We start from the raw sequence: 54233 nt of genomic DNA, 5'->3' as shown, positions 1-54233 counted from the left end.
GCGCCGGATGGTCGCGGCCGAGGTCGCGCAGCAGTCGATCTACCGCGGCTCGTGGGTGATCTTCATGCTGGCCAACATCTGTACGCCGCTCATCTCGCTGCTGATCTGGCGGACGGCGCTCGCGAACGGTGCCCAACTGCCCGTGGATCAACGGTACGTAACAACGTATTTCGTCCTGCTCGGGATCGCGACGATGGCGACCTCGTCCTGGATGGCCGGGTTCCTCGCGAACGACATCCGGCTCGGCAAGCTGTCCAGCTGGATGGTCCGGCCGGCGTCGCTGCTGCTCGGGTTCGTCGCGAACAACCTGTCGGAGAAGTTCCTCAAGTTGTTCGCGCTGGTCCCGATGCTCGGCCTGGTCTGGTGGATCTTCCGCGACTCGATGAACGTCCCGTCGGGCGTCGGCCGCTGGGCGTTGTTCGTGCTCGCCCTGGTCTTCGGCGCGATCCTGGTCTTCACGATCGACATCCTGATCGCGGCCTTCGCCCTCTGGATGGACGATGTGAGTGCACTCGTCCAGGCGCGGGTCATCATCGGCTCGGTGCTCTCCGGCTCCGTCGTACCGCTGGCGCTGATGCCGGAGTGGTCGCGCGGTTTCGTCGACTACCAGCCCTACCGCTATACGGTGTCGTTCCCGGTCGAGATCGTCGCCGGCAACCTGTCCGGCGTCGAACTGCTGACAGGCCTCACGATCCAGCTCGGGTACGTCGTCGGCGCAGCCCTCCTCGCCCGCGCCGTCTGGGCCGCCGGGATCCGCGCGTACTCGGCGGTGGGCGCATGAGGCACCTGCGATTGTGGCGACGGTTCTTCGCACAGGCCGTCGTACGGGAGACGCACTATCGCGCGCACTTCCTGACCACCTTGCTGGTCGGACTCGTCCAGCTGGGGCTCGGGATCGTGCCGACCCTCCTGCTGTTCGGATTTACCCAGGAGGTGCACGGGTGGACTCGGGCGGAGGTGATCGCGCTCGTCGGGGTCTACCAGGTCGTCACCGGATTGATCGCGACGTTCATCGCGCCCAACCTCAACCGGATGACGTCGTACCTGACCGAAGGTGAGCTGGACGCCGTCCTGCTGCGGCCGGTGTCGAGCCAGTTCTCTCTGACCTTCCGCTGGATCAACGTCGCCGAGCTCAGCAATGTTGCCAGCGGCATCATTGTGCTGGTCTTCGGACTCGTCCAGTCGGGACTGACGCCGAACCTCGGCGAGGTGCTGCAGGCCGTCGTACTGGCCGCCTGTGGACTGGTACTGCTCACGGCGGTGTGGTCGGCGATGTCGTACCTGGCGTTCTGGCTGCAGTCGGTCGGGGCGATCGGCGTGGTCTACCTCAGCACGGTCGAGGCCGGGCGGTACCCGCTGACGTTCTTCCCGGTGGCGGTGCGGACCTTCCTGACGTTCGCGTTCCCGGTGGCGTTCGCGACGACGTACCCGGTGCAAGCCCTGTCGGGCGACCTCGGCTGGGGTTCTGTGGCGCTCGGCATCGGTCTGTCGGCGGTTGCAGTGTTGCTGATCCGGTTGCTGTGGCAGCGTGGGCTCCGGACGTACGCGAGTGCGTCGAGCTGAGACTGCTTGCGGAGAGGAGGTCGCGATGAGCTGGTGGATCCTGCATGTGGACATGGACCAGTTCATCGCGGCCGTCGAGATCCGGCGCCGGCCCGAGCTGCGCGGGCTGCCGGTCGTGGTGGGTGGTTCGGGCGATCCCACGAAACCACGCCAGGTGGTGGCGACCGCGTCGTACGAGGCTCGTGAGTTCGGCGTCCACTCGGGGATGCCGATTCGGGCGGCGTACAAGAAGTGCCCGGACGCGGTCTTCCTGCCGTCGGATCCGGCCGCGTACGACGCTGCCTCGGCCGAGGTGATGGACACGCTGCGCGCGTTTCCGGTCGTGGTCGAGGTGTGGGGCTGGGACGAGTGCTTCGTCGGCGCCGAGACCCCCGACCCTCCCGAAGAGCTGGCCAACGCCCTGCGAGCCGCGGTGCTGGAGCGCACGGGGCTGACGTGTTCGGTCGGGATCGGGGACAACAAGACGCGAGCGAAGCTGGCGACGAACTTCGCCAAGCAGCCGCGGTCCCACGCCACGTCGTTCGAGGGCGCCGGCGCCGACGTCCCCGGTGTCTACCGGCTGACGGCCGCGAACTGGGGCGAGGTGATGGACCACCGGCCGGTCCGTGAGCTCTGGGGAATCGGCAGCCGGATGGAGCGCAATCTGCAGGAGCTCGGGCTGACGACGGTGGCGGAGCTCGCGGCCGCGGATGTCGATGAGCTGAAGAAGCGGTTCGGTCCGAAGATGGGTGCCTGGTACGCCGCCCTCGGGCGCGGACTCGGCGACACCGAGGTGACCGACGTACCGCGGGAACCGGTGTCGCGGAGCCGCGAGGAGACGTTCGAACACGACCTGGCCACGCCGGACGAGGTCGCGGCGGAGCTGCGCCGGATCGCGGTGGAGGTGACGCGGGATGTGGTCGCGGAGGGTCGCAGCATCCAGCGCGTCTGGGTGAAGGTCCGGTTCACCTCAATCTTCACGCCGATCAAGAGCCGCAAGCTGAAGGCGATCACCCAGGATCCCGAGGTGATCGCGTCGACCGCGCTTGAACTGCTGGAGAAGTTCGAGCTCCGCCGCCCGGTCCGGCTGCTCGGCGTACGCGTCGAGTTCGCCGTCGACCCATCCTCGGACGCCTAGGCCCCGAAGAACTGTGGTGATGAACCGACGGGTACTCCTCGCCGCCGCTGCCTCCCTGCCGCTGGCTGGCTGCTCCGCCAAGCCCGCCGCCGCCTCCGGTGCCTTGCAGCTCTCGTACGGCGATGACGAGTCCCAAGTCGCCGAACTCCACCTGCCACCCGGTACGGCGAAAGTCCCGGCGGCCGTGGTCATCCACGGCGGCTTCTGGCAGAGCGCGTACGGGATGAGCCTCGCCACGCCCTTGGCCGCAGACCTCGCCGAGCACGGCATCGCCGGCTACGCGATCGAGTACCGGCGAGTCGGCAACGGCGGCGGCTGGCCCACCACCTTCGAAGACATCGCCGCCGCGATCGACGCCCTCGCCGACCAGCCCCGCATCGACCTCACCAAGGTCATCGCCATCGGCCACTCCGCCGGCGGCCAACTCGCCCTCTGGGCCGCCGCCCGATCCGGCCGGGTCCACCTTTGCGGCGCCGTCTCGCAGGCCGGCGTACTGGACCTGGCCGCCGCTTACCGCCAGCAGGTCGGGGGCAGCGCCGTACAGGATTTTCTCGGTGGCACGCCCGAGGCGCACCCAGACCGGTACGCCGATGCGTCCCCTATCCAGCGTCTTCCGCTCAAAGTCCCGGTCGCTCTCATCCACGGCAACCGAGACGCGGTCGTCCCGCTGCCCCAGAGCACCGGTTACCTCGACGCGGCCAAGCGCGCCGGCGACGACGTCACCCTCACCACGGTCCCCGGCGCGGGTCACTTCGAGGTCATCGACCCCGCGCACGCGGCCTGGACGGCGACTCGCAGTGAGGCGGACCGCCTACTCCGCTGAGACCTCGCGCAGGCGCTGCGCGATCTCTTTCAGGCGGACCCCGTCCTCGATCGCGATCTTCGACATCACGTCGTACGCCGCGCCGCGGTCGAGGCTGTAGCGCTCCATCAGCATGCCGATCCCCGACCCGACGGTGGCGTGGGTATCCATCGAGCGCCGCAGGCGTTCCTGGTACCACAGCCCCTCGAGCGCGATCCCGGCGTACGTGCAGAAGTGCGAGATCCGTCGGAGGTCGACCGGTTCGGTCAGCCAGAGCGACAGCAGGCCGCTCGGACGACCGGATCCCGGGGTGATGGGAGCGTGCACGACCGCCTCGTCCTCGTGCTGGATCGATCGCGTCGTCAGCGCCGTCCACCACGCGCCGGTGCCGGTCGCGACGGCTGCCTCGACCAGGTCGGCGGCCGGTCCGTCAACGCTGCGCACCTGCTGACGAGGACCGAGGACGGCCACTGCCGCGAGATCACAGCCGAAGGTCTCCTGGGCCGCGGTCACGATCGTGGCCACCAGCTCGTCCAGGTCGCGGACGACGTGCAGGCGCAGGGCCAGCTCAGCGAAAGCGGCGGCTTCGTGGTGGCGATCGCGAGAAACTGCAAGGGACACGGGCTGGACTCCGTCGACGCGGTCCGTAGGCAGGCTGACGCCCGATCCCACCCTGCAGGAGATCGACGCCAGCCTACCCGGCCTTGGAGCTTGCGTCGGCAACGATTCCGGCGGCGACGTCGCGCAGCTTGATGTTCCCGTGCTGCGAGGTGCGGACCAGAAAGGCGAACGCACGGTCGTGATCGAGCTGGTACCGCTCCATCACGATGCCGATCGCCTGGCCGATCTCGGCCCGGGACCGCAGCGCGGTGGTCAGTGTCTCGTTCTGCCGGCTCCAGCCCAGCGCGGCGGCGGCCAGGTTCGCGAACAGGAACCCGAGCTGTACGTCGTCCTCGGTGATCACGCCGACACCGTCCGCGAACAGGTTCACGGCCCCCCGGATGTGCGGCTCGGCCCGGAACTGGAACGCCAGCTGAGAGCCGATCCCGAGCTCGGCCGCGCGCGGGCCGAAGCGCGGCCAGCGGTCGTCCACGCGCAGGTCGTCGGCGCGGACGATCGGATCCTCGATCACCGCGTCCAGGCAGGGTCCCTCGCCCAGGGAATACTGCAGCGCGTCGACCTCGAGGGCCTTGTCGTCGCTCGGCGCGAGGGTCCGGATCGTCCGGTCCGCCGCCGTGATCGAGATACTCGCGTGGTCGACGGCCGGCATCGTCCGGACCGCGGCCGTGGTGATCTCGTCGAGGGTCTCCTCGATCGTCATCGGCATCTGCAGCGCGACCGCGACCCGTTCCATCACCGCGACAAGTTCACGACTGTCCATCATTTCCCCCCTGGGAACCGGATCCAACACGCGGATCATAGAGCCCCGGCTGCCCGGGTGGTTGATCCAGCGGCCCCCGATCATTAGGTTTGTTCCGCTGACCGGTTCTGCAAGCAGCCGGGAATCGACCTGTGTCCTCCGGGCGCACCGATCGAGTCCACCTGACTCCTGCCGTCCGACGGTCCGGTGGCGAGGAGACCTGCCGTCATGACCTTCGATGACGACGACCTGACCATCCGGACCACCGCCGCGGACGACCATCTGCTGGTCTCGGTGATCGGCGACCTCGACCTGGAGAGCGCGCCGGCGATGACGGCCGCGCTCAAGCAGGTCCTCGGCGACCGTCCCGTCGTGGTCGACCTGAGCGGCGTCGAGTTCATGGACTCCAGCGGTCTCGGCGTACTGGTCGGTGCGCACAAGGACGCGACCGCGCTGCTGCTGGCCGAGCCGGGGCCACGGCTGCAGAAGATCTTCAAGATCACCAAGCTGCACAAGGTGTTCGCCCTGTATCCGACGGTCGACGAGGCCATCGCGAGTCTGCGCGCGCCGGCCACGGAGACGGAGGCGCCGGTCGAATCCGTCGTACCGGGCTTCGAGGAGCTGAGCCCGTGAACGGCCCGGAGCTCGCGATCGAGCCGGGTCTGCTGGACGAAGCGAGCCTGGTAGATGGGATCGGTCTGACGATGGCGGGATCGCTCAACGTCCGCCGGTCGGTGCTTCAGCTGCTCGACAGCCTGCGCCCCGGATTCGCCGACTGGGCAGCCGTCGCGCTGATCAATCCGCGCACCGGCGGCATCCAGCTGTACGGCGGTGACGACCTCACGTCGATCGTGAAGGTCTCCCGACGGGCGCTGGCCGGACAGGCGCTCGAGCGGGTACTGGCGACCGGCCGTTCCGAGCTGCTCCATGTGGCGCTCGAAGGCCTTGGTGACGGACTCCTCGGTCTGATCCCCCACCGCGCGCTCCGCGACCAGGCAGCCGCCCTGCGTCCGGCCGACGTCCTCGGGACCGGTCTGACGGCGCGTGGATCGACCATGGGTGCATTGATCACCGTGCGTGGCCAAGGGCGGGGGTTCACGCCCGAGGATGTCGCGGCTGCCGAGCAGATCGCGGTCCGCGCGTCGATGGCACTGGACTCGGCACGCCTGTACGAGCAGCGCAGCCAGATCGCCAGCGCGTTGCAGCAGAGCCTGCTGCCGCCGGAGCTGCCGACCATCCCCGGTCTGGACCTGGGCGCGCGCTACCGGCCCGCGTTCGATCAGCTCGACATCGGCGGCGACTTCTACGACATCTTCCCGCGCGGCGACGACTGGCTGGTGGCACTCGGTGACGTCGCGGGCAAAGGCGTCGAGGCGGCGGTGCTGACCGGCCGCGCCCGGCAAAGCCTGCGGACCGCGGCCCACTTCGAGTCCGATCCCGCGGCCCTGCTGTCCGCGCTGAACACGGTCTTCCACAACGACATCTCGAACCGCTTCGTCACCATGATCTGTCTGCGGGTCCGGCCGCTCGACGACGGCTCGCTCGAGGTCACGGCGGCCGCGGCCGGGCATGCGCCGCCGCTGCTGATCCGCGCCTCGGGCGGAATCGCCGAGGTGCGCGCGGAGGGCGCCGTACTGGGTGTCGTTCCGGTCGCCGAGTACTCCGCGACGACGGTTCGGCTGGACCCCGGCGACCAACTCGTGCTCTTCACCGACGGAGTCGACGAGGCTCGCGGTGAGAGCGGGTTCTACGGCCATGAGCGGCTCGCAAGCCTCCTCGGCCCGTACGCCGGTGCTCCGGCCGACGTGATCTGTGCTGCGATCGAACAGGACGTTCTCGAACATCTGGGCGGCCGGGCCCACGACGACATCGCCGTACTGGCGCTGGGATGTGCACGATGACGCTGACTGACCTGACCCCGGCGTTGACCCGGTTCGAGAACGCGGTGGCGGAGGTCGACATCACGACGGCGCTCGCTGTCGTCGAGGAGGCGCTGGCCGCCGGAGCGGACCCGGTCACTCTGCTGACCGAGGTGGTCGTGGCGGCTCAGCGAGCCGTCGGCGACCGCTGGCAGCGCGGTGAATGGTCGGTCGCTCGCGAGCACGCGGCGACCGCGGTCGCCACCGCGGCCACCGAAGCCGTCACTCGTCAGGTACGGCGGTTGCCGGTCACTCGTGGTCGGGTCGTCGTCGCCTGCGCCGAACGTGAATGGCACGCCCTGCCCGCGATGATCATCGACTGTGCGCTGCGCTCCGACGGCTGGGACACCACCCTGCTCGGCGCCTCCACCCCGGCGCTACGGCTCAGTCAGTACCTGCAGGACCTGGGCCCGGACGCCCTGGCCGTCAGCTGCTCGATGCTCGGCTCACTCCCCACCGCCCGCCGCTTCATCGAAGCCGCCACCGCCGCCGGCATCCCCGTCCTCGTCGGCGGCCCCGCCTTCGGCGCCGACGACCTCCGCGCCCAGAGCCTCGGCGCCACCGCCTGGGCCCCGGACGCAGCCGGCGCCATCCAAGCCCTGCGCACCATCCCACCAGTCGTCGCACCCGCCGTACCGCTCCCAGACGGCCCGGTCACGGAACAGGCGGCGCTCGACCTCGCCCACACCGAGCTCCTGACCACCATCACGTCCGACTGGCCCGGCGACGCGTTCGCGGATGTCGACCTGGCTCGCGACTGCGTCGATCTGCTCCTGCACGCCATCTGGGCCGCCCTCCTGACCGCCGACCCAAGGGCGATCTCCGAGACCGTCTGGTGGATCTCAGAGCTCCTCAACAGCCGAGGCGCACCACCCCACCTCCCCAACGCCCTGCACACAACCATGACCCGCGCCCTCCGCGACTACCCCCTGGCCGGCGCACTCCTCACCACCGCCTGGCCCAGCTAGAGGTTGTAGGTGGTGGTGGCTGTGGTGGTGAAGACGGCCTCGCGTTCGGTGGGGGTCAAGTGGTCGGTGAGGGTTTCGGCTGCGGCTACGACATCGGCGTACGACGCGGCGAGGAGGCAGACGGGCCAGTCGGAGCCGAACATGACGCGGTCGGGGGTGAAGGCGTCGAGGACCACGTCGGCGTAGGGCTTGAGGTCGGCGGGGGTCCAGGTGGACCAGTCGGCCTCGGTGACCATGCCGGAGAGTTTGCAGGTCACGTTGGGGAGGGCCGCCAGGGCGCGGAGGTCGGCGGCCCAGGGGTCGAGAGGACCGCCGACGACCGGCTTGGAGATGTGGTCGACGACGAAGGAGAGCTGCGGCAGGGCTTGGGCGACCTTGATCGCCGCCGGTAGGTGCGGGGCTTTGGTGAGGAGGTCGTAGACGAGGCCGGCGTCGGCGACAGCGGCCAGACCGCGTTGGACGTCGGGGCGCAGTAACCACTCGAGATCCGGCTCGTCGTGCACCTGGTGCCGGATTCCCTTCAGCCACTGGCCGTCCGGGCGGGCTTGGAGCTCAGCCAGTACGTCGGCGACGTCGGGCGCGGTCAGGTCGACCCACCCCACGACGCCAGCCACCAAGTCGTTGCTGGCGGCAACTTCTAGGAACTCGCCGGTCTCGGCCAGAACGCTGGCGGTCTGCACCAGGACGGTGGCGGTGATGTCGGCAGCGGCGGCGAGAGGGGCGAGATCCTCGACACTGAAGTTGCGGCGAATCGGGGCGAAGTCGGGCCCGACCATCCAGGACTGGTCCCGGACAGTCAGGTCCCACACGTGGTGGTGGGCGTCGACTCTGCTCATACCGCTCCGATCTCTGGCTCGCTCATGCCGCGGTGGTGCCTTCCGCGTGGATGAGACGGATGACTTGCTGGCTCATGTGGTCGTAGTCGTGGTCGTTGGGAAGTTCGCCGCGGATGCGGTGGTCGCGCATGACGACGACGCGGTCGGCGAGGGTGATCATCTCGGGGAGGTCCGAGGTGATCAGCAGGATGGCGAGGCCGTTGGCGGCGAGGTCCCAGATGAGCGTGTGGAAGGCGTCCTTGGTGCGGACGTCGATGCCGACCGTGGGCTCGTCGATGATCAGGATCTCGGTCTGCGCGGCCAGCCATTTGGCCAGCGACACCTTTTGCTGGTTGCCACCCGACAGGGTGCCGGCGAGCTGGGACGGGGACGCGATCCGGATCCCGAGTTGTTCGACGTACGACGTGACGATCTCGGTCTCGGCCTTGGCGGGGACGTAGCCGAGGAGTTTCCGGAGACGGTCCCAGATCGTGACGGCGATGTTCCGCGCGACCGACTGCTCGAGGAAGACGCCTTCTTCCTTGCGGTTCTCGGTGACGTAACCGATCTTGTGGTTGCGCAGGGCATCGCGGACCGTGCGGATCTTCACCGCCTTGCCGCGCACCAGCACCTCGCCGGCGGTGATCCGATCCAGTCCGAGCAGCGCCTTGGCCAGCTCACTCCGCCCGGCGCCGACCAGACCGTACAACCCGACGATCTCACCCGGTCGCACGGTCAGATCCACCTCGGCGTGACCGGTCGCCGTACCGACGCCGCGCAGCTCCAGGATCGGAGCGGCCGCGGTGTCGACGGTCCGGTCGGGCAGGTTGAGTGCCTCGTGCACCCGGCCGACCATCAGGTCGACGACCTGGTCACGGGTGAGCTCGGACAGTGCACCGCCGGACAGCACCGAGGCGCCATCGCGAAGCACGGTGACGGTGTCGCAGATCTGGAAAACCTCCTCCAGCTTGTGGCTGACGAACAGCACCGCACGCCCGTCGTCCTTCAGCTTCTCCACCACCCGGAAGAGCAGGGCCGCTTCGTTGGGAGTGATCGACGCGGTCGGCTCGTCGAGCAGCAGCACGCGACTCTCCACCGACAGCGCCTTGGCGATCTCGACCAGCTGCGCCTGCGCGACCGACAGCTCGGTGACCGGTTGATCCGGGTCGATGTCGAGCTCGAGCTCGGCCAACCACCGCGATGCCTCGGACCGGATCGCGGCCCGGTCGACCAGGCCGCGCGACGTCGGCAACTTCTGGAGCAGGATGTTCTCCCCGACCGTGAAGCCGGGGATCAGGTTGCGCTCCTGGTGGACGACGCCGATCCCGGCCGAGGCCGACTCGTGCGGCGACCCGAACGACACCTCGCGACCGTCAAGCAGCAGCCGACCCCCATCGGGACGGTAGAGCCCGGTGATCACCTTGATCAGCGTCGACTTGCCGGCCCCGTTCTCACCGAGCAAGGCATGAACGGAACCCGCCTCCAGTGAAAGCGTCACGCCGTCGAGCGCACGAACGCCGGGGAAGACCTTCACGATCTCCGCGGCCTGGAACAGCGTCATGACACACCTCCGGCAACCACCGCGTCGGGTGATTTCACCACTGACCTCCGGTCCTGCCGACGAGTCCTGACCTGTCCGAGCACGACCGAGCCGAGGACGACGGCACCGACCACGAAGTTCACCCAGGAGGGTTCGAGCGAGAACTCGGCCCGCGCGGTGTCCACGAACCGCACGATGAACGCCGCCAGCACAGTCCCCAGTACGACGGCCGATCCGCCGGTGAGCAATGCGCCACCGATGATCGGCGCAGCGAACGAGGGCAGCAGCCAGTCGCCGCCGATGCTCTTGTTCACCCCCGGCGACGAAGCAACGGTGAGAATCGCGGCGATGCCGAGGATCGCCCCGGACAACGCGTGCGCGACGATCACCGAGCGGTCGTTGGAGATCCCGGACAGCCGGGCGGCGATCGGGTTCCCACCGGAGGCGAGCAACTGCCGGCCCGGCACCGTCCGCTTCAGCATCACTGCGAGCAGCCCGGCCACGATCAACGCCACGATGAAGATCCACGGCACGATCCCGAACAGCGCCGCCGCCCCGAAGGTCTTCAGTCCTTGCGGATAGGCGTCGACCGTCCGCGTCCCGACCAGCCGGTACTGCACGCCGAGCAGGATCGTCATCGTCGCCAGCGTGACGATGAACCCGTTGATCCGGGTCAGCACCACGAGCACGCCGTTCAGCAGACCGACGATCCCGGCGAGCAGGAACCCGATCAGCAGCGCCAGCGGGACCGGCACCCCGTGATCGGCCATCAGCACGCCCATCGCCGCCGCCGCGAATCCACCGATCGCGCCGACGGCCAGGTTGAGTTGACCCACTGCGAGCACCACCATTTGAGCCAATCCGATCAGGATCGGCACGGCAAGGAACTGAAGGAGCACTCTTAAGGAATTCGCTGCGAGCAGGTCACCGCCGGAGGCGATCACCAGGCCCACGAAGAACACGATGCCGATGACGAGCAACGTCATCTCGGTCGAGCGAGCGAAGCGTTTCATTGTCGGCGCACCTCCTGCCGCTCGGACAGGACTGTTCGGACGCGGTCGGTCGACAGCGCCAGCAACAGGATCAGACCGAGGTAGATGTTCAAGCTCTCCAGCCCGACACCGAGCAGGTCGAGACCCTTGCGGATGACGGAGGTGAGCGCCGTACCGATCAGCGTGCCCCAGATCGAGACGAAACCACCGGCCAGCAAGGTGCCGCCGAGGATCGGCCCGAGGAACGACGGGAGCATGAACTCCTCGCCGATCGTGGCCTTGATCGAGCCGGTCGAGACGGCCAGCATGAATCCGGCCAGCGCGGCCAGGCAACCGGACATGGCGTGCGCGGTGATCACCCGGCGCGCAGTGGGGATGCCGGACAGCTCCGCAGCCTTCACGGAAGAACCGGTCATCAGCAGCTCACGGCCGAGCCGAGTGCGTGAGTAGATCCAGCCCACGACCACCATGGCGATCACGGCGAAGAGGGCCAGCTGCGGTACGGCGGGCGACCCGCACACGTTGCCGACACACACATCGGCCAGCGAGTAGTTCCGCAGCTCCCGCATGCCCGGCGGCTTGACCACGAACGCCGCGTTGTCCGTCAGCGAGGTGTAGACGAGCGGAATCATGCCCAGCAGGAGGAAGTCCAGCGCCAGCGTCACCACGAACGAGTTGACCCCGGTCCGCGCGATCACCCAGCCGGCCAACGCACCGATCGCCGTACCTGCCACCAGCCCCACCAGGAGACCGGAGTACAGGGTGAAGTGCCACAGGTCGTAGGAGATCCCGGTGATCATCATCGAGAACGCCGCCATCCGGCCGACGGCGAGGTTCATGTGGCCGATCGACAGCACACACAGCTGCGCCAGCCCGACCACGGTGAACATCGCGATGTCACGCAGCAGCGGGAAGACCACCAGCTGCTGATTGAAGAACGCCGGCCGCAGCACACCGAACAGAGCACCCAGCAGTACGACGAGGATCAGCAACCCGATGCGCTGGTTGGCCCACCATGGTGTGCCGCGCGGCGGCTTCTCGACCGGTGCGTCCTCCTGCAACGCCTGGGTCGCGGTCTCCGACACCGGGGCACTCATGAGACGCGCCGATCGTCGATCGCGTCAGAGTCCCAGTCGATCCCCAGCCCCGGCACATCCGGTGCGACGGCGTGACCGTCCACCACGGACATCTCAGAACGGGTGATGGCTCGCAGCTGCGGGATGTGCTCGACGTACCGGCCGTTCGGTACGGCGGCGGTCAGGCTGACGTGGATCTCCATCAGGAAGTGCGGACACACCTCCAGGTTGAACGCCTCGGCCAGGTGCGCGACCTTCAGCCACGGCGTGATGCCACCGACCCGCGCCACGTCCACCTGGACGATTCCGGCTCCACCAGCGGCGACGTACTCCCGGAACTGCGAGATCGAGTACAGCGACTCCCCCACGGCAATGGGAATCGACGTCGCCGAAGCCAGCCGCACGTGGCCGGTCACATCGTCCGCCGGCAACGGCTCCTCGAACCACGACAGGTCCACCGACTCGAACGCAGCCGCTCGACGCTTGGCCTCGGCGTACGTCATCGACTGGTTCGCATCGACCATGATGTCCAAAGCGGGCCCGACAGCATCCCGTACGGCGCGCAGTCGCTCCAGGTCCTCGTGGACGCGCGGCTTGCCCACCTTGAGCTTCACACCCGGCCAGCCAGCCTTCTGCGACGCCAGAGCGCCCGCAACGAGCTCATCCGTGGTCAGGTGCAGCCAGCCACCCTCGGTGTCGTACAAGGGCACCTGCTGACGGTAGCCACCAGCCAACCGCCACAACGGCTCAGCAGCCCGCAGACACCGCAGATCCCACAGCGCGGTGTCGACAGCAGCCAACGCCAGCGAGGTGATCGCACCGACCGTGGTTGCGTGCGTCGACCAGAACAGGTCCGACCACAACGCCTCGACGTTGCGTGCGTCCTTCCCGATCAGCCGTGGCAGCAGATGGTCCCGCAACAACGCCAGTACGGCGGTTCCGCCCGTACCGATCGTGTACGAGTACCCCAGCCCACTCAGCCCGTCCGACGTCTCCAGCGAGACGAACACGGTCTCCTGCTTGAGGAACGACTGCACTGCATCGGTCCGGACCGTCTCGACCTCAAGATCGACCAGGTATGCCGACGCCTTCGTGATTGCGCTCACTGGCAGCTCAACTGCTTCTCGAACTCGGTCTGCAGCGCCTTGGTCTTCGCCTTGCGCTCGTCGTCGTACGTATCCACGTTGGTCTTCGTCACCACGAACGAGCCGGAGTCCACGATCACACCGGGCGTCTTCATCGTGCACTGCTTGGACTGCAGCAGCGCGAGCAGCCAGCCGCCGACGTACGCCTGGCCGACCGGGTTCTGCGTGACGGTCGCGGCGACCCCGCCGGACTTGATCCCGGACAGGATCTTCGCGTCGTCGTCGATCGCGACGACCTTGATCGGAAGCTTGCTGGAGGCAACCCCGTCGGCCGCGGCCACGGCCGGGTTGTACGCCGTGGTGACGATGCCCTTGATGTCCTTGCCCTTGGAGGCGAGCAGGTCGGCGACCGCCTTCTGCGCGGTGGACAGGTCCTTGTCGATGTCGGTGATCACCGGCAGCTCGGTGACCTTGCCTCCTGTCTCGGCGACCGCCTTCTTCACCCCGGCGATCCGGCGCTGGGTGTTCGAGTCGACGTTGTTGCCGGTCAGGTGCACGATCGTGCCCTGGCCGCCGATCGCCTCGATGGTTGCCTTGGCCGCCTTGTACGCCGCCGCCTCGACATCCGTGGACAGGCAGAAGTCGGCCTCGTTGGTGTCACCCGCCGGGCAGGAGGCCAGCGAACCGACCGCGAACCCCTTCGCCTTCAGGTCCTCGAAGGTCGAGTTGATGTCGGTCGGCGACACGCCGAAGATGCCGAACGCGTTGTACCCCTGCGCGGCCAGCGAGTTGATCACGTTGTTCTGCTTGCCCTGGTCCCACTCGCCGGTCTCGTTGAACGTGACGCCACCGAGTTTGAAGTCGGTCTTGTCGGTGTCGGCGGTGGTCTTCCACGGCTGGAAATAGGGGTGCGCGCCGCCCGGGATCAGCGCTAGCTTGACCTGGGAGCCGTCCTTCAGGGTCACCGGGCCGGAACTGGCTCCGCTGGACGCGTCGTCCTTCGGTGCTCCGCCGGAGGTCGGGTCGGCGGGCTTGGTCGTACAGCCGGTCGCGACCAGCGCGAAGGTCGCGAGGCAGAGAGCGGTTCGACGGAGAGCGACGGTCATGAGCGGACTCCAGATCCTATAGGATATTGCCAACCTGATGCTGCCGCCTCACACTGAAGGCGTCAAGACTCGCCCCGGTAACGATGCGAGTCGGGCAGACTATGGGTCGGGAGGAATGCACTGTGACTGATGCGCATGTTGGTCTGGCCGGGCAGTTGTCCCGGCTGCCGCAGCGACAGGTGCTGAGCGACGACGTCTACGAGACCGTCAAAGGCCTGATCATGGACAGCGTGGTCGAGCCGGGCACCCGGCTGAACATCGACGCCCTGACCCGTGAGCTGGGGATCTCGCAGACCCCGATCCGGGAGTCGCTGGCCCGGCTGGAGGCCGACGGACTGGTGATCAAGGAGCCGCTGCGCGGTTATCGGGTGTCGTCACGGCTGAGCCGGCCCGAGTTCGAGGACCTGTTCGAGTTCCGGCTGCACATCGAGCCGTGGGCGGCCGGTCGGGCGGCGGAGCGGGCCGGCACCGAGGACCTCGTCCGGCTCAAGGACGAGATGCTGAGCTACACCGACGTACCGGACCGGCCGGCGTACGAGAGCTACCGGGCGATGGCTGCGCACGACCAGCGCTTCCACGACCTGGTGCTGGAGCTGGCCGGCAACGAGACCACGCGGCTGTCCTTCGCCCGCACGCACTGCCACCTGCACCTGTTCCGGCTGTACTACGGCGGCGGGATCGCGACGAAGGCGCTGCGGGAGCACAAGACCGTCGTGGCCGCCGTCCGCAAGGGCGACCCCGAGGAGGCGGCCGCGGCGATGCGGGCACACATCGAGGCGTCCCGCGAACGGCTGCGACCGATGTTCGACCAAGAGTGAGTCCGTCCTTCTGAATCAGGAGAACCCCTGTGGAACTGCTGCGCCTCGGCGCGGTCGGCGAGGAGCGCCCGTTCGTGCGCGCCACCGACGGCACCGTCTACGACCTGAGCCCGCTCACCGCCGACATCGACGGCGCGTTCCTGGCGGGTGACGGCATCGCCCGGACCCGCGCCGCGCTCGAGGCCGGTGAGCTGACGGCCGCCGCGACGGACGGCCTGCGGGTCGGCGCCCCGATCGCTCGTCCGGGCGCCGTCGTCTGCATCGGGATGAACTACGCCGCACACGCGGCCGAGTCCGGGTCCGCGCCGCCGAAGCAGCCGATCGTGTTCTTCAAGCACCCGAACACCGTCGTCGGCCCGTACGACGACGTCCTGGTCCCGCGCGGTTCGGTCAAGACCGACTGGGAGGTCGAGCTCGCCGTGATCATCGGCAAGCAGGCCCGGTACGTCGAGACCGACGAGGAGGCCCTGGCCTGTGTCGCCGGGTACGCCGTCTCGAACGACGTCTCCGAGCGCGCCTTCCAGATCGAGGAATCCGGCGGTCAGTGGTCCAAGGGCAAGTGCTGCGAGACCTTCAACCCGCTCGGCCCGGCACTCGTCCCGGCCGACGAGGTCGACCCCACCAACCTTGACCTTAAGTCCTTCGTGAACGGCGAGCCTCGCCAGGACTCGAACACCCGCGACCTGATCTTCTCGGTCGCCGCGCTGATCCGCGACCTCTCGCAGTACATGGTGCTCAGCCCCGGCGACATCGTGAACACCGGTACGCCGGAGGGCGTGGCCCTGTCCGGCCGCTTCCCCTACCTGTCCCCCGGCGACGTGATGGAGCTGGAGATCGAAGGCCTCGGCAAGCAGAAGCAGTCCCTCGGTAAGGCCTAGGGTTTCTGTCGGCGCGGCCCTCTAGGGTCGCGCCATGACAGACGCACTACCGGGCATCCGCACCTCCTACGACACCGTCGCCACCTCGTACGCCGAGCGCGTGGTGGACGGTCCCGATTGGGAGATCGAAGGCTTCGACCTGGTCGCGCGGCTAGCGGCCGGACGGCCGGTCCTCGACGCCGGCTGCGGCCCCGGCCGCACCACCGCCCTCCTCGCCACGAGCACCGCCCACCCCGCGACCGACCTCGCCGGCCCGAACTGCGTGATCGGGCTCGACCTGTCCCCGGGGATGATCGAGGTCGCCCAGCGCGACCACCCTGAGCTCGACTTCCGCGTCGGCTCGATGACCGCGCTCGAGTTTCCCGACGACTCCTTCGGCGGCGTAGTCACCTGGTGGTCGATCATCCATCTGCCGCGCGACGTCGTACCGGTGGCGTTGTCCGAGTTCCACCGCGTGCTGGCGCCGGGCGGTGTGCTGCTGATGGGATTTCATGTCGGCGAGGAGTCCACCCACAAGACCTCGGGGTACGGCGATCTCCCGATGGACCTGTGGGTCCATCGCTGGTTGCCGGAGCAGTTGACAGAGCTTGCGGTTGCGGCCGGCTTCACGCCGTACCTGGAGGCTGAGATTCCAGAAGATCGGCTGGTGTTCACGAAATGACCTCACGCGTGCGAACGGTGACGTTCGATACCCACGACCCCTACGAGCTGGCCGGCTTCTGGGTCCAGGTCCTCCGAGCCTCCCGCCACGAAGACGACCACCCCGGCGACCCCGGCGCCGAAGTCATCACCGAAGGCATGACCCTCCTCTTCGAGCAGAACAACGACGAAAAGGTCGTCAAGAACCGGGTCCACCTCTGCCTGGAACCAGACGGCACCCGCGACGCCGAGGTCGCCTGGCTCCAAACCCTCGGCGCCACCATCGCCCACGACCTCCGCAACCCCGACGGCACCGGCTGGGTCGTCATGCACGACCCCGAAGGCAACGAGTTCTGCGTCCTCCGCAGCGCCACCGAACGAGCCGCCACCACCTGAGCACTCAGAGTGCTGAACTATCTTGCAGTCATCCAACTGAACGGACCGGGCGACGGATGCGGACCTGCGCCACTGTGCAACTCGCTCGTTAGTGGTCCGGGTGGGGCGCGCTGAGCGTGGGCGCACTACTGGGCTACCCAGTTAGACAGTGGCAGCGGTCCGCCGCTGTTGGGCTGTTCTTCACCGGAGCGGCTTGGTTAGGCGACCGGGGTTTCGCCGGTGAGGGTTAGGCGCCAGTCGGTGGTCCAGGCGTGGATGGCTACGTCGAGGTTTTCGCGGGTGGCGGTGGCTCGGTGGTGGCCGTTTTCGGTGGGGGCGATGGTGGCGGTCCAGCCGCGGGCGCGGAAGGCTTCGGCGGCGGCGGTGATGGCGGCGGCGGGGTCGGGGGCGGCGGGGTTGCCGGTCTGCACCGTGATGCGGGCGATGGTGGCGGGGCCGCGGCCGTCGAAGAGGGCGCCGGGGTTGATGGGGCCGGGGTCGTGGGTGACGACGGGCTGCTGATCCGGTACGACGGCGGCCGCGACGGCGAGTAGTTCGTCGCGGAGGGTGTCGCGGGGGGTGGTCATCGCCGGGGTCCTTCCGTGGTCCGTGGTCGGGGGGCGCCGGTCGGGCGCGCGGTCGCGCGGCCGGTGGGGTGGGGAGCGCGATTGACGGAAGGGGGCGCTAGGCCGTCGTAGACCTTGTGGGCCACGCCGGCGGCCTTGTTGAGGACCGTGCCCCAGGCGAGCTTGGTTTCTTGGGAGCGGCTGGTGCCGGTGGTGGTGATCGAGTCGAGGTCGCCGCGGACGACGCGGCCGATGTTGCGGAGGGCCTCGCTGTTCACGCGGTAGTACTCGTTGTGCCAGTGCACCGAGACAGCCTCGTCGGCGTTCGTCGCCATCCGGATCGCGTCCGGGAAGGTGGCCGGGTCGGGGCCGTGCCATTCGGAGTACGACACGTAGTCGCCGGGAGCGCGTTCGACGTACAGGCGGGTGGGCAGTTGGACGAAGTCGGCGGCCTCGTCGACGTACTTGGTGATGCCAGGCGAGCCGGTGAGGACGACCCGGTCGGCGCGACCGCCGTTCAACAGGGCCTGGCCGACGACGTCGGTGCCGTAGGAGTGGCCGACCAGGGTGGTCGTGGCGTTGGTCAGGTCGCGCAGGTCGGTCAGGAAGGTCGCGAGGCGCGGGCCGCCGTCGAGGGCGGCCTCCTTGCTCGCGGCCTCGACGAGGCCCTGCGGTGAGTCGTAGTCGAGCCACGCGATCGTCGCCGTACCCGGGCCGGCCTCAGTCCGGATCAGGTCGGCACGGTCGGACTGCCCGCGGAAGGTCTCCAGGTTGTTGCCCATGCCCGGAACCAGTACGGCGACGTTCTGCGCCTGCTCGAGATCACCGTGTACCTCGACCGCCCGGCCTTGACCGAGCGGGTCGACCGACAGGAACTGACGGGGCCGTTCGACCGCGATGACGTTGCCATCGGCATCGACGTCGGTGCCCTTGACCGGTGTGAGCAGCTCGGTGACGGTCTCGAGCCGCTTGCGGTCGTGGGCGGTCGCCGTACCGGCGTCGACTGCTTGCTGAAGGTGTTGACGGGCGGCGAGCAGGCGCGCGTAGTTCTCGCGATACCGCGAGGCGAGCTCACTCATCCGCCACACCAATCAGCCGAAGGCCAGGGACCAGCTGCCAGTGTGGTGGGACAGGTTCACTGTTGCCAAGGGGCGGACGTCCACATGCCGGAGCGACTCCGCCGGAGCATCCAGCACATAAAGCACCACCGCCCGCACGACCGCCGGATGGACCACGGCGACCAGCCGGCTGCTCCCGGCAGACGCGGACTCCGCCTCGCGATCCTCACTGACCAGATCGCCCAGCCAGTCCGCGACGCGGGTGATGACGTCGTTCTCGGTCTCACCGCCTGGGGTGGCCGTGTGCGGCCGCTCCAGCCAGGCGGAGACGGCAGCCGGGTCAGACCCGAGCAGGTCCTCCAGACCGCGACCGGCCCACTCGCCGTAGTCGCGGTCACGCAGCGCCGGCTCGACGACCGCAGTCAGCCCGAGGGCCTCCGCGGTGGCGACCGCAGCCGGCTCGGGACCGGCGTACGTGGCGTCCGCGTCGAGCTTGAGCTGACGGGCGGCCTCCACACTTGCCGGATCCGGGTCAGGCGCACCACCGAGGACGAGGCCGCGCAGCGCGGGGGTCAGTGCGTGGGCGACCAGCGTCAACGAGCTCAAACAGACACCTTCTGTTCGGATGGCCGGCGGGCCACCGTGGCGGCGTACCCGAAACCGAGCAGGAGCCACAGTGTCGCCTGCGTACCGAGCGAGGCGAACCGGAACTGCCAGAGCAGCGTAGCGGGGAACGTGTCCGGAACCTCGTTGATCCGCGGCAGGATCAGGTACGCCGCCACGACCGTCACCACGAGTCCGGCGACGCCACCGGCGAGCCGGGCCACATCGCCGTACCGGGCTGCCCAGCGGGACAGCGCCACGCCGGCCCAGACCGCGAGCAATCCGATCACGATCGTCAACAGATAGGTGACGGTACGGCGGGTGATCGTCTCGGGATCACCGACCGCCGGTGGGTTCGGTGGGTACTTGAGGAACGGCACGAGCACGATGCCGATGAACCCGGCGGCGGCCAGGCCGAGGGCGGCGTACCCGTCGTTGCCGGTCCGCAGGCGGCGCCGGAGCAGCGTGAAGCCGACGGCGAAGATGCCACCGAGGGCGACGCCGTACAGGCCGGTGGCCAGGAAGAGGCCGCCCTTCTGGCCCTCACGGCTGACCAAAGGGGCTTCTTCTTCACCAGCGGCATGCTCGTCGCCGTGGTCATGACTGTGCGCGGTGGCGTTGGCCTCTTCGATCGCGATCGCGGCATCGACCCGCGGCTCGCCCATCACGTAAGCGAAGGTTCCGGCCAGCAGGCCGGCGAAGAGTCCGACGATCAGACCGCGCACCAGGAGTTGTCCGAAGGTGCGCATCGGATCAGTGGCAGGGCACGCCGAGGAGGTGACGGCCGTCGTGCATCAGCTCGTGCAGGTACATGCCCGACTGCGACACAGCACCCTGGTCGAAGCCGACCAGATACGCGAGCAGCAGCAACAGGCCGACGCTGAGAGCGGACAGCAGGAGCAAGCGGGACGAGATCGCCGGTACGCCGACCGACTGGGCAGGAGCTGCCATCTGAACCTCCTGGGGAAGTGCGCGTCCCCTTCGAAAGGCTGCTGGTGCCCGAGCATCCTGACTCACGAGCCTGGGCTCGATCACAGTGGCGCGGCCGTGCCGGATTCCCACCGGCTTCCCTCGGGCATCGCAGGTTGTCCCCCGAACCGTAGCCGTCGGCCCGCTGACGGGTCAACGGACCACGGTCCGGGGGTGAGAATGACCTCAGAGGGTGATGACCTCCAGGAGCTCCGACCCCGGCTTGAACTTCTTCCACTGGTAGCGGTCGGTCTCGTTCGCGGCCCGCAACCCGAAAGACAGGAACGCCAGGCCCTGGCCGGCCGCCTCCTGTGCGAGGGAGGTGACGTCGAAGCGCAGCAACTGGTCCGGCTGCGAGTTCCAGGAGCTACCGGAGGCTGTGCCCAGGTTCCGCAGCCAACTGCCGCCGGAGTTGTTCCAGGTGAGCGGCGCCTCCGGGTCGAGGTCGGTGACCTGGAAGAGCTGCACCGGCGTGGCCACGCCGGTCGGCGTGTGGGTGAGCAGGATCGAGAAGACGGCGGACGCGACCGAGGCACCGGACACGGCCGCCACCGGAACGCGGAAGAACGAGCGCCAGACGAAGGCTTCGTCGTATTCCCGGCCTACCAGGACCTCCGCTCGCGGAGCATCCCAGAACGAGGCGGCCGGCTGCCTGGTCGTGGCGTAGGTCCAGGCGTCGCTCGGCAGCACAACCCGCTCCGAGGCGAAGGCGGGCAGGGCGTTGACGGCGAGCGGAGCGGCGACGGCTGCGGCAGCCATTCCGAGCACGGAACGGCGTGACAAGTGATTCATGGCGGTGATCCCCTTGGTCGGTCGGACGGCCACCGTCACACGCCGCCGTCGCGGGCGACAGCTATTCCACGAGACCATTTGAGACAGTTCGAAAAGCTCTACTACCAAGGCTTTCCAGCACATACTCTGGGCAGATGCCTGCTGCCCATCACTTGATCGTCTTCGCGGTCACCGCCCTCGTCATGATCGTGATTCCCGGACCCAGTGTGCTGTTCATCGTCGGTCGCGCGCTCGCGGTCGGCCGCCGGGAGGCGGTGCTGACGATGCTCGGGAACACGCTCGGCGCTTCGGTGATGCTGGTGCTGGTCGCCCTCGGCCTCGGCACGCTGATCGCGGCGAGCGCGGTGGCGCTGACCGTCGTCAAGCTGGCTGGCGCGGCGTACCTGATCTACCTCGGTGTGCACGCCTTCCGGACCCGGAAGTCACTGGTCGAGGCGATGACCGGTGGGGTGCAGCCGGGCAGCACCCGTCGGACGCTGCGGCAGGGCTTCCTGGTCGGGGTGACCAACGCCAAGACCGCGGTGTTCTTCGCGGCCGTACTGCCGCAGTTCGTGGACCCGCACGCCGCCGGCCCGGCGTGGGTGCAGATCCTGATGCTCGGGCTGATCTTCGTCACGATCGCGCTGATCTCCGACAGCGTCTGGGCCGTCGCGGCCGGTACGGCGCGGCAGTGGTTCGCGCGGTCGCCGCGCCGGCTCGAGCTCGTCGGTGGCACCGGCGGGCTGATGATCATCGGCCTCGGCGCCAGCATCGCGGTCAGTGGGTCGAAAGACTAGTCCGTCGGGCTGCCTGCACACCCAGCAGAGCCAGTACGGCGGGAACTCCGAAGGCGACCAGATAGGCGGTCACCGGGGAGTGCGGCTCGATCGCCGCGAAGAGCGAACCGCCGACGGCCAGAACCGTTGCCGTCGACAACGAATCGCTGAGCTGCGCGGCCGAACTGTTCACACCCTGCTCGGCGCGTGACGAGTACTCGAGCACCAGCACCGACAGTGTCGGGAAGACCGTACCCATCCCGAACCCGGTCAGGCTCCACCCAAGAATGCCGATCACGACCGGCACATTCGGGTTCAGCGTCAGGACGGCGATCGCGATCCCCGCGACGATCGCGAGCATCCCCACCTGCAGGAACACGGCCGGACCGAACCGGTGCTTCGGCCGACCGCGCCACCACGACGCGAGCGTCCAGCTGACCCCGCTCACGGTCAGCACCAGGCCCGCGAAGGCCGGCGACAGTCCCCGCTCCCGCGTCAGCATCAGCGGCAGGAACACCTCCGCTCCGAACCCGGCCGCCGCGACCAGCCCGCGCAACGCGACGACCGACGGCAGACCCCGGCCCAGCACGAAGATCCCTCGCGGCAGCAGCCTCGGCGCGGACACCGCGATCGCGGCCAGCCCGATCGAGAGCAACACAATCTGCAGTACGCCGTGCTCCTGACCGCCGAAGTTCAGTACGCCGACCCCGACGGCGGCCGCGACGGCCCACAGTGCCTGTCGATCCCACAGTCGCCCCGGACGTACGTCGTACCGGTCGCCGCGCGCCAGCCCGGGACGCATCACGAAGACTGCGGGGATCGCCAGCACCGGTACGGCGAGGAACACAATCCGCCAACTCGTGTGCTCCACGATCAGACCTGCGATCGCCGGACCGACGAGGGACGGGACCACCCAACCGGTGGCGAACGCGGCGAAGATCTTCGCGCGGAGGATCGCCGGGTAGAGCTGACCGACCACGACGTACAGGGCGACGGTCAGCAGCCCGGAGCCGACGCCCTGGATGATCCGGCCGGCGACCAGGACCTCCATGCTCGGCGCGATCCCGGCGATGATCAGTCCACCGAGGAACCAGGCGGTGCCGTGCCAGAGCGGGCGGGTCGGGCCGCGGAGGTCACTCCAGGTGCCGGAGACAACCATCCCGACCACGCCGGAGGCCAGCGGGCCACCGAAGGCGAGCGCGTAGAGGTACAGGCCGTCGAGAGCCTGGGCGACGGTCGGCATCGCCGTCGTCACGGCCAGGTTCTCGAAGGCGACGAGCGTGATCAGCGCGACCATGCCGATCGTCAGCGCACGGTATTGCGGGGAGAGCACACCTGGCGTGGTCGTGGCCGGTTCGGCGGTCGTCGTCATACCGAACAGCCTCTGACTTCAAGTGCACTTGAAGTCAATTAGAGAGCTGCGGCAAGCACCAGCGCGAGGATCGGCGGCAGCGCCTGGCTGGCCGCGGCCTGCAGCATCCGGCGGTCGGAGGCGAGCAGGACGATGCCCGCACCGGCCATGCACGCGCAGCTGAAGAGTGCGATCGCGTGGCCCTTGTCGCCGCCCGCGATCAGGCCGCCGAGCGCGCCGGCCGCCAGGAACAGGTTGTAGAACCCCTGGTTGAACGCCCATGGCTTCGCCACCGCGGCCTCGGTGTCGTCCTTGACCAGGAACCGCTTGTACGTGCTCGGCTTGCGGAACAGCAGGCTCTCCATGGCGAAGACCGCCACATGGAACAGCCCGGCCACCACGACGAAGACCTGTGCGACGACATTCATGGGCGAACCGTACTACCAGGCGAACGCGCGCGCCGGGTTCGACTCGAAGATCGTGGCGGCCGCTTCCGGCCCGAACTCCCGGGTGATCCGCGGCCGGAGCGTGGTGAGCAGGAACTGCATCCCCGGGCCTTCACCAGTCGCGCCACGAGCCTTGGCGGTGGTGGTGTCTCCGCCGAGCAGCAGGCGATCGCCGTACCCGGCATCGAGGAGCGCCGCCAGGCAGGCAAGCAGGTGCGGATCGGTGGCGTTGTTGGCCCGCGACGGCCCGTCGAACGCCAGCCACGCACCGCGCCTCGCCAGATCGAGATGAGCCCGCGAGTCCGGGAAGCGGTTGAGGTGTCCAAGGATGACGCACGTCGGCGGTACAGCGAGGGTGTCGACGAGGAGATCCAGTACGGCGTCAGCCGCGGAACCCAGCTCGTGGTGGATCGCGATCGGAGCGCCGGTCGCGTGGTGAGCCTCGGCGGCTGCTTCCATCACGAACCGGGCGTGCTCGTCGAGCCGATGGAACCCACCGGCCACCTTGATCAACCCGGCCCGGACGGAACTGTTGCCGATGCCAACGGTCAGCTCGGTGTGAAAGATCTCCGCCAGCCGCGGTCGCACCTTCGCGACGAAGCCGTCCGGGTAGTGCTCGGCCCGATGCAATCCGGTGGCCGCGATCAGCGAAACCCCAGTCTGGGTTGAGATCTCGGGCAACAGCTCAGCCTGCCGCCCCAGTCCGTGCGGAGTCCACTGCACGATCGCCTGACCGCCGACCGCAGCAAACTCACGAACCTCAGCCAGCGCGGCCGACGCGTCATCCAGCTCCTGCCCGGCCAGCAACGCCGACCGGAAGAACAGATGATCATGCGCGTCACAGACCCCCAATTGCTCGGGCGCCAACTCCCCCACCACAGTCCGAATCATCACCACCCCAACCTAGCCACCACCAGGCGCACCCCTCAAAGTCGCGTGGGGTGGGAATGGCAGCACCCCCTGAGCTCGTGGGCTCAGGGGGTGCGGAGTGCCTGGGTGCTGTCAGGCGGCTTGCTTGCGGGGGCCGCGGCGACGGCGGCCGCCGCGCGAGGCGGAGGGGCTGTCACCGGGGCGGGTCGCCGTGGAGGAGGCGACCGTCCGGGTCTTGGTGCTTCCACCGGCCGAGCGCGGTGAGGTGGTGCCGGTCGTCGCCGTCCGGGTCGCGCCTGCACCACCGCGGCCCGAACCATTGCCACGACCGCGTCCACGGCCTCGGCCGGGGTTGCTGGTGGTGGCGACGACCGGGGCCTTGGCCGGAGGCTCGACGAAGACGCGCTCGCCCGGGGCGAGCTCGGCGAGCAGGGGGTCCCCGACCGAGAGCTTGGTGGTCTTGGGGGCGATGCCGGCCTTGCGGGTCAGGTCGCGGACGTCGCGGACCTGGTCGTCGGTCATCAGCGTGATGACCGTGCCTTCGGCGCCCGCGCGGGCCGTGCGGCCGGAGCGGTGCAGGTAGGCCTTGTGCTCGACCGGCGGGTCGGCGTGGATGACGAGCGTGACGTCGTCGACGTGGATCCCGCGGGCCGCGATGTCGGTCGCGACCAGCGTCTTCGCCGTACCGGCCGAGAACGCCTCGAGGTTGCGCGTGCGCGCACCCTGCGACAGGTTCCCGTGCAGCTCGACAGCCGGCACACCGGAGGCGATCAGCTTCTTGGTGAGCGCCTTGGCGCCGTACTTGGTCCGGGTGAAGACCAGCGTGCGTCCCGGAGCCGCGGTCAGGTCGACCAGCACCGGAACCCGGCTGTCGGCCTTCACGTGCAGGACGTGGTGGGTCATCTTCGAGACCGGCGACTGCGCCGAGTCGACGCTGTGCGTGATCGGGTTGTTCATGAAGCGCTTGACCAGTACGTCGACGCCGGCGTCCAGCGTGGCCGAGAACAGCAGCCGCTGCGCCTTGGCCGGGGTCGCCTCGAGGAGCCGGCGGACGGCGGGCAGGAAGCCGAGGTCGGCCATGTGGTCGGCCTCGTCGAGCACGGTGATCTCCACCGCGTCGAGCTTCACGTTGCCGGCCTTGAGGTGGTCCTCCAGGCGGCCCGGGCAGGCGACGACGATGTCGACACCCTTGCGCAGTCCGGTCGTCTGGGGGCCGTGGCCGACACCGCCGAAGATCGTCATCGTGCGCAGCTCGAGCACATCGGCCAGCGGCTGGATCGAGGCCTGGATCTGGGTGGCCAGCTCCCGCGTCGGCGCCAGGATCAGCGCGCGCGGGGCCTTCGGCTGCCGCTTGTTGCCGCGCAGGTAAAGGCGCGCCAGCAGCGGGAGCACGAAGGCGTAGGTCTTGCCGGAGCCGGTGCGGCCACGGCCGAGAACATCCTTGCCGGCCAGGGAATCCGGCAGGGTCGCCGCCTGGATCGGGAAGGGCTTGGTGACACCGGTCGCCGCCAGGGCGTCGGCCAGTGCAGCGGGTACGCCGAGATCGGCGAAGGTCAGGTCGTCCGGGACATCCATCGGGATGACCGACTCGTACTCCGCCGCCGTGACCGAGCTGTTGCTCTGAGCAACGTTCCCGGCGGGCTTCTTCGCCGCGGGCTTGCGCCGGCGCGGGCGGCCGTTCGAGGACGGGGCGGAGGTGGACGTGTTCGTGGCTTGCGTGAAGGGGCGGCGGGCCGCCATAGGTACTCCAAGAATCGTGGGGTCGTCCTGCCCGGCGCGGCCGTCAGGGGCCGCGGCGCTTGGGGGTCGACTGCGAGCGCTGCAGTCACAGAGCGCTCCTGGCCCGAGGCAGAACTGGGCGGGCCGTCACGATCAGTGTACGGCACGCGAGGTCCGCACCCCACTAGATTGTCTCCGGTGACCCGAATCAACCCACCCACGGCGGCTTCCGAACGCGAGTTGCTGCAGGGATTTCTCGACTTCCACCGGCAGACCCTGCTGCTCAAAGTCTCCGATCTGAGCGGTGAACAGCTCGCCCGGCGCAGCGCGGAGCCGTCCAGCCTGTCCCTGCTCGGACTAGTGCGCCATCTCACGGAAGTCGAACAGTACTGGTTCAAGTCCTGTCTGGCCGGCGAGGAGGTTCCGGATCGTTACTGGACGGCCGAACATCCCGACGGCGACTTCGATCTGGTCGACCCGGCCCAGGCGCAGGCCGACCTGCAGGCGTACGCGGACGCCGTCCAGGAGTCCGACAAGATCGCGTCGCGACACGCTCTCGACGACCCGTTCCGCCGTCCGCGCCGACTGGAGATCTACAGCGTGCGGTACCTCTACATCCACATGATCGAGGAGTACGCGCGGCACAACGGCCACGCCGATCTGCTGCGCGAACGGATCGACGGCAAGACCGGCGAGTAGTAGCTAGGACTTGATCGAGCGGATCAGACCGACGATGTCGTTGACCACGCCGCGCACGCCCGGGATCCGGGTCAGCCGCAGCAGCCGGTCGATCAGCGGCACCGACCGATCGATCAAAGTCTTGGTACGGCGAAGGTCCGCGCTGTCGTCGTGGACCCAGAACAGCACGATCCCCATCTGCAGCAACCACAGCAACTCGGGGAGCTCCGCAGCCAGGTCGGCCGAAAGCTTGAGGTCCGACCCGGCCACGACCTCCCGGAAGATCTCGATACTCGCGTCCCGGGCCGGCTGCGACTCCGTGCTGAACGGCGACAGCGGGCTCTTCGGATCCGCAGCCGTCTTGAAGAACGTCGCGGCGAACTCGTGGTACGGCGCCGACACGTCCAGCCACACCCGCAGTACGCCGCTCAGTCGCGCAGCGAACGCCTTCTCGTCGGCCAGCACCGACCGCACCGCGTCCCGGTGCTGCTCCTGCAGGTGGTCGTAGTACGCCTGCATCAGATGCTCTTTGGAGCCGAAGTAGTAGTAGGCGTTACCAACCGAGACACCGGCCTCGGTCGCGATCGCCCGCATCGTCGTCTTGCCGTACCCCTGCTCGCGGAACAACCGCAGCGCAGTGGACAGGATCAGCTCACGCGTCTGCTCACCCTTGGTGGTCGCACTGTCCGTCACAGCCGTCAGCGTAGTCACCCCCTGGCCGGTCCACCGTGAACCGCCTCAACCCGGCCACCGACTGCACCATGCGTCGAGCCACCGGCCGCATGGCCGGAGTGGACAGCTGGACCGCCGTGTAGCGCCAGTCCCACGCGGCCCATAGGCAGACGATCCAGGCCCGGTCGCCGACGTACACCGAACCGTCGTCGGCGACCACTGTCACCTCGCGCAGCGTGGCAGCGTGATCCAGCGTGGGGTAGAGCGCCCGCGCCTCCGCCGACCCCGCCGCGACGAACCGCCTCTGCACCACCCCACCCTCACCGTCAGAGGCCGGCCGCTGTGCCGCCAGCCAGTCCTTGAACCGTCGGCACAGACCACACTGCGCGTCGTACAGCACTGTCAGCTCCCGCATGGGTCAGTAGCCGTACGTGAACGGCGGCTCGGGCTGCTGCGGAGCCAGTACGACGTTCGGCGGCACCGGCGGCGTGGTCATCCGGTCGGCTTGGCTGCGGCGGCGGATCCGGTTGAAGACCCAGACGTTGCCGAGGTGCACCCCGCCGAGCACCAGCATCACGACGCCGAGTTTCACGCTCAGCGCCTCGAAGAGCCCGCTGGCGTCGGCCACCGGGTCTTTCAGGCTCAGGAACAGCGTCACGAACCCCAGGTTGAGCAGGTAGAACCCGACCACGAGCAGCCGGTTCACCGCATCGGCGAAGGCGTCGTTGCCGTCGAAGACGTCGATCAGGAAGACCCGCCCGTTCCGGCTCAGCGTGCGGGCCACCCAGATCGTCAGCGGTACGGCGACCGCCAGGTAGGTCAGGTACGTCGTCACAGTCATGTTCATGTCGGTCCCTCACAAGTTGAACACGTTCAAATCATCGTAAGTTGAGCGTACGCCGTCGATTTGAACATGTTCAAGTAAGGCTTGAGGTGACCTGCACCTCACCGGGGGCAGGATGGGGCGATGACGACCTGGGTCTTCGAAGGAACCGTCCTTCCCGCCGGTGACACCACCCGCCTGACCATCGGTGCGGGCGACCCACAGTCGCTACCCGGCCGGTACGCCGTACCGGGGCTGGTCGACTCGCATTGCCATCTGACGCTGGGCCTGGGTGCGGACGGGTGGCCGGCGCTGTTCGGGGACGACTTTGCGCGTGAGCGGCTCGAGGAGCTCGCTGCTTCGGGTGTCAGCGCGCTGCGCGATGTCGGCGGCAACCGGTCGGTCACCCTGAAGCTGGCGACCACCGAGGACGACAGCCGTCCGGTCGTGGTGGCCGCCGGTCGCTTTCTGGCCCCGGCCGGCCGCTACTTCCCGGCGGCGCATGAGCCGGTCGCGCCCGAGGAACTGCTGGCCGCGGTCGAGGCCGAGATCGCCGACGGCGCGACCTGGCTGAAGCTCGTCGCCGACTTCCCGGAGGTCGGTCCCGAGGGCCCGATCCGCGGCAGCGCGATGGAGCAGACCTACGAGACCGACGTCATCCAGGCGATGGTCGAGCTTGCCCACAGCAGGGGCGCACGGGTCGCCGCGCACTGCAACACCGACATCGTCAGCGAACTGATCCGGGTCGGCGTCGACTCGATCGAACACGGCATGTCCCTCACCGAGCAGGACCTGGAGACGCTCGGTGCCCGCGGTGGCGCCTGGACCCCGACCCTCTGCGCCTCGATCGGCGAGGACCCGAACGAGACCCCGGAACGACGAGCCCGCCGACTCGCCCGCGCGGAGCAGACCGCCGCCATGCTCGCGCTCACCGACCGGTACGGCGTCCGCGTACTGGCCGGTTCCGACGTGGTCGGCTCGGTCGCGGCCGAGGTGGACCTGCTCGTGAAGCACGGCCTGACCGTCACCCAGGCATTGGTTGCCGCGTCGACCGGAGCTCAGGAGTACCTCGGGCTGACCGGCGACGGCAACCTGGTCACGTACGCTGCCGATCCCCGCGAGCACCCGGAAATCCTCGCGACCCCGGCGAGCGTCGTACTGAACGGACACCGGATCGCTTGAGACGATGCCCGGTATGCGGGAGAAGGATCTGGACCGGTGGGTGACGAAGTACCGCAAGGCCTGGGAGTCGAACGATCCGGCCGATGTCGCGGCACTGTGGACCGAGGACGCGGCCTGGTACCGGCGGCCGGACGAGGAGCCGGTGGTCGGCCGGGACGCGATCGTCGCGGCCTGGGCCGAGGTCGCGGACGCGCCGGGTGAGACCGCCTTCGAGTACGAGGTGCTCGGCTTCGGAGACGGAGTCGGCTTCGTGCGCGGATGGACGACGTACCTGACCGAACCGCCCGGCGAGTTCAGCAACCTGTGGGTGATCAGGCTGACCAAGGACCGCGCCCACGAGTTTGTCGAGTGGTGGATGGAGAAGCCTTGATGAGCTACTGTTTTCGGTAGGCGCTCAGGGCGCCACCGGTCCGCGGGAAGGGCTCAGCCCACCTGAAGCAGTGAGTTGGTGCTTTTGTTCGTACACCTCCTTTCTCGCCTGACGATGCGGACAGCAGGCTCGTAGAGAGGAGGTCGGCCGATGCCGACCCGCAGACTTCCGGACGACCCGAACCTGGACCACCTGCGCAAGCAGGCCAAACGCCTGCTGACCGAGCTCCGGGTGGACAACCCCGACGCGACCTTGGCCGAGGCCCAGCTGGCGACCGCGCGCAGCTACGGATTCCCCAGCTGGCCACGGATCGTGCACCATCTCGAACTGGTCGACCGCTACAGCCGATCCCCGCACCGCCAGTCGATCGGTGGTCCACTGGACACGCCGGAGCAGCGTGCCGACGAGTTCCTCAAGCTGGCGACACTGCACTACGGGCAGGATGATCCGGCCCGACAGCGGGCGGCCCAGCAGTTCTTACCTGAAGTTGCTCAGAGCAACATTTATACGATGGTCGTCGCGGGTGAGATCGACGCCGTACGGCGGAATCTCAGTCAGGCAAGGGTCGAGGGCGGACCGTATCGCTGGGAACCGTTGCTCTACCTCGCCTACAACCGTCTCGATGCCCCGAACCAGGTGGAGATCGCGCGCCTGCTGCTGGCGAACGGCGCGGATCCGAACGCGGGTTACCTGTGGCAAGGCATGCCCTCACCGTTCACCGCTCTGACCGGCGTCTTCGGGCGTGGCGAAGGTGATCAACCACCGCATCGGAACCGGGTTGAGCTGGCTCGTGTGCTGCTTGAGGCCGGTGCGGATCCGAACGACAGTCAGACCATGTACAACTGCGGACCGGGCTCGCCCCCGCCGTACGACGAGGTGCATCTCGAGCTCCTGCTCGAGTTCGGGCTGGGACGGGGTGACGGCGGCCCGTGGCACGAGCGGATGACCACGACGCATCCGACGCCGCAGCAGTTGCTGGAGGACGAGCTCGTGTTCGCATCGTCGACCGGGCTACTGCATCGGGTCGAGCTGGTGCTTGCCCAGGGCATCGACCCGGACAACCGCGGTACGGAACATCCGGGTTTCGGCGGACATCGCGCGTACGAGTTCGCCGCCGTACAGGGCTTCACGGAGATCGCCGAACTGCTGCGCGCTCATGGCGCGGCACCGCTGGACGATCTCCATGAGCTGTACGCCGCCGTGTGGCGCGGGGAGCTGCCAACCGTCGACGCTGCCCTCGCGGCCCGAGCCATCGCCAAGGATCCGCATCTTCCGTTGCGGGCCGCGGAGACCGGCCGGACCGAGGCGCTGGAGCCCTTGCAGCGCTTGGGATTCGACCTGAACCTGATGACGCATTCGGCCCCGATTCATCGGGCGGCGCTCAACGGTCATCTCGAGACGGTACGGCGCCTGATCGAGCTCGGCGTCGATCCCGAGCAGCGTGATCCGATGTACGGCGGGAACGCGTTGGGCTGGGCCGAGCACAACAACCAGACGGCCGTTGCCGCCTATCTCAAGGGCTTACCGCAAGGAACAGGAACGCGCTGAACACCATCAGGTGAACGGCGCCCTGCAACAGGGTCGCTTTGCCGGTGGCCAGGGTGATCGTGCTGACCGCGACCGTGAGCGCGAACAGCACGATCTCCTTGGCGCCGAGACCGAGGACAAGCGGCCCGCTGAGCCAGATCGACGCGATCCCGATCGCCGGGATCGTCAGGCCGATGCTGGCCAGCGCCGAGCCGAGCGCCAGGTTCACGCTCGTCTGGAGGCGGTTGCGGAGTGCCGCTCGCACGGCCGCCACCGTCTCCGGCAGCAGCACGAGCAGCGCGATGACGACACCGACCACGGCCAGCGGAGCGCCGGCCGACTCGACTGCGGACTCCAGCTTCGGCGAGACCGTCTTGGCCAGCCCCACGACGGCGACCAGGCAGACGAACAGCAGTCCGAGGCTGACGAGCGCGACCTTGCTAGTCGGAGCAGCCGCATGGTGCTCCTCTTCGTCCTCGAGATCAGTCGCGGTCGGCTCGACCGGGAGGAAGTAGTCGCGGTGCCGGACGGTCTGCACGAAGACGAAGACGCCGTACATGACCAGGGAGACCACACCGGCGAACGCCAACTGAGGCCCGCTGAAGCGCGGACCCGATGCACTCGTGGTGAAGGTCGGCAGGACGAGGCTGAGCGTGACGAGCGCGGTCATCACGGCAAGCGCGCCGCTCGACGCGTGCACCCGGAACTCCTGGACGTGATGCTTCAGCGATCCGACGACCAGGGCGATCCCGAGGATGCCGTTGCAGGTGATCATCACCGCGGCGAACACGGTGTCGCGCGCCAGGTAGGCCGCCTTGTCCCCACCGGACGCCATCAGCGTGACGATCAGCGCGACCTCGATGATCGTCACGGCCAGCGCGAGGATGAGCGTGCCGAACGGTTCCCCGACGCGGTGCGCGACGACCTCGGCGTGATGCACGGCCGCGATCACCGCGGCGCCCAGACCGGCGCAGACCAGGATCAGCAGGATCGCCCCGAGATTACGACCCCAGGACAGCAGCAGGACGACGAAGGCGAGCGGGGGCACGGCCAGACTCCATCGCGGCAACCCATGGACTCGTGAGTTTGTCATCCTCACCGATCCTATGGGCTCTCGGCTAAATCGGTTGGCAGCTGAGGCGGCCGAGGTGATGCTTTTCGCATCATGACAGTGCAGATCAGGGTCGCGACCGACGCGGACTGGCCGGCGATCTGGCCCTTCTTCCACGACATCGTCACCGCGCGGGAGACCTACGCCTACGATCCGTCGCTGACCTTCGAGCAGGCACAGTCCCTGTGGATGACGCCGTCCAGCGGCAGCAGGACGACGGTGGCTGTCGATGCCGACCGCACCGTCCTCGGGAGCGCGAACATGTACCCGAACCGGCCAGGTCCGGGATCGCATGTCGCCAGCGCGAGCTTCATGGTCTCGCCGGCTGCTCGCGGCCAGGGGGTCGGCCGGCGACTGGCTGAGGACATGATCGCGTGGGCCGGACAGGAGGGATTCCGGTCGATCCAGTTCAACGCGGTGGTCGAGACGAACGCATCCGCCGTACACCTATGGCAGGCACTCGGTTTCCGCATCATCGGGACCGTGCCGGAGGCATTCGAACACGCCAAACTCGGGTACGTCGGATTGCATGTGATGTACCGTCCGCTGGTGTGACGGACAATCGCGCGCGCCGGATGTGGAAGACGCTCGAACCCTTCCACGCGATCACCTACTTCTCCCCCGAGACCCGGCAGGCGACCGACGCCCTGGGGCTCAAGGGCGGCTGGATGAGCTACTTCGCCTGCCGAGCCGCGCCACTCGGTGCCGCCTCGGCCGAACTGGTGGCCGCGGTCTTCTACAACTTCCATCCGTCGATGGTGGCCAGAGCCCTGCCCGATGCCTGGAACCGCGCGACACCCGAGCAGTTGCTGGAAGCTCGGCTCGGCGCGGTCGATACCGCCGTACGGCGATTGTTCCCGGACGCACCGGACTTCGGTCGCGTGGCTGAGCTGGCGCGGCAGGCGGCCGAGGCCGCGCCGCTGGGCGGGCGTGCGCTGGGGGCAGCCAACGCGGCGCTCGACTGGTCGACCGAGCCGCATCTGATGCTCTGGCAGGCGACCACGATCCTGCGGGAGTCCCGTGGCGACGGCCACGTGGCGGCACTCGTCGCTGCTGAGCTCAGCCCGTGTCAGGCGTTGATCACGGCCTCAGCGGCCGGTGGTCCGTCGAAGGAGATCTTCCACCTCGCCCGGCACTGGAGCGACGAGGAGTGGGCCGCTGCGTCGGACGACCTGCGATCGCGTGGACTCCTCGACGCCGACGGCGCACTGACTGATGCCGGACAGGCTCTCCGCCAGCAGGTCGAGGACACCACCGACTCATTGGCCGACGCCGGTTGGCGTGCGCTCGGTGACGACCTGACGAACGAGTTGCACGACCTCGTCCACCCACTGAGCGCCGTACTGATGTCGGGGGCGTTGATTCCGCCCGACAACCCGATGGGTCTCAAGTGGTGAGGCGTTCGGCGACTGTGCGGATCGACGCGGCCAGGTCCTCCGGGCTCGGCGCCTTGGCCGGGTCGAACAGGTAGAGCACCACAACGCCGAGCAGAAGCGCCTGCAGGAACGAGCCGATCCGGTCCACCTCGGCTGGGTCGGCGTCGGCATCGACACCGCCGAAGAGGTGAGCGACGCCTTCTCGCGCCTCGCCTTGCAGTTGCGACAGCTCGGCGAGTAGCCCAGGTTGCCCCACGCTCAGCACCTCGAATTGCGTGGTCCACAGAGCCTTCACGTTCGGCTCGTCCAGGCTGGCGATCGCCTGCTGCCAGGTCGCGACGAATCGTTCGTACGCCGTCGTCGGGCCGGCTGCCGGCGCGAGCGCGCGGCCGACATCGGCACCCCACTCGTCCAGCGCCTCGCGCATCGCCTCGTTGAGCAGCGCCTCCTTGGAACCGAAGTGGTAGCCGATCGCCGCCAGGCTGACGCCGGCCGCGGTCGCGATGTCGCGCGCGGTCGTCCGGCCGTAGCCCTTCTGCAGCAGGCAGGTCTTCGCGCCGTCGACCAGCGCCTCCCGGTTTCCCATGCCGCCGAGCATAACACGGACGTCTCATACATATGTCTTGCACAAATGTCTAAGACCATCGTACAGTCGAGGGCATGACGACAACGGTGTTGATTTCAGGAGCGAGCGTTGCGGGTCCGGCCTTGGCGTACTGGCTGCAGCGGTACGGGTACACCCCGACCGTCGTGGAGCGGGCGCCGGCGCCGCGGCCCGGTGGGTATGCGGTGGACTTCCGCGGCGCATCGATGACGGTGCTGGAGCGGATGGGGCTGCTGGACGCGGTCCGGGAGCAGGCAACCCATCTCGGAGCGGTCGAGTACGTGGACGAGTCCGGGAAGCAGGTCGCGTCGACCTCGTCGGTCGCGTTGAGCGGTGAGCTCGAGATCCTGCGCGGTGATCTCGTCGACATCCTCTACGCGTCGACCACCTGTGAGTACTTGTTCGACGACTCGATCGCTTCGCTGAACGACGACGGCGCGGGAGTCGACGTGGTGTTCGAGAGTGGACTGCGTCGGCGGTTCGATCTGGTGATCGGTGCGGACGGACTGCACTCGACAGTACGGCGGCTCGCGTTCGGCCCGGAATCGTCGTACCTGCATGATCTTGGCTACTACGTGTCGGTCAGCACGGTCCCGAACCACATGGGTCTCGACTATGCCGGGCGGCTCTACAACGAGCCAGGTAAGACGATCGGCGCCTACAGCGCGCGGCAGAACACCGAGGCGAAGGCGCTGTTCTACTTCGCGGCGGACAAGCTCGACTACGACCGGCGTGACCTCGCGGCGCAGAAGGAACTGGTCGCGGAGCAGTTCGCCGGGATCGGTTGGGAGGCGCCGCGGCTGATCGACGAGATGCGGAACGCACCGGACTTCTACTTCGACTCGACCAGCCAGATCAAGCTGGACAGCTACTCGCGCGGCCGGGTCGCGCTGGTCGGCGACGCCGGGTACTGCGCCTCCTCACTGTCCGGGATGGGGACGAGCCTCGCCATCGTCGGTGCGTATGTGCTCGCCGGCGAACTGCATGTGGCCGGTGGCGACCACGCGCGGGCGTTCGCGGCGTACGACGTACGGATGCGTGGTTTCGTCGCGGCCTGTCAGAAGCAAGCTCTGGAAGGGGCGCGCTGGTTCGTCCCGGCGACCAAGTGGTTCCTGAAGGTGCGCAACCTGACCTACCGGATGATGCCGTACCTGCCGTGGCGGAACATGATCGAGGAGATGTCGCTCAAGGTCGGCAACGCGATCGAGCTCAAGACCTACGAAGACTCGCAGCCGCTGCGCGCAGTACCGCCGCGGTGAGAGCGGCCAGCACCTCGGACTCCAGCTTCCAGTGCTGCCAGTACAGCGGGACGTCGAGATATTTGCCGGGGGCAATGTTCACCAAGTGGCCGGCCGCGATCGCCGGGCCGGCGACCTGGTCCTCGATCATCCCCCAACCGAGCCCGATCTGCACCGCCTGATGAAAAGCTCCGGCAGCCGGTACGGCGTGGGTCGGCGGATCGAGTTTGCGCCGCGTCACCTTGCGGATCAGGCGATGCTGGAGAACATCCTTCTCGTTGAACACGATCAGCGGAGCATCGGCCAGGGCCTCAGCGAGTGGCCGCCCGGCCAGCCGGCGCTCGACGTACTGGGGAGTGGCGACCGCGAGGTAGCGCATCTTGCCGAGCGGTACGACGCGACAACCCTGCACCGGGCGCGGTTCACCGGTCACCGCGGCCAGCACGGTCCCGTTGCGGAGGAACTCCGCGGAGTACTCCTCGTCCTCGCGATGAAGCACGAACCGGGCGGGGAACTGCTCGGACAGGTCGAGCATGGCGGCCAGGAACCAGTGGTTCAGGGAGTCCGCGTTGACCGCGATCGGTAGCCGAAGCGCATCAACCGTTCCCTGGACGGCGGCAATCGCCTCGTACTCCAACAGCGCAACCTGCCGCGCCAACCGCAACACCGCCTCACCGGCCGTCGTCGGCCTGGCGGGCTTCCCGCGCATCACCACGATCTGACCGAGGCGGCTCTCCAATGCCTTGATCCGTTGACTGACGGCGGAAGGCGTGACCTGGAGCCGCTGCGCGGCGGCGTCGAAACTGCCCTCGTCCACCACCGCCGCGAACGTCTCCAACTGCGCGGAGTCGATCTGCATGATGAAGCAATCCTAATGGCACGTCAGAATCTTTAGCTGGTTTACTCAGCTGGACCTTCCTACCGTCGAACCTATGACCGCCCTCGCCGGCTTCGCCACGACCCTCGCCATGATCGTCGCCATCGGTGTCCAGAACGCCTTCGTCCTCCGCCAGGGCCTCCGTCGCGAACATGTCCTGCCGGTAGTCCTGGTCTGCTCCCTGTCCGACGCCCTCCTCATCACCAGCGGCATCGCCGGCCTCGGCGTCCTCATCTCCGGCAGCTCCCTGGCCCTCACCATCACCAAGTACGCCGGCGCCGGCTTCCTCCTCACCTACGCCGCCTTCGCCGCCCGCCGCGCCCTCCGCCCTACCGCCCTCACCACCACCGACCACACCCCCGCAGCCCTGCGCACAGTCGTCCTCACCTGCCTCGCCTTCACCTACCTCAACCCCCACGTCTACCTCGACACCGTCGTCCTGCTAGGCGCCCTGGCCAACCAACACGGCCCCAACGCCCGCTGGCTCTACGGCCTAGGCTCCGTCACCGCCAGTTTCACCTGGTTCTTCTCCCTAGGCTTCCTCTCCCGCCGCCTGGCCCCCCTCTTCGCCCGCCCCCGAGCCTGGCAATACCTGGACACCACCATCGCCACCCTCATGACCACCCTCGCCACCCTCCTCCTCCTCAGCTGACTCCCGACCATGGTCAAAGCCGGACCTGCGCCACTGTCTAACCTCCCGCGCAGCCACTTGAGCAGTCGATGCTGAGCGTGACGTGCTCAAGCTGCACAGTGTTAGACGGTGCTGGCGGTCCGCCTCTGCCCGCTCGACGACATACTCCGCAGTCAGCGGTAGGCGGATGCGTCGAGGGGGTCTTCGGTGGCTTCGCCGTCGAGGAGGTACTGCCAGGCGTCGGGCTGGCTGCCGTCGAGGTCGGTGAAGTTGTAGAGCTTGGCGAGTTCACCGCTCGAGATCGACTTGCCGTTCCAGCGGCGTACGTCGGGATCCGCGGCGAGCGCGGCGACCGCGCGGCCGACGTACGACGGGCTCTCGGAGATACCGAAGCCGGGGACCTTCGCGTCGCGCCAGTTGGACTCGGTGACGCCGAATCCCTCGAGCATCGCCTCGGAGCGCAGCCAGCCGGGAGTGAGCAGTACGGCGGTTGCGTCGTGCTTGTCGAGTTCGTGAGCGAGGGCGAACGCCATCCGGCTGACCGCGCCCTTCGCGACGTCGTAGAAGAACGAGACGCGGTAGCGGTCGGCGTTGTAGTCGTTGGTGCCGTCGGTCATCTCGATCACCAGGCCGCCGGGCGACTTGATCAGCAGCGGCAGCGCGAAGTGGCTGGTGATCGCATGCGTGTCGACGCCGAGGCGAAGCAGCCGCAGCCCGGCCTCCAGGTCACTCTCCCAGACGGTCTTGTCCCACTCAGGTTCGCCGAACTGACCCCAGATGTCGTTGACCAGGATGTGCAGCGCACCCTGCTCGCGCTCGATCCGGTCGATCAGGCCCTTCACCTGCGCGGGCTCGAGGTGGTCCACCGGTACGGCGATGCCGTGGCCGCCCGCCTGGTCGATCAGTTCGGCGGTGTCCTCGATCGTCTCGGGGCGGTTCATCTCCGAGCGGCTGGTGCGTGTGGTCCGCCCGGTCACGTAGACCGTCGCGCCGGCCGCGCCGAGCTGGACGGCGATCCCCCGCCCGGCCGCTCGACTGCCTCCGGTCACCAATGCGACTTTCCCCGCCAACGGCTTCATGGCCCCATCCCCTCCTTAACAACTTAGCCATACGCTGTATGGTTATGTACCCTACGACGTATGGTTAATGCTGGCAAGCGGTCCGGTGGGCGCCCTCGAGCCGGCGAGGAGCGGCTGAGCCGGGAGGCGATCCTGACCGCGGCGCTGCGGATCGTCGACGACGAAGGCATCGACGCGTTGACCATGCGCCGGCTGGCCGCGACGCTCGGCGTCAACCCGATGTCGCTCTATCACCACCTGCCGAACAAGGCCGCCGTACTGGCTGGGCTGGCGGAGCTTGTGTTCGCCGAGCTGGAGTTTGCGGACCCTGGCGACTCGGTCGGGTGGCAGGACCAGGTGAAGGACGCGGCGCGGGCGTATCGGAACGCGCTGCGAGCGCATCCGAATCTGGCGCTGCAGATCCTGTCCGACACGTCCGCGGTCTCGGCGGTCGTGGTGGTGACGGTAGAGCCGTTCTACCGCGCGCTCGACCGAGGCGGGTTGCCGGCGCGGAAGATCGTCGAGGCGGTGAACACCCTCGTCGATTTCATCCACGGGTTCCTGCTCGGTGAGGTCGCCGTACGGGCTGAGACTTTTGATCTCGCGCCTGAACTCCTGACGCGGGTCGCCGAGTTGCCAGAAGGGAAGGCGCCCACACTCGCTCGGGTGGTGAGCGAGCTGGGCGCCGAGGGGCTGGCTTATGACTTCGACGGTGGATTCGAGTCGGCGTTGGAGATCTTGACCGCCGGCATCGCTGCCGGTACGACGAACGCCGTCAGCAGCACGGGGACCGTGAGTGCGGCCACCAGCGTCGCCATCGAGAACCAGACCGACCCGACAGCGAACCCGGCGTAGATCGCGATCGCCACGATCCCGTTGAAGAACCCGGAGACCGAGGTGACGGTCGCCCGCGCCGGACCGGTGATCGCATCCTGCAGTCGGGCCTCGGCCACCACGATCACCAGCTGCATCAGTCCGTAGCCGACGGCGATCGGCAGGAATCCCCAGAGCGAGCGGCTCAACGATCCGGAGGCGATCAGGATCGCCGTCACCCCGAGCACTCCGGCAAACGTTGCTGCAGGCAACTTGTACGCCGGCCCTGCGAGTGCACCGCCGATCGCCTGGGCCGCAACTGTTCCGGCGATCAGTAGCGGGATGATGGGAGTCGCGGCCCCCATCTCCCTTGCCAGCAACGAGAAGTACTCGTCGAAGGTGAGGAATCCACCGACCAACGCGGCCAGCACCACGCCGCGTCGTACTGTCCGGCCGGTGAGCACCTCGGTGAGACCAGATCGCAGCATCGCGAGGTAGTTGGCGAATGGACCTCGGTCAGTTGGTGCATCATCCTCGGCGGACGCGATGCGCGGCGCCTCGGGGAGGGACCAGGCGATGGCGATCTGGGTGAGGTTGCTGAGCACGCTCACCGCGGCGGCCAAGGCGTAGCCGCCCAGAGCAAAGAGTGGCGCGGCCAGCACGGTGGCGATGAGGTTGCAGATGAATGACGCGGAACGGGCCCGGCCCAGGAGGGTCGCGTAGCGCGACGTCAGGGAGCGGACGGCCAGTTCGTCGTACACGAAGGCTTCGTAGGTGCCGGAGATGAGCGCCGAGGAGATCCCCCAGAGCACGAAGCCGAGCGCGAAACCGGCGTATGTGGGCAGCACGATCCAGGCTGCGTAGCCGAGCGCGCTGAGGAACGCGCCGAGCATGAGGAGCTTGCGGCGCGAGTACGAGTCCGCCCAGGCACCCGACGGCACCTCGATGACGAAGCCGGTCGCCGACCAGATGACGAACAGCGTCGAGATCTGCGCTGTCGACAGACCGTGGTCCTTGAACAGCAGCTGGTACAGCGGATACAGCGGAATGAAGTCGTGCAGCGCCTCGAACGCCACAATCCGGGCAGACAACCCCGTCGGCAGTCGGTCGGCGCGCGGAGACCTACGTCAAAGGTGGGGACTCGGGAACCTCATGAACCGACGGTACCGCCGAAGTCGGCACCCCGCACGTGGATTGGCGGACTCCCAGCACCCACTAACTCGTCGTACGGCGCCTCTGTGGGTCGGCGCTGAGCGTGAGCCGACGCGTGGCGGTGAGGTTGGACGGTGGTGGCGGTCCGCCTCCGCATTAATGGGGAGCGCCGGACGCTTTCGCTCCGGCAGAGTGGAGGCATGGCGGATGTGAGTGAGCGGTTCTGGGGGAAGCTGCCGGCGGGGTCGCGGGAGGCGTTGACCGCGGGGCTGAGTGCTTCTGAGCTGCAGTCCGTGTTGCTGGACGTGAGCCGGGAGCGGGCGGCGCGGGTGACGCCGGCCCGGTTGATGCAGCGGTGGCGGGACGACCGGTTCGTGCGGCCGTCGAGTGCGGATCCGCGCGAGCTGGTGAAGACGCAGGAGCGGTTGTGGGGACTGCTGCCGGAGCGGTTCGCCGGGGTGGAGTTGTCGCCGGTGACGCCACTCGGCACATGCTCGGCAGTGGCGACGATCAACCAGCACCAGGTGCTGAGCACGATCCGCGGTACCGAGGTCGCCAGCGACCCGACCAACGAGCTCGCGATCGAGGCCGCCGTACGACGCCGTGCCGGGCAGGCGCGAGTGGATCTGGCCGCGTGTCAGCGAGTGGTTCGGGCGCAGCCGTTCGACGGACCGGGGATGTCAGCGCACTTCCAGTTGTTCGTGCTGGTGTCGAGCGCTCGCGACGCGGGCTCGGGCCGTACCGAGGCCGAGCTGCTCATCGACCACCTCAACTTCTGGGCCGATGTCCTCGGCGAGACTGCCGATCTGACGTTCACCACGTTCGCCCCGTCCGCGGTCACCGAACGCATCGACGACACGGTGCGCCCCGCCGTACGGGCGTCCCTGCGCGAAGACACCGACCGAACCAAGAGTGCGACCTACTACACCGGTACGGCGCTCGGTGTCGGCACGACAGAAGCCGAGATGGGCGACGGCGGTTTCACGAGCTGGACCGCTGACCTGCTCGGTGATGCCAAGGAGCGCTGCCTCACCTCGTGCATCTCGACCGAGCGGCTCACCGCAGTCTCAGCAGCCCAGCGTCAGTAGGCCGGAACCCGCAGGCCTCGAGGTAGAACGCGCTCAGGTGCGGTTCGAAGTCCACGTGCAGCCACTCGCAGCCGGCCTCCCGAGCCTCCGACGCCGCAGCTGCCACCAGCTGCTGCCCGATCCCCTGCCGACCGAACGCCGGATGCACGGCAGTGTCGAGCACGAAGGCATGCGCCCCGCCATCCCAGCAAACCTGCACGAACCCGACTAGCTGATCGTTGCTAAAGGCACCTACCCAGGTCAGGGCCCAGCGCTCCAATCGTTCCGCCCAGGGATGCACGTCCTGCGTACCTTCGAAGGCGGCCGCATGCAGTTCGGACAGCGCTCGATCGTCGACAGGGAACCGCACGACTAGCTTCACAGCAGCGCCGTCCCGGCCTCGAGCCGAGCCGCGAAGCCCGCCGCTTCCTCGGAGTCTGCAGGCCAGTCCGACATGCTCAGATAACCCTGCACCATGGTCGACGGGAGCACCTCGATCAATCCATCGGCAGGCCCATAGGCCGCCAACATCTCCGGCCACCGCGACGGCTCCACCGACGAGATCAAGTGCCAGGCCAGGTCGAGCACTCCGGGCGCAGCGGACACGTCTTCCCAGTCCAGCAAGACGATCTCGCCTTCGGGCGAGGTGCGTAGGTTGGGTGCGGACGCGTCGCCGTGCACGAGCGTCAGCGGTCCGGCATCGAGCAACTGCGCCTCGGCCTGCTGGACGTTGCCGACCATGCGTTCGCCGAACTCACGCACCGACGCCGGCAACGACCGAGCGGCCAGCTTCGGCCAGGTCTCGTCGTACAGGCGGGCGACCAGTTCTTCGCCGGTTCCGATCGAACGCAACCACGGCCAGCGCACGTGCGCTCGGCCGGTCCACCGATCATGCATGGATCGCAGCAGCTCGGCCGCCGCCGCTGGTTCGGCCCCTTGGCGCCAGGCGGAGAGGTCCTCTAGCTCCAGCAGGGAGCCCTCGTCGTCGAGCTCGGCGCGGTAGCACGCGGGGACCCGGATGCCGATCTCCGGCGCGACCTCGCGGTAGAAGCGGATCTCGGACTCGGCCATCTTCAGCGCGGCCGCGATCGAGCCGGCCTTCTCGGGCGCACGTCGCTTGATGTAGTTCGGCACGACCCGACCTTAGGCGCGCGAGCCCAGGAGCGAACCTGATTTAGCCGGCGGCCTCGGTGCTGATGAGGATCACCGTGCTGTCCGGTCCCAACGCGAGCCGTGCGCGGGCGGCCCGCAGACCGGCGAGCGTGGCGGCTCCACTCGGTCCGGATGAGATGCCCGCCGTACCGAGGTCGGCCGATGCCTGCAGCGCCTCGTCGTCGTCGACTGTGATCGCGTGATCGAGCCCGGCTTGGAGCACCGGCCAGGCGAGGGTTGACGGCGTACCGCAGTTCAGACCCGCCATCACCGTCCGCGAGGTGGGGATGCTCAGCAGCTCGCCCGCCAGCAGGCTCGCGGTCACACAGGCGGCAGCCGACGGCTCGACGCCGAGCATCATCGGCGCGGCCGCCTCGCTGCGGAAGTGCGTCACGGCCGCCTGCGCGACCGATCCAACCCCCATCGGCACGACGACCAGGTCGGGCTCGGCCGTGATCTCGCGGAACAACGTGGAGTACCCGTCGACGATCAGCTGCGGCACCACCTCATACCCAGGCCATGCGGAGTCCTGGATCAGCAACCGCTCATCCCCCGCGTACGTCGCCGCCTCGGCCACCGCCGCGTCGTACGAACCCGGTACGACGCTCACCGTCGCACCCTCATCGCGGATGGCCGCGATCGCCGCCTCGGGGACCATGTCCGGCACGAAGACCTGCGCCCGCAACCCCAGCGCCGAGGCCCGGCGCGCGACCGCCCGGCCGTGGTTTCCATCGGTCGCCGTCACGAGCTCCACCCGCCCGGACTGCTCCTGCAGCGCACGGTCGATCGCCCACCACGCACCGAGCGCCTTGAAAGCCGGCAGGCCGAGTCGCTGCGACTCGTCCTTGACCAGCACCTGCCCGACTCCCAGCTCGGCGGCCAGCGTCGGGACAGAGGTCAGTGGGGTAGGCCGGTACGTCGGCAGGCCCTGGTGGAACGCGAGCACCTCCACCGGGGCAGGCGTGGTTCGCCACTCCCGGGCGGGAGGGTTCTGGTACCAATCGCCCACTAGGCGACCAGATCGAAGACCTGCGCCGTACCGGAGTAGGAACCGCGCGACGAGCCGACCGAGCGCGGGCCGGACTGCGCGACCTGGATCGAGGTCGTCTGGAGCCGGATCGGCAGCGAGGCGCGGACCGCGGTGGCGAGGTCGAACTGGACCTCGTTCAGCAGGTCGGTCAGCTCGAGCTCGAGGGCCCGGCAGATCGCGGCCAGGATCTCCGAGGACGGCTCCTTGCGGCCACGCTCGATCTCGGACAGGTAGGGCACCGACACCTGGGCCCGCTCGGCCAGCTCGCGCAGGGTGATGCCCCGCTCGTTCCGCAACCGGCGGAAGACGTTTCCGATCACCTCGCGTAGCAACACGTGTGGCCCTCCTCGGCTCCGATGTCCTGTACCGAGTGTGCCATCCGCCGGGGCTTCGCGGTGGGCAGATCTGCCACGGGCAGATTCCCGGGCCCGACCGGGCACCCCGACTGCACTGTGGAAAGCATGAGCGAGCTACCGAACAACCTGGACAAGAGCCTCTACGAACGCCTGATGTGGCAGCGCATCCTCGTCCTCGGCGAGGAGATCACCGACCAGAACGCCAACGCGCTGTGCGCCCAGTTGCTGCTGCTGAACGCCGAGGACCGACGGGCGGACATCTCGCTCTACATCAATTCCCCCGGCGGATCCGTCTCGGCCGGGCTGGCGATCTACGACACGATGAACTTCATCGGCAACGACATCGCGACGTACGCGATGGGGTTGTGCGCCTCGATGGGACAGGTGCTGCTGACCTGCGGTACGCCGGGCAAGCGGTTCGCGCTGCCGCATGCGCGGATCATGATGCACCAGCCGAGCGGCGGGATGGGCGGGACCGCGAGCGACATCAAGGTGCAGGCCGAGCAGGCGGCTCAGTCCCGGGCGGACCTGGCCAAGCTGATCGCCGAGCGGACGGGTCAGCCTCTGGAGCAGATCGTCACGGACTTCGACCGCGACCGGTGGTTCACTCCGGAGGCTGCCCGGGAGTACGGGATCGTCGATCGAGTCCTTACCCGGCCGGTCGCCGTACCGGCGTGAGGGCCTGCTGAAGATCAGCGGTGAGGTCCTCTGGGTCCTCCAGGCCGAGCGACAGCCGGAGGAGGGCGTCGGACGGCTTGGCCGAGGCCTCGACCAGGCGGTGGGTGAGGGCGGCGGGGTGCTGGATGAGCGTGTCCACGCCGCCCAGTGAGACCGCGTGGGTGATCAGCTTGAGGTTGGCCGCCACCTGGGCCGCCGCTTCGTAGCCGCCGGCCACAGTGAACGCCAGTACGGCGCCTGGGCCGGACTGCTGGCGACCGACCAGCTCCAGCGGGTCGTTGAGCCCGGGATAGTAGACGTGTTCCACGCCGGGCTGGGCACAGAGCCAGTCGGCCACCTTGGCAGCGGTTGCCTGCTGCGCCCGCACTCGCACCGGCAACGTCTGCAGTCCCCTGTGCAGTTCGTATGCCGCCAGCGGATGCAGCAGGCCCCCTGTTACTGCGCGGATCTGCCGCAAGCGGCTGACCCAGTCCCGGTTGGCCGCAACCACGCCGCCCATGACGTCGCCATGACCACCCAGGTACTTGGTTGCCGAGTGCAACACCAGGCTCGCCCCGTGCCGAGCCGGCTGCTGCAGCACCGGAGTCGCGAAGGTGCTGTCCACCAGCACCGGTACGTCGCCCGCCTGCCGGACCGCCGCGGCGATGTCCACGAGCTCGACCGTCGGGTTCGCCGGGGTCTCGAGGATGACCAGGCCGGTGTCGGGTCGGATGGCGTCGGCGATCTCGGCCGGCGTCACCCAGCTGACAGTTGTCCCCAGGATGCCTGTGGACAACAGGTGGTCGCTGCCGCCGTAGATCGGCCGGACGGCGATCACGTGTGGGCGGCCGGCGGCGACTGTAGCGAGCAGGCTGGCCGTGAGAGCCGCCATGCCGGAGCCGAACGCGACCGCGCCGTCGGTCTGCTCGAGCTCGGCGAGCGCGTCCTCGAACCGGGCGACGGTCGGGTTCCACAGGCGCTGGTAGACGAGGCTGCCGCCGTCAGGGCCGTTGCCCTGGGCCAATGCGTCGTACGACGCGCCGCCGGTCCCGACGTCGGGGAGCGGATACGTGGTCGACAGGTCGATCGGCGGGACGTGCACCCCGAGGGCGGTCAGGTCGTCGCGGCCGGCGTGCACCGCGCGGGTGTCGAGCTGCGTCATGGCGCCTCCCCAAAGTTATCCACAGGCAGTGGCGAAGTTGAGGATGGAATCTTCTGCGGTTGAGGCGCAAGAGTTCCGAAGAAAATTCGTCCACAGGGATGTCCACACGCTGTGGATTCTGTGGTCGCGCTCTACAGTGGTGCCATGCCGAAGGATCGCCGGAGCCCCGGACCGGCCCCTCGGGCGGTACCGGGCACGGATCCGGGCGGCCTGGACGAGGTGGATCGCGAGCTGGTCCGGCTGCTCACCGTCGACGGACGGATGCCGAACAACGCCCTCGCCGAGGCGACCGGGATCGCGCCGTCGACATGCCTCACCCGCGTTCGCTCACTGCGCGAACGCGGTGTCATCCGCGGCTTCCATGCGGACGTGGACCTGGGCGCGCTGGGTCAACCGCTGCAGGCGCTGATCGCGATCCGGATCAGTACGCACTCGCGCGACGAGATCGACCGCTTCCGCGCCAAGGTCCCGGCCCTACCGGGCGTCCTCTCGCTCTTCCACGTCAGCGGTGCCAACGACTACCTGCTGCACGTGTCCGCAGCCTCGCCGGACGCCCTCCGCGAGTTCGTCCTCGACCACCTGACGGCCGACGCCGCCGTAGCCCACGCCGAAACCAGCCTCATCTTCGAACACGTCCGAGCCACCCCGGCCCCGGCTTAGCGGGGCTTGAGGCCCCAGGACTCGGCGAGGAGCTGGATGGAGCGCTGGCGTTCGGCGGGGTCGTGGATGTGGGTGGTGATGATGAGTTCGTCGGCGTTGGCGGCGTTGGCGCGGCGGCGGAGTTCGGTGGCTACCTGGTCGGGGGTACCGACGATGGCCAGGCCGGCCCATTCCTCGACGGCGGCTCGCTCGCCCTCACTCCACGGGTAGGCCGCGGCCTCTTCCGGTGAGGGCAGCGGGCCGGGGCGACCGGAACGCAACCGCAGGATCGAGAGGGCGTTCGCCTCGGCGAGTTGCTGGGCGCGCTCTTCGGTTTCGGCGACGATCGCGGCCAGGGCGAGGATCGCGTACGGCTGCGTCTCATGCTCGAACAGCTTGAAGTTCGTCTTGTACGACGCGATCACGCCGGCCGGGTCGAGTGTGCCGAAGTGACCGGCATAGGCGAACCCGGTTCCGAGGGCGGCAGCCGCCTGAGCGCCGTACGAGCTGGAGCCGAGGATGTAGACCGGCGGCAGCGGCACGTCGGACGGTTGCGCGGAGATCGGTTCGAACGGGTGACCGGCCGGGAAGCCCTCGGCGTAAGCGCGCAGCTCGGCGTACTGCTCGGTGAAGTCGTCGGCGCCGAGCGCCTCGCGGCTGCGGCGGAGGGCGAGCGCGGTGCGCTGGTCGGTGCCGGGCGCGCGGCCGAGACCGAGGTCGATGCGGTCCGGGTACAGCCCGGCCAGCACGCGGAACGTCTCGGCGACCTTCAACGGGGAGTGGTTCGGCAGCATGATCCCGCCGGCACCGACCCGGATCGTCGACGTCACCCCGGCCACCGCGGCGATCATCACCTCGGGGCTGGAGCTCGCCACGCTCGCCAGGTTGTGATGCTCAGCCAGCCAGTACCGGTGATAACCGGCGGCCTCAGCCACCCGCGCCAGCTCCAGCGTCTCGTGCAACGCCCGCGAAGGCTTGGTCCCCGAAGGCACCGGCGAAAGGTCAAGCACGGACAAGGGCATGGCTTCGCTGCTCACACCCACCCCAACCACCCCCACCCGCCACCTATTCCTCGGCACTCCCCCGCGATCGGTAGACCCACCACCTGCCTGGCATACCCATGAGAGGGGGTGGCGGCTGCCTGGTTTACCCATGGGAGGGGTAGGGGGTGGTGGCGCGGGCGTCGCGGAGGGGGCGGGACCACCAGGCGAGTTGGGTGAGGAGGGTGTGGGCGGCGGTGTTGGTGGTGGGGTCGAGGGGTTCGCCGGCGGGCGTGAAGTCGTCTTCGTGGAAACCGAGGGTGTCGCGGATGGTGACGGCGTGGAGCTCGCCGAAGACGAGGCGGAGTTGTTCGGCAGCACGCAGGCCACGGGAGCGGCCGCCGTAGACGACGAAGGCGATCGGCTTGCCGAACCACGGTTGCCGGACGGCGTCGATGGCGGTCTTGAGGTCGCCGGGGTAGGCGTGGTTGTACTCGGCCGTCACGACGACGATGGCGTCGGCTTCGGCGATCCGCACCGGAAGCTCGGCCGGCGGTACGGCGCTCAGGTCGATCAGGTCCGGCTTGAACTCGTTGTGCCGCTCGGCCGCGCGCTCGAACCACTCGGTCACCGTGGTGCCGAAGCGGCCGGGCTCGAGGTTGCGGGTGAGCACGGCAAGGCGGAGCGGATGGACAGTCACGTCCAAGGACGCTAATACCTCAAGAAGACTTGAGGTCAAGCCGGCGGATACGGCGGCACGCGATACGCCACACGAACCGGGGCGCGCTGCAGCCCGACGATCACCAAGATCACGCTGGCCACGATCACGAGGCCGACCAGCACCGCATGAAGCACCGACAGGAGGGACCTCAGCAGCAGCAACTCGCCCGAGCAACCGATCGCGGCCACCAGCGCCAGCCAGAGCCCGGCGCGTCGCCGCGCGATCAGCGCGCCCAACGCGGACAGGGTCACGATGACCACGACGAGTGTCGGGATCGCGGTGAAGATCACCACGTAGCCATGCGGATCACACTGCGGCCCGCAGGAGGAGTCCTCGGACGAGGAGGCGTCGACCAGCTGGAAGATCGCCGCCACGCCCACCAGCAGAGTCGCCGCCACGTTCGCGATCCACAGCCAAGGCTTCACGTAATCCCCCACTACAAGAAATCCCCGGCAGCAGATAAACTCAAGGATTTGTGGCTACCACCGAGAAATGCATTCGGGAGCCAACAAAGACGCATTTTATCACAAGGGGTTTGAATTGCCGAATCCGGTCGACGCCGAACAAGCGCACCTCAGCACCTTCTACGCTGCCCTCGATCACGAGCGGGAGCGGACGGAGGCGCGGACGCGCGAGGAGCTGCTGATCAGCACCCGCAACGCGCAGGCGCTGAACCAGCGGGACGGGCGGATCCGCAACCTCGACATCCGGCTCTCGCGACTCAACCGGGCCGAGGAAGGGCTGTGTTTCGGGAGGCTGGATTCGGCTGACGGCGAGGTGCTCCACATCGGCCGGCTCGGCCTGCACGACGCCGACTATGAGCCGTTGCTGATCGACTGGCGCGCTCCCGCCGCCCGCCCGTTCTACATCGCGACCGCGATCGCGAACCGAGGCGTCGTACGGCGCCGCCACATCCAAACGCGGTTACGCCGCGTGGTCGACGTACAGGACGAGCAGCTCGACCTTGCCCGGGAGGCCGCCGACCCGTCCAAACCGGGGACCGGGGTGATCGGCGAGGCCGTGCTGCTGAAGGCGCTGGACGCGCGCCGGACCGGCCGGATGGAGTCGATCGTGCAGACGATCCAGGCCGACCAGGACCGGATCATCCGCTCCGAACTGCCGGGAATCCTGGTCGTCCAAGGCGGTCCCGGCACCGGTAAGACCGCGATCGCATTGCACCGGGCCGCCTACCTTCTGTACACCCATCGTGAACAACTGGAAAAGCGCGGAATTCTGGTCGTCGGACCGAATGCGGCATTCCTGAAGTTCATCGGCCAGGTGCTCCCGTCGCTCGGTGAGGACGGCGTCCGGCTGGTCACGATCGCCGAGCTGTACCCGGGCGTGACCGCGACCCGTCCGGAGGCTCCGGAGAGCGCCGAGGTGAAGGGCCGCACGGTGATGGCCGCGGTGATCGAGAAAGCGGTCGCCGACCGCCAGTGGATCCCGGACGCGCCGATCGAGGTGCTCGTCGACCGGACCACGCTCACGCTCGACCCTGAGTTCGCCCGGACGACGCGCGACCGCGTCCGCCGCCGCAACCTCACCCACAACCAGGCCCGGCCGTTCTTCCTCAACGAGATCGTCGACGGCCTGACCGCGCAGTACTCCGACCTGATCGGCACGGACCCGCTCGACGGCGAGAACCTGCTCGACGACTACGACCTCACCGAGCTGCGCAACGAGATTCTCGCCGAGCCGAAGATGCAGGCCCTGTTCGATCAACTGTGGCCGCAGCTCAGCCCGCAACAACTCCTCGAGGACCTGTACGGCGATGAGGAGCGACTCGCCCAGGCCGCGCCACAACTCAGCGAACTCGACCGCGAACACCTCCTCCGGTACGGCGCCGACTGGAGTCCGGCCGACGTACCGCTGCTCGACGAAGCGGCGGAGCTGCTCGGCGACGACGGCACCGAAGCTGCTCGCGAACGCGCCGCTCGGGCGCGCGCAGTTGCTTATGCACAAGGCGCTTTGGACCTGTTGTCCGGTTCGGGGTCGACCGACTTCGATGAGGAAGACGACGCCGAGGTACTGACCGCGAAGGACATCCTGGACGCGCAGATGCTTGCCGAGCGCTACGAAGCCGACGACGACCGCACGTTGGCCGAGCGCGCTGGCGCCGACCGGCGGTGGACGTACGGACACGTGATCGTGGACGAGGCACAGGAGCTCACCCCAATGGCGTGGCGCGCGATCGCCCGGCGCTGTCCGCTGCGTTCGATGACGGTGGTCGGCGATGTCGCGCAGACCAGCGCGATCGGCGGCGGCACGAGCTGGTCGTCCGCGCTCGGCGAGACTTTCGGTGACCGCTGGCGGTTGGCCGAGCTGACGCTCAACTACCGCACGCCGGCCGAGGTGATGGACCTCGCGAACGCCGTACTGCAGGAGGTCGATCCCACCGCAAAACCGCCGCGTTCGGTCCGCTCGACCGGCGTACAGCCTTGGCATGCGGAGGTCCCACCGGCCGATCAGGCCTTGTACGTCTACAAAACAGCGTCCGAGGAGACCCAGTACGGCGAGGTCGGCGTGATCACGTCACGCAGCCGGCTCGAGCTGATCCAGGAGGCGGTCGACGGCCTGAGCGGCGTCACCGTGCTGACCGCCCGCGAGGCGAAGGGACTCGAGTTCGACTCCGTCCTGGTCGTCGACCCGGACGGCATCGTGATCGAGTCCCCTCGCGGACTCCGGGACCTGTACGTCGCTCTGACCCGCTGCACGCAACGTCTCGGCGTGATCGGTGAGCTGCCCGAAGCACTGGCCCAACATGATTGGAATCAGTGATCGGCGCAGCACTTCTGCTGGTGCTGGAGTTCGAACGGGATCAGCAGGTTGCCGGCGGCCGGCTGTAACTGCAGTACGAGCTGACCCTCCCGGCGTACCGGCCGGAGGAAGTCGAGTGTGTCGACCAAGGCGTCGTCGGTGATCGGCAGACCACCAATCGCTTCCAGGTGGTCGATTCCGCACCGGCTGCGCAGCTCGGCCGCGGGCAGGACCCCGCGGCCCTGCTCGTGACCAGGCCAGCGGACGACGCGACCCGCCGTACCGAGTGCTGCTTCGACCGCGGCCACGTAGGCGCCGCGGACGAGCTGGCTCGGTCCGGCGAGCTCCGGCTGGGTGGCTCCCGGCCGGGTGATCGCGAGGCCCGCGCTCCGATCCGCGACCACGGCGCGGATCGGTTCGGCCAGGTCGGCGCCGCCGGCCAGCGACACCGCGACGTGCGGCCGGTCGCCGCCCGCAACCATGTGGGTGCAGGCGATGACCGGCTGGTTCACAGCCTCGAGCAGCTCGTACAGCAGGTGGTCGGCCGCGGCCGTGTCCTTGCTGTCCGTGTCGACGGCGACAATCACTTCGGCAGCACCCAGATCGGGTTCGTGTAGAACCAGAGGTCGACCCACGGGTCCGCGTCGCCGACCACGTCGAGCGCCGGACCGGCCGGGTCAACGGCCGCGCCGTGGTACCCAGGCTGGCTGCGGTGACCGTCGGTGCCCCGGACACGCAGGTACGACGCCTCCTCGACCCGGCCGAGCGGATAGACCAACTCGAAGGTGCCACGCTTGCCGGAGGTGTCCCACTGCCGGACGACCTTGGTCTGCGGCGCCGCAAACGTGTCGCGATCGCTCGCCGGACCGGTGACCGAGCCCTGGATGACATCCACGCGATTGAGCGTGGGAACGAAGTTCGCCCAGTTCGGCATCGTCTGCGTGGTGATCCGGACCACCAACTCGACCGGGCGGCCCTTCCGCACCACGAGCGCGCCACCCAGCGGTTCGCCGTACCGTTTGCCCACCTCACGGACCTCGACCTCGACGCCCTTGACGAGCATGCCGTGGTCGACCCAGACGCGGCCGTTGCGCAGGCCCTCCATCACCGAGAGGTAGTCGCGGCGGTCGGCGCCGACGTGCGTGCGGCTGTAGAAGCCCGGCCAGAAGTCGCTGTTCGTGGTGAGCACCTGGTTGCCGTAGACCGGGTCCATGTACCGGCCGTCGCGGTCGAACTGCTCCTGGCTGGAGCCGTCCGGACGGCGGGCGGTCTCGTTCCAGTTGTTGTGCGAGTCGGAGTTCGCGCTGATCCACCACGGCTTGCCCTCGGCGAGCAGGCTGTCCCACAGGCCGCCGACCGTCGCGGTCATCCAGTCGAAACCGCCCCAGGTGCGGTAGCTCTCGGCCGGGTACGCCGGGAACGAGTTCGCGTTCGGGGAGTTGCCGTAGATGCCGCGGGCGCCACCGGTACCGATGCCCTTCGGGAGACCGCCGGCCTGGTGACCGGGTGCGCCCTCGAAGCCGACCGCGATCCGCGGGTTCGCGTCACGCCAGTTGCGGATCTCGTGCGGGCTGTCGATGCCGTTGCGGGCCGGGTGATTGGCCAGGAAGAGTGCGTCCGCGACGCGGCGCTTGTCGACCTGCTGACCGAGCCACTGAATGCCGGAGACCGCGAGAGCCTCGTTGGCCGGGGTGTTCGCACCGGCGTTCTTCACGCTGCCGTCGTAGTTTTTCTCGAACTGCTTGAGAACCTCGACCTCGCGACTGCCCGGTGCGACGAAGATCGTGCCGTGCTCGGCGGCCGGGATGTTCCACTCCAGCCCCTGGAAGATCAGGGTGTCCTTCAGTTCGGAGCGCGCGGCCTTGATCTGCGGGTTCACCAGGTCGACGCCGATCCGGGCGTGGGTCGCGCCGCCGTGGTCGGTGATGACGAGCCAGTCCAGGCCGTACGCCGCCGCGTGCCGGGCCTGGTCGATCACCCGGTACATGCCGTCCGAGCTGAACTGCGTGTGGATGTGGTGGTCACCGGCCAGCCAGACGTTCGGCCGGTTGCCGTGGCTGAAGACCCAGCCGTCCTTCGGGGCGGTGGCCGCGGCGAACTGGGCGCCGGTGACCGCGAGGGCCGCCGTACCGCCGAGGATGCCGGCCGAGCGGAGCAGTCCGCGGCGGGAGACCTCGGTCGGGCTCAGGTCGCTGTCCGGCACCGACTCGTCGAGCGCGGCCAGCGTGGCCGCGTCGAGCTCGGTGTTGGGGTGGTGATGGTCGTGGTCGTGCGAGTGGTCGTGACCATGTCCGTGCCCATGACCGTGTCCGTGACCCGCGCCGTGCGTGTGCCCCATCGTGCTTCCTCCTGACAAAGGGAAATCCGCCGGATCATCGCCGGACCGGATGTCCGGCGGATGTTGCTCCGGTGAACCATTCGACGCACCTGCGATCCCGTCGCGGCGGCGAAAATCAGTGAGTGGTCTAGTCAGGAATGTTGGCCTCGGCGGCGAAGGCTCGAAGAATGAGGACCGCCCCCACCCATCGGCAGGAGGGTTCCCCGCCATGAGACCGTCCAAAGTGCTCGCCACGATCCTGGTGACGGCGAGCATCACCGCTGTCAGTACGCCGTCCATCGCGCAGCCACCGACGCACACGCAGGTGTGGTCGGCCCGCGCCGCGACCCATGTGTTCCCCGACTCGCTCCCGTCCGACACCGGAGCCAGTACTGCGCTGGCTCTCGACTCCGCTCGCAACGAGTTCGAGTCCGGGCAGGTCGTGATCCGCCGCGACCGTGCCTTCACGATCAAGCGGGTCAGCTTCACGCCGCTCTCCGCCGGCTTCCGCCAGATCCCGCCGTCCGAGCTGAGCTACAACTTCGTCAAGTTCACCTCGCTCAACCACAACTCGGTCTTCGGCGGTAATCAGTACGTCTACGCACCGAGCCGTCCCGCGCCCGACGACTTCCCGGACGGGCTGTCCAACGACCGCTCGACCACGGTCGAGGCCAACCGGACCCAGCCGATCTGGGTTCGCGTCCATGTGCCGAAGTACGTCGCCGGTGGCGTCTACCGCGGTGCCGTCCGGATCGAGACCGATCATGGGACCGAGACGCTGCCGCTGTCGGTGAACGTGCGGCCGGTGACGATCCCGGACGCGAAGGACAGCGGCTTCACCGATGTCGAGTGGACGCTGTTCTTCGGCACGGTCTCGTACCAACCGCCGCCCAGCGGCGTCGAGACGATGCTCGCGAACTACGGCTTCTCCCCCTTCACCCCGAAGTGGTGGAAGCTGATGGAGGACTACGCGAACCTGCGCCGCGACTACCGCAACAACAACCTGACGCTGCCGATGAACACCCTGCTGCTGGCCGGCAACACCACGGTCGACGAAACCGGCAAGGTGCACTTCGACTTCTCCAAGGTCGACCAGGTGGT

61 protein-coding genes, 1 pseudogene and 1 riboswitch (2 of these 63 only partly in view) are annotated in these 54233 nt (G+C 68.4%); of the genes and pseudogenes, 26 read left to right on the top strand and 36 right to left on the bottom strand.

All coding sequences use genetic code 11. The annotated features are described in order from the left end of the window. The 4 genes in view from ACIA49_RS38420 to ACIA49_RS38405 are tightly spaced (at most 25 nt apart) and all read left to right on the top strand, a layout consistent with a single transcriptional unit that may run on beyond the window. Positions 1-781, top strand: partial view of an ABC transporter permease gene (locus tag ACIA49_RS38420; protein ID WP_396383211.1) — the 3' portion only. Its footprint begins 23 nt before the window's first position; 781 of the gene's 804 nt are visible here — the last part of the coding sequence; the start codon falls outside the window, past its left edge; the stop codon is at positions 779-781. Beyond that, complete coding sequence (locus ACIA49_RS38415; RefSeq protein ID WP_396383210.1) at positions 778-1563, top strand: ABC transporter permease; 786 nt, start codon at positions 778-780, stop codon at positions 1561-1563. Before ACIA49_RS38420 ends, ACIA49_RS38415 begins: the two co-directional genes overlap by 4 nt. A gap of 25 nt (positions 1564-1588) precedes the next feature. Next, a complete protein-coding gene (locus tag ACIA49_RS38410) occupies positions 1589-2680 on the top strand; it encodes a DNA polymerase IV (protein WP_396383209.1) in 1092 nt (363 codons plus the stop codon). A gap of 19 nt (positions 2681-2699) precedes the next feature. Continuing rightward, positions 2700-3503, top strand: coding sequence for an alpha/beta hydrolase family protein (locus tag ACIA49_RS38405; RefSeq protein ID WP_396383208.1), 804 nt, complete (start codon positions 2700-2702; stop codon positions 3501-3503). On the opposite strand, the gene ACIA49_RS38400 is transcribed toward ACIA49_RS38405, so the two are convergent. Together ACIA49_RS38400 and ACIA49_RS38395 are read right to left on the bottom strand one after the other, a co-directional pair. Beyond that, complete coding sequence (locus tag ACIA49_RS38400; protein WP_396383207.1) at positions 3492-4103, bottom strand: GAF and ANTAR domain-containing protein; 612 nt, start codon at positions 4101-4103, stop codon at positions 3492-3494. The genes ACIA49_RS38405 and ACIA49_RS38400 overlap by 12 nt on opposite strands. A 73-nt stretch (positions 4104-4176) precedes the next feature. Continuing rightward, positions 4177-4863 (bottom strand): GAF and ANTAR domain-containing protein, encoded by a 687-nt coding sequence (locus ACIA49_RS38395; protein WP_396383206.1) that lies wholly within the window; start codon positions 4861-4863, stop codon positions 4177-4179. A 207-nt stretch (positions 4864-5070) separates the two neighbouring features. Between ACIA49_RS38395 and ACIA49_RS38390 the strand changes: the two genes are divergently transcribed. The 3 genes from ACIA49_RS38390 to ACIA49_RS38380 are packed head-to-tail and all read left to right on the top strand — an operon-like array spanning position 5071 to position 7729. Continuing rightward, positions 5071-5475 (top strand): STAS domain-containing protein, encoded by a 405-nt coding sequence (locus ACIA49_RS38390; protein ID WP_396383205.1) that lies wholly within the window; start codon positions 5071-5073, stop codon positions 5473-5475. Then, positions 5472-6743 carry a PP2C family protein-serine/threonine phosphatase gene (locus ACIA49_RS38385; RefSeq protein WP_396383204.1) on the top strand — a complete coding sequence of 424 codons (1272 nt, stop codon included), beginning with the start codon at positions 5472-5474 and terminating at the stop codon, positions 6741-6743. The genes ACIA49_RS38390 and ACIA49_RS38385 overlap by 4 nt, the downstream gene beginning before the upstream one ends. Then, the gene (locus ACIA49_RS38380; RefSeq protein ID WP_396383203.1) at positions 6740-7729 is read left to right on the top strand and encodes a B12-binding domain-containing protein; all 990 of its coding nucleotides are present in this window, start codon (positions 6740-6742) and stop codon (positions 7727-7729) included. The genes ACIA49_RS38385 and ACIA49_RS38380 overlap by 4 nt, the downstream gene beginning before the upstream one ends. Here ACIA49_RS38380 and ACIA49_RS38375 read toward each other — a convergent pair. Genes ACIA49_RS38375 through ACIA49_RS38350 form a run of 6 tightly spaced genes read right to left on the bottom strand, consistent with a single transcriptional unit; the run spans position 7726 to position 14343 of the window. Continuing rightward, the gene (locus ACIA49_RS38375) at positions 7726-8565 is read right to left on the bottom strand and encodes an amidohydrolase family protein (RefSeq protein WP_396383202.1); all 840 of its coding nucleotides are present in this window, start codon (positions 8563-8565) and stop codon (positions 7726-7728) included. The two genes, ACIA49_RS38380 and ACIA49_RS38375, sit on opposite strands and share 4 nt — an antisense overlap. A gap of 22 nt (positions 8566-8587) precedes the next feature. Then, on the bottom strand, positions 8588-10105 hold the full coding sequence (locus ACIA49_RS38370; RefSeq protein ID WP_396383201.1) for a sugar ABC transporter ATP-binding protein: 1518 nt from the start codon (positions 10103-10105) through the stop codon (positions 8588-8590). Beyond that, complete coding sequence (locus tag ACIA49_RS38365; protein ID WP_396383200.1) at positions 10102-11097, bottom strand: ABC transporter permease; 996 nt, start codon at positions 11095-11097, stop codon at positions 10102-10104. Before ACIA49_RS38365 ends, ACIA49_RS38370 begins: the two co-directional genes overlap by 4 nt. Beyond that, positions 11094-12173: an ABC transporter permease gene (locus ACIA49_RS38360; protein ID WP_396383199.1), complete on the bottom strand. Its 1080-nt coding sequence runs from the start codon at positions 12171-12173 to the stop codon at positions 11094-11096. The genes ACIA49_RS38365 and ACIA49_RS38360 overlap by 4 nt, the downstream gene beginning before the upstream one ends. Then, positions 12170-13258: a mandelate racemase/muconate lactonizing enzyme family protein gene (locus tag ACIA49_RS38355; protein ID WP_396383198.1), complete on the bottom strand. Its 1089-nt coding sequence runs from the start codon at positions 13256-13258 to the stop codon at positions 12170-12172. The genes ACIA49_RS38360 and ACIA49_RS38355 overlap by 4 nt, the downstream gene beginning before the upstream one ends. Then, the gene (locus ACIA49_RS38350) at positions 13255-14343 is read right to left on the bottom strand and encodes a sugar ABC transporter substrate-binding protein (protein ID WP_396383197.1); all 1089 of its coding nucleotides are present in this window, start codon (positions 14341-14343) and stop codon (positions 13255-13257) included. The genes ACIA49_RS38355 and ACIA49_RS38350 overlap by 4 nt, the downstream gene beginning before the upstream one ends. A 122-nt stretch (positions 14344-14465) precedes the next feature. On the opposite strand from ACIA49_RS38350, the gene ACIA49_RS38345 reads away from it, so the two are divergent. From ACIA49_RS38345 to ACIA49_RS38330, 4 genes are read left to right on the top strand one after another with little or no spacing between them, the layout of a single operon-like run. After that, positions 14466-15161, top strand: a complete 696-nt coding sequence (locus ACIA49_RS38345) for a GntR family transcriptional regulator (RefSeq protein WP_396383196.1) — start codon at positions 14466-14468, stop codon at positions 15159-15161. A gap of 29 nt (positions 15162-15190) precedes the next feature. Next, positions 15191-16039 (top strand): fumarylacetoacetate hydrolase family protein, encoded by an 849-nt coding sequence (locus ACIA49_RS38340; protein WP_396383195.1) that lies wholly within the window; start codon positions 15191-15193, stop codon positions 16037-16039. A gap of 34 nt (positions 16040-16073) precedes the next feature. Next, positions 16074-16700 carry a class I SAM-dependent methyltransferase gene (locus ACIA49_RS38335; RefSeq protein WP_396383194.1) on the top strand — a complete coding sequence of 209 codons (627 nt, stop codon included), beginning with the start codon at positions 16074-16076 and terminating at the stop codon, positions 16698-16700. After that, on the top strand, positions 16697-17074 hold the full coding sequence (locus tag ACIA49_RS38330) for a VOC family protein (RefSeq protein ID WP_396383193.1): 378 nt from the start codon (positions 16697-16699) through the stop codon (positions 17072-17074). The genes ACIA49_RS38335 and ACIA49_RS38330 overlap by 4 nt, the downstream gene beginning before the upstream one ends. A 197-nt stretch (positions 17075-17271) precedes the next feature. On the opposite strand, the gene ACIA49_RS38325 is transcribed toward ACIA49_RS38330, so the two are convergent. The 6 genes from ACIA49_RS38325 to ACIA49_RS38300 all read right to left on the bottom strand — a co-directional run bounded on the left by ACIA49_RS38325 (position 17272) and on the right by ACIA49_RS38300 (position 21008). Beyond that, complete coding sequence (locus tag ACIA49_RS38325; RefSeq protein WP_396383192.1) at positions 17272-17640, bottom strand: hypothetical protein; 369 nt, start codon at positions 17638-17640, stop codon at positions 17272-17274. Further along, positions 17637-18698 (bottom strand): alpha/beta hydrolase, encoded by a 1062-nt coding sequence (locus ACIA49_RS38320; RefSeq protein ID WP_396383191.1) that lies wholly within the window; start codon positions 18696-18698, stop codon positions 17637-17639. The genes ACIA49_RS38325 and ACIA49_RS38320 overlap by 4 nt, the downstream gene beginning before the upstream one ends. A 12-nt stretch (positions 18699-18710) precedes the next feature. Continuing rightward, the gene (locus tag ACIA49_RS38315; RefSeq protein WP_396383190.1) at positions 18711-19283 is read right to left on the bottom strand and encodes a histidine phosphatase family protein; all 573 of its coding nucleotides are present in this window, start codon (positions 19281-19283) and stop codon (positions 18711-18713) included. After that, positions 19280-20029, bottom strand: a complete 750-nt coding sequence (locus ACIA49_RS38310; protein ID WP_396383189.1) for a CbtA family protein — start codon at positions 20027-20029, stop codon at positions 19280-19282. The genes ACIA49_RS38315 and ACIA49_RS38310 overlap by 4 nt, the downstream gene beginning before the upstream one ends. A 4-nt stretch (positions 20030-20033) precedes the next feature. Continuing rightward, positions 20034-20231 (bottom strand): CbtB domain-containing protein, encoded by a 198-nt coding sequence (locus ACIA49_RS38305; RefSeq protein WP_396383188.1) that lies wholly within the window; start codon positions 20229-20231, stop codon positions 20034-20036. Between the two features lie 52 nt (positions 20232-20283). Beyond that, a riboswitch (cobalamin riboswitch) is annotated at positions 20284-20350 on the bottom strand. Positions 20351-20435: 85 nt separating this feature from the next. Further along, positions 20436-21008, bottom strand: coding sequence for a DNRLRE domain-containing protein (locus tag ACIA49_RS38300; RefSeq protein WP_396383187.1), 573 nt, complete (start codon positions 21006-21008; stop codon positions 20436-20438). 167 nt (positions 21009-21175) lie between these two features. On the opposite strand from ACIA49_RS38300, the gene ACIA49_RS38295 reads away from it, so the two are divergent. Then, positions 21176-21817 (top strand): LysE family translocator, encoded by a 642-nt coding sequence (locus ACIA49_RS38295; protein WP_396383186.1) that lies wholly within the window; start codon positions 21176-21178, stop codon positions 21815-21817. On the opposite strand, the gene ACIA49_RS38290 is transcribed toward ACIA49_RS38295, so the two are convergent. The 4 genes from ACIA49_RS38290 to ACIA49_RS38275 all read right to left on the bottom strand — a co-directional run bounded on the left by ACIA49_RS38290 (position 21798) and on the right by ACIA49_RS38275 (position 26203). Beyond that, a complete protein-coding gene (locus tag ACIA49_RS38290; protein ID WP_396383185.1) occupies positions 21798-23168 on the bottom strand; it encodes an MFS transporter in 1371 nt (456 codons plus the stop codon). The two genes, ACIA49_RS38295 and ACIA49_RS38290, sit on opposite strands and share 20 nt — an antisense overlap. Positions 23169-23206: 38 nt before the next feature. Beyond that, positions 23207-23575 carry a DUF1304 domain-containing protein gene (locus tag ACIA49_RS38285; protein WP_396383184.1) on the bottom strand — a complete coding sequence of 123 codons (369 nt, stop codon included), beginning with the start codon at positions 23573-23575 and terminating at the stop codon, positions 23207-23209. Between the two features lie 12 nt (positions 23576-23587). Next, entirely contained in the window at positions 23588-24484 is an 897-nt protein-coding gene (locus ACIA49_RS38280; RefSeq protein WP_396383225.1) for a phosphotriesterase, read from the bottom strand. Between the two features lie 111 nt (positions 24485-24595). Further along, the gene (locus ACIA49_RS38275; protein ID WP_396383183.1) at positions 24596-26203 is read right to left on the bottom strand and encodes a DEAD/DEAH box helicase; all 1608 of its coding nucleotides are present in this window, start codon (positions 26201-26203) and stop codon (positions 24596-24598) included. A 177-nt stretch (positions 26204-26380) separates the two neighbouring features. Between ACIA49_RS38275 and ACIA49_RS38270 the strand changes: the two genes are divergently transcribed. Continuing rightward, positions 26381-26881 carry a DinB family protein gene (locus ACIA49_RS38270; RefSeq protein WP_396383182.1) on the top strand — a complete coding sequence of 167 codons (501 nt, stop codon included), beginning with the start codon at positions 26381-26383 and terminating at the stop codon, positions 26879-26881. 3 nt (positions 26882-26884) lie between these two features. Here the strand turns inward: ACIA49_RS38270 and ACIA49_RS38265 are convergent, their stop codons facing one another. From ACIA49_RS38265 to ACIA49_RS38255, 3 genes are read right to left on the bottom strand one after another with little or no spacing between them, the layout of a single operon-like run. Further along, on the bottom strand, positions 26885-27553 hold the full coding sequence (locus ACIA49_RS38265; RefSeq protein WP_396383181.1) for a TetR family transcriptional regulator: 669 nt from the start codon (positions 27551-27553) through the stop codon (positions 26885-26887). Beyond that, positions 27525-27947 carry a thiol-disulfide oxidoreductase DCC family protein gene (locus ACIA49_RS38260; protein WP_396383180.1) on the bottom strand — a complete coding sequence of 141 codons (423 nt, stop codon included), beginning with the start codon at positions 27945-27947 and terminating at the stop codon, positions 27525-27527. Before ACIA49_RS38260 ends, ACIA49_RS38265 begins: the two co-directional genes overlap by 29 nt. A 3-nt stretch (positions 27948-27950) precedes the next feature. After that, the gene (locus ACIA49_RS38255; RefSeq protein ID WP_396383179.1) at positions 27951-28379 is read right to left on the bottom strand and encodes a hypothetical protein; all 429 of its coding nucleotides are present in this window, start codon (positions 28377-28379) and stop codon (positions 27951-27953) included. Between the two features lie 120 nt (positions 28380-28499). On the opposite strand from ACIA49_RS38255, the gene ACIA49_RS38250 reads away from it, so the two are divergent. The 3 genes from ACIA49_RS38250 (at position 28500) to ACIA49_RS38240 (ending at position 31455) form a co-directional block, all read left to right on the top strand. Next, a complete protein-coding gene (locus tag ACIA49_RS38250) occupies positions 28500-29537 on the top strand; it encodes an amidohydrolase family protein (RefSeq protein ID WP_396383178.1) in 1038 nt (345 codons plus the stop codon). A 13-nt stretch (positions 29538-29550) separates the two neighbouring features. Further along, positions 29551-29907, top strand: a complete 357-nt coding sequence (locus tag ACIA49_RS38245) for a YybH family protein (protein ID WP_396383177.1) — start codon at positions 29551-29553, stop codon at positions 29905-29907. A 150-nt stretch (positions 29908-30057) separates the two neighbouring features. Beyond that, positions 30058-31455 (top strand): ankyrin repeat domain-containing protein, encoded by a 1398-nt coding sequence (locus tag ACIA49_RS38240; RefSeq protein ID WP_396383176.1) that lies wholly within the window; start codon positions 30058-30060, stop codon positions 31453-31455. Here the strand turns inward: ACIA49_RS38240 and ACIA49_RS38235 are convergent. Continuing rightward, complete coding sequence (locus ACIA49_RS38235; RefSeq protein ID WP_396383175.1) at positions 31421-32527, bottom strand: calcium:proton antiporter; 1107 nt, start codon at positions 32525-32527, stop codon at positions 31421-31423. The genes ACIA49_RS38240 and ACIA49_RS38235 overlap by 35 nt on opposite strands. Positions 32528-32599: 72 nt before the next feature. On the opposite strand from ACIA49_RS38235, the gene ACIA49_RS38230 reads away from it, so the two are divergent. Continuing rightward, positions 32600-33100, top strand: a complete 501-nt coding sequence (locus ACIA49_RS38230) for a GNAT family N-acetyltransferase (protein ID WP_396383174.1) — start codon at positions 32600-32602, stop codon at positions 33098-33100. Then, positions 33097-33942 carry a hypothetical protein gene (locus tag ACIA49_RS38225; protein ID WP_396383173.1) on the top strand — a complete coding sequence of 282 codons (846 nt, stop codon included), beginning with the start codon at positions 33097-33099 and terminating at the stop codon, positions 33940-33942. Before ACIA49_RS38230 ends, ACIA49_RS38225 begins: the two co-directional genes overlap by 4 nt. Here ACIA49_RS38225 and ACIA49_RS38220 read toward each other — a convergent pair. Then, positions 33932-34507 carry a TetR/AcrR family transcriptional regulator gene (locus ACIA49_RS38220; protein ID WP_396383172.1) on the bottom strand — a complete coding sequence of 192 codons (576 nt, stop codon included), beginning with the start codon at positions 34505-34507 and terminating at the stop codon, positions 33932-33934. The genes ACIA49_RS38225 and ACIA49_RS38220 overlap by 11 nt on opposite strands. A 74-nt stretch (positions 34508-34581) precedes the next feature. Here ACIA49_RS38220 and ACIA49_RS38215 point away from each other — a divergent pair, with 74 nt between their 5' ends. After that, positions 34582-35784, top strand: coding sequence for an FAD-dependent monooxygenase (locus ACIA49_RS38215; RefSeq protein ID WP_396383171.1), 1203 nt, complete (start codon positions 34582-34584; stop codon positions 35782-35784). Here the strand turns inward: ACIA49_RS38215 and ACIA49_RS38210 are convergent. Then, complete coding sequence (locus tag ACIA49_RS38210; protein ID WP_396383170.1) at positions 35735-36622, bottom strand: LysR family transcriptional regulator ArgP; 888 nt, start codon at positions 36620-36622, stop codon at positions 35735-35737. The two genes, ACIA49_RS38215 and ACIA49_RS38210, sit on opposite strands and share 50 nt — an antisense overlap. A gap of 73 nt (positions 36623-36695) precedes the next feature. Between ACIA49_RS38210 and ACIA49_RS38205 the strand changes: the two genes are divergently transcribed. Next, entirely contained in the window at positions 36696-37292 is a 597-nt protein-coding gene (locus ACIA49_RS38205; protein ID WP_396383169.1) for a LysE/ArgO family amino acid transporter, read from the top strand. A gap of 152 nt (positions 37293-37444) precedes the next feature. On the opposite strand, the gene ACIA49_RS38200 is transcribed toward ACIA49_RS38205, so the two are convergent. After that, on the bottom strand, positions 37445-38350 hold the full coding sequence (locus tag ACIA49_RS38200; RefSeq protein WP_396383168.1) for an SDR family oxidoreductase: 906 nt from the start codon (positions 38348-38350) through the stop codon (positions 37445-37447). Positions 38351-38410: 60 nt separating this feature from the next. Between ACIA49_RS38200 and ACIA49_RS38195 the strand changes: the two genes are divergently transcribed. Continuing rightward, on the top strand, positions 38411-39184 hold the full coding sequence (locus tag ACIA49_RS38195; protein ID WP_396383167.1) for a TetR/AcrR family transcriptional regulator: 774 nt from the start codon (positions 38411-38413) through the stop codon (positions 39182-39184). Between the two features lie 17 nt (positions 39185-39201). Here the strand turns inward: ACIA49_RS38195 and ACIA49_RS38190 are convergent. Beyond that, positions 39202-40218 (bottom strand): annotated as a pseudogene (locus ACIA49_RS38190) (MFS transporter); the annotation flags it as partial. Between the two features lie 276 nt (positions 40219-40494). On the opposite strand from ACIA49_RS38190, the gene ACIA49_RS38185 reads away from it, so the two are divergent. Continuing rightward, on the top strand, positions 40495-41382 hold the full coding sequence (locus ACIA49_RS38185) for a hypothetical protein (RefSeq protein ID WP_396383166.1): 888 nt from the start codon (positions 40495-40497) through the stop codon (positions 41380-41382). Here ACIA49_RS38185 and ACIA49_RS38180 read toward each other — a convergent pair. From ACIA49_RS38180 to ACIA49_RS38165, 4 genes are read right to left on the bottom strand one after another with little or no spacing between them, the layout of a single operon-like run. Continuing rightward, complete coding sequence (locus ACIA49_RS38180) at positions 41351-41731, bottom strand: GNAT family N-acetyltransferase (protein ID WP_396383165.1); 381 nt, start codon at positions 41729-41731, stop codon at positions 41351-41353. The genes ACIA49_RS38185 and ACIA49_RS38180 overlap by 32 nt on opposite strands. A gap of 8 nt (positions 41732-41739) precedes the next feature. Then, positions 41740-42495, bottom strand: coding sequence for an aminoglycoside phosphotransferase family protein (locus tag ACIA49_RS38175; RefSeq protein WP_396383164.1), 756 nt, complete (start codon positions 42493-42495; stop codon positions 41740-41742). Positions 42496-42535: 40 nt separating this feature from the next. Beyond that, positions 42536-43465, bottom strand: coding sequence for a pyridoxal-phosphate dependent enzyme (locus tag ACIA49_RS38170; RefSeq protein WP_396383163.1), 930 nt, complete (start codon positions 43463-43465; stop codon positions 42536-42538). A gap of 56 nt (positions 43466-43521) precedes the next feature. Further along, complete coding sequence (locus tag ACIA49_RS38165) at positions 43522-43878, bottom strand: helix-turn-helix domain-containing protein (RefSeq protein WP_396383162.1); 357 nt, start codon at positions 43876-43878, stop codon at positions 43522-43524. A 126-nt stretch (positions 43879-44004) separates the two neighbouring features. Here ACIA49_RS38165 and ACIA49_RS38160 point away from each other — a divergent pair, with 126 nt between their 5' ends. Beyond that, complete coding sequence (locus ACIA49_RS38160) at positions 44005-44577, top strand: ClpP family protease (protein ID WP_396383161.1); 573 nt, start codon at positions 44005-44007, stop codon at positions 44575-44577. Here ACIA49_RS38160 and ACIA49_RS38155 read toward each other — a convergent pair. After that, on the bottom strand, positions 44549-45718 hold the full coding sequence (locus ACIA49_RS38155; RefSeq protein ID WP_396383160.1) for a trans-sulfuration enzyme family protein: 1170 nt from the start codon (positions 45716-45718) through the stop codon (positions 44549-44551). The two genes, ACIA49_RS38160 and ACIA49_RS38155, sit on opposite strands and share 29 nt — an antisense overlap. Before the next feature lie 144 nt (positions 45719-45862). On the opposite strand from ACIA49_RS38155, the gene ACIA49_RS38150 reads away from it, so the two are divergent. Beyond that, positions 45863-46378: an Lrp/AsnC family transcriptional regulator gene (locus ACIA49_RS38150; RefSeq protein ID WP_396383159.1), complete on the top strand. Its 516-nt coding sequence runs from the start codon at positions 45863-45865 to the stop codon at positions 46376-46378. Here the strand turns inward: ACIA49_RS38150 and ACIA49_RS38145 are convergent. From ACIA49_RS38145 to ACIA49_RS38135, 3 genes are all read right to left on the bottom strand, one after another. Next, entirely contained in the window at positions 46375-47379 is a 1005-nt protein-coding gene (locus ACIA49_RS38145) for an LLM class flavin-dependent oxidoreductase (protein ID WP_396383158.1), read from the bottom strand. The genes ACIA49_RS38150 and ACIA49_RS38145 overlap by 4 nt on opposite strands. Before the next feature lie 124 nt (positions 47380-47503). After that, positions 47504-48037 carry an NADPH-dependent FMN reductase gene (locus tag ACIA49_RS38140; protein WP_396383157.1) on the bottom strand — a complete coding sequence of 178 codons (534 nt, stop codon included), beginning with the start codon at positions 48035-48037 and terminating at the stop codon, positions 47504-47506. 35 nt (positions 48038-48072) lie between these two features. Beyond that, positions 48073-48483: a hypothetical protein gene (locus ACIA49_RS38135; RefSeq protein ID WP_396383156.1), complete on the bottom strand. Its 411-nt coding sequence runs from the start codon at positions 48481-48483 to the stop codon at positions 48073-48075. Between the two features lie 115 nt (positions 48484-48598). Here ACIA49_RS38135 and ACIA49_RS38130 point away from each other — a divergent pair, with 115 nt between their 5' ends. Then, on the top strand, positions 48599-50836 hold the full coding sequence (locus tag ACIA49_RS38130; protein WP_396383155.1) for a HelD family protein: 2238 nt from the start codon (positions 48599-48601) through the stop codon (positions 50834-50836). Here ACIA49_RS38130 and ACIA49_RS38125 read toward each other — a convergent pair. Together ACIA49_RS38125 and ACIA49_RS38120 are read right to left on the bottom strand one after the other, a co-directional pair. After that, positions 50830-51402 (bottom strand): hypothetical protein, encoded by a 573-nt coding sequence (locus tag ACIA49_RS38125; RefSeq protein WP_396383154.1) that lies wholly within the window; start codon positions 51400-51402, stop codon positions 50830-50832. The two genes, ACIA49_RS38130 and ACIA49_RS38125, sit on opposite strands and share 7 nt — an antisense overlap. Continuing rightward, positions 51399-53153, bottom strand: coding sequence for a PHP domain-containing protein (locus ACIA49_RS38120; RefSeq protein ID WP_396383153.1), 1755 nt, complete (start codon positions 53151-53153; stop codon positions 51399-51401). The genes ACIA49_RS38125 and ACIA49_RS38120 overlap by 4 nt, the downstream gene beginning before the upstream one ends. A 208-nt stretch (positions 53154-53361) precedes the next feature. Here ACIA49_RS38120 and ACIA49_RS38115 point away from each other — a divergent pair, with 208 nt between their 5' ends. Next, positions 53362-54233 carry the 5' portion of a glycoside hydrolase domain-containing protein gene (locus ACIA49_RS38115; protein ID WP_396383152.1) on the top strand. Its footprint extends 1615 nt past the window's final position, so the window shows 872 of its 2487 coding nt (coding positions 1-872); its start codon is at positions 53362-53364; its stop codon lies beyond the right edge, outside the window.

Source organism: Kribbella sp. NPDC051587, assembly GCF_044453945.1.
Classification (GTDB): domain Bacteria; phylum Actinomycetota; class Actinomycetes; order Propionibacteriales; family Kribbellaceae; genus Kribbella.
The sequence above is the reverse complement of the archived record's forward strand: the minus strand, read 5'-3'. Positions and strand labels throughout refer to the sequence as shown.

Coding starts and splice junctions, on each gene's coding strand:
- ACIA49_RS38415 (WP_396383210.1), top strand. CDS start 778: ATGAGGCACCTGCGATTGTGGCGACGGTTCTTCGCACAGGCCGTCGTA.
- ACIA49_RS38410 (WP_396383209.1), top strand. CDS start 1,589: ATGAGCTGGTGGATCCTGCATGTGGACATGGACCAGTTCATCGCGGCC.
- ACIA49_RS38405 (WP_396383208.1), top strand. CDS start 2,700: ATGAACCGACGGGTACTCCTCGCCGCCGCTGCCTCCCTGCCGCTGGCT.
- ACIA49_RS38395 (WP_396383206.1), bottom strand. CDS start 4,863: ATGGACAGTCGTGAACTTGTCGCGGTGATGGAACGGGTCGCGGTCGCG.
- ACIA49_RS38390 (WP_396383205.1), top strand. CDS start 5,071: ATGACCTTCGATGACGACGACCTGACCATCCGGACCACCGCCGCGGAC.
- ACIA49_RS38380 (WP_396383203.1), top strand. CDS start 6,740: ATGACGCTGACTGACCTGACCCCGGCGTTGACCCGGTTCGAGAACGCG.
- ACIA49_RS38375 (WP_396383202.1), bottom strand. CDS start 8,565: ATGAGCAGAGTCGACGCCCACCACCACGTGTGGGACCTGACTGTCCGG.
- ACIA49_RS38370 (WP_396383201.1), bottom strand. CDS start 10,105: ATGACGCTGTTCCAGGCCGCGGAGATCGTGAAGGTCTTCCCCGGCGTT.
- ACIA49_RS38365 (WP_396383200.1), bottom strand. CDS start 11,097: ATGAAACGCTTCGCTCGCTCGACCGAGATGACGTTGCTCGTCATCGGC.
- ACIA49_RS38360 (WP_396383199.1), bottom strand. CDS start 12,173: ATGAGTGCCCCGGTGTCGGAGACCGCGACCCAGGCGTTGCAGGAGGAC.
- ACIA49_RS38350 (WP_396383197.1), bottom strand. CDS start 14,343: ATGACCGTCGCTCTCCGTCGAACCGCTCTCTGCCTCGCGACCTTCGCG.
- ACIA49_RS38335 (WP_396383194.1), top strand. CDS start 16,074: ATGACAGACGCACTACCGGGCATCCGCACCTCCTACGACACCGTCGCC.
- ACIA49_RS38330 (WP_396383193.1), top strand. CDS start 16,697: ATGACCTCACGCGTGCGAACGGTGACGTTCGATACCCACGACCCCTAC.
- ACIA49_RS38325 (WP_396383192.1), bottom strand. CDS start 17,640: ATGACCACCCCCCGCGACACCCTCCGCGACGAACTACTCGCCGTCGCG.
- ACIA49_RS38320 (WP_396383191.1), bottom strand. CDS start 18,698: ATGAGTGAGCTCGCCTCGCGGTATCGCGAGAACTACGCGCGCCTGCTC.
- ACIA49_RS38310 (WP_396383189.1), bottom strand. CDS start 20,029: ATGCGCACCTTCGGACAACTCCTGGTGCGCGGTCTGATCGTCGGACTC.
- ACIA49_RS38305 (WP_396383188.1), bottom strand. CDS start 20,231: ATGGCAGCTCCTGCCCAGTCGGTCGGCGTACCGGCGATCTCGTCCCGC.
- ACIA49_RS38300 (WP_396383187.1), bottom strand. CDS start 21,008: ATGGCTGCCGCAGCCGTCGCCGCTCCGCTCGCCGTCAACGCCCTGCCC.
- ACIA49_RS38295 (WP_396383186.1), top strand. CDS start 21,176: ATGCCTGCTGCCCATCACTTGATCGTCTTCGCGGTCACCGCCCTCGTC.
- ACIA49_RS38290 (WP_396383185.1), bottom strand. CDS start 23,168: ATGACGACGACCGCCGAACCGGCCACGACCACGCCAGGTGTGCTCTCC.
- ACIA49_RS38285 (WP_396383184.1), bottom strand. CDS start 23,575: ATGAATGTCGTCGCACAGGTCTTCGTCGTGGTGGCCGGGCTGTTCCAT.
- ACIA49_RS38280 (WP_396383225.1), bottom strand. CDS start 24,484: ATGATTCGGACTGTGGTGGGGGAGTTGGCGCCCGAGCAATTGGGGGTC.
- ACIA49_RS38275 (WP_396383183.1), bottom strand. CDS start 26,203: ATGGCGGCCCGCCGCCCCTTCACGCAAGCCACGAACACGTCCACCTCC.
- ACIA49_RS38260 (WP_396383180.1), bottom strand. CDS start 27,947: ATGCGGGAGCTGACAGTGCTGTACGACGCGCAGTGTGGTCTGTGCCGA.
- ACIA49_RS38255 (WP_396383179.1), bottom strand. CDS start 28,379: ATGAACATGACTGTGACGACGTACCTGACCTACCTGGCGGTCGCCGTA.
- ACIA49_RS38250 (WP_396383178.1), top strand. CDS start 28,500: ATGACGACCTGGGTCTTCGAAGGAACCGTCCTTCCCGCCGGTGACACC.
- ACIA49_RS38245 (WP_396383177.1), top strand. CDS start 29,551: ATGCGGGAGAAGGATCTGGACCGGTGGGTGACGAAGTACCGCAAGGCC.
- ACIA49_RS38240 (WP_396383176.1), top strand. CDS start 30,058: ATGCCGACCCGCAGACTTCCGGACGACCCGAACCTGGACCACCTGCGC.
- ACIA49_RS38235 (WP_396383175.1), bottom strand. CDS start 32,527: ATGACAAACTCACGAGTCCATGGGTTGCCGCGATGGAGTCTGGCCGTG.
- ACIA49_RS38230 (WP_396383174.1), top strand. CDS start 32,600: ATGACAGTGCAGATCAGGGTCGCGACCGACGCGGACTGGCCGGCGATC.
- ACIA49_RS38220 (WP_396383172.1), bottom strand. CDS start 34,507: ATGGGAAACCGGGAGGCGCTGGTCGACGGCGCGAAGACCTGCCTGCTG.
- ACIA49_RS38215 (WP_396383171.1), top strand. CDS start 34,582: ATGACGACAACGGTGTTGATTTCAGGAGCGAGCGTTGCGGGTCCGGCC.
- ACIA49_RS38210 (WP_396383170.1), bottom strand. CDS start 36,622: ATGCAGATCGACTCCGCGCAGTTGGAGACGTTCGCGGCGGTGGTGGAC.
- ACIA49_RS38205 (WP_396383169.1), top strand. CDS start 36,696: ATGACCGCCCTCGCCGGCTTCGCCACGACCCTCGCCATGATCGTCGCC.
- ACIA49_RS38200 (WP_396383168.1), bottom strand. CDS start 38,350: ATGAAGCCGTTGGCGGGGAAAGTCGCATTGGTGACCGGAGGCAGTCGA.
- ACIA49_RS38195 (WP_396383167.1), top strand. CDS start 38,411: ATGGTTAATGCTGGCAAGCGGTCCGGTGGGCGCCCTCGAGCCGGCGAG.
- ACIA49_RS38185 (WP_396383166.1), top strand. CDS start 40,495: ATGGCGGATGTGAGTGAGCGGTTCTGGGGGAAGCTGCCGGCGGGGTCG.
- ACIA49_RS38160 (WP_396383161.1), top strand. CDS start 44,005: ATGAGCGAGCTACCGAACAACCTGGACAAGAGCCTCTACGAACGCCTG.
- ACIA49_RS38155 (WP_396383160.1), bottom strand. CDS start 45,718: ATGACGCAGCTCGACACCCGCGCGGTGCACGCCGGCCGCGACGACCTG.
- ACIA49_RS38150 (WP_396383159.1), top strand. CDS start 45,863: ATGCCGAAGGATCGCCGGAGCCCCGGACCGGCCCCTCGGGCGGTACCG.
- ACIA49_RS38145 (WP_396383158.1), bottom strand. CDS start 47,379: ATGCCCTTGTCCGTGCTTGACCTTTCGCCGGTGCCTTCGGGGACCAAG.
- ACIA49_RS38120 (WP_396383153.1), bottom strand. CDS start 53,153: ATGGGGCACACGCACGGCGCGGGTCACGGACACGGTCATGGGCACGGA.